Raw genomic sequence first — 57,671 nt, forward strand, 5'->3', positions numbered from 1 at the left:
GGCAAGATGCCCGTTCCCAAAAAATTCAACATTCATTCTTGTGGAACGGGCAAGATGCCCGTTCCCAAAAAATTCAACATTCATTCTTGTGGAACGGGCAAGATGCCCGTTCCCAAAAAATTCAATATTCTTGTGAAATGGGCATCTTGCCCGTTCCCAAAAAATTCAATATTCTTGTGAAATGGGCATCTTGCCCGTTCCCAAAAAATTCAACATTCATTCTTGTGGAACGGGCATCTTGCCCGTTCCCAAAAAATTCAACATTCTTGTGGAATGGGCATCTTGCCCGTTCCCAAAAAATTCAACATTCTTGTGGAATGGGCATCTTGCCCGTTCCCAAAAAATTCAATATTCTTGTGGAACGGGCATCTTGCCCGTTCCTATAGAAAATATTAGGTACAATAAAAAATGCCAACTCCTACAATTCAACAGCAAAAAACCGAACTTCCCCCCCTGATAGAGCGAGAAATTCTCTTCGGAAATTCCGAAAAAGCTAGCCCCAGACTTTCACCAGATGGCAAGTATCTCGCCTACATTGCACCCGATGAAAACAACGTTTTGCAAGTGCAATTGCGTACCATCGGTCAAGCAGACGATCGCCAACTGACAGCAGATAAAAAACGAGGCATTCGCATCTTTTACTGGGCTTACAGCGGCGAAGAGTTAATTTACCTCCAAGATGCAGACGGTGATGAAAACTGGCATTTATATTTAGTCAATATCCAGTCAAATCTGGTTCGCGACTTGACACCATTTCAAGGTGTTCGATCTCATCTGATCGCCTTTGACCGCAAATTCCCCAATGAAATATTAGTGGGAATGAACATCCGCGATCGCAGCAAACACGACGTTTACCGCATCAACCTCAAAAATGGTGCCGTTGAATTTGATACCGACAATCCAGGTAACATCGTCGGTTGGATTGCTGACGCCCAATTCCAAGTGCGGGCGGCCACAGCCACCACTGCCGACGGCGGGTCAGAATTAGTGTTTCGGGAAACTGCAGACAAGTCTTGGGAAAGCCTGCGAACCTGGGGGCCCGATGAGGAAGGTGGTGCCCTCATGTTCTCAGAAAACGGCAAAATTCTTTACATCATCGGCAATCACGATGCTAACGCCGAACGTTCGATCGCACTCGACTTAGAAACCAAACAAGAAACCGATCTCGCCTCTGACCCAGAATACGATGTCGGCGGCATTGTCGTACACCCCACCAAGCGAGAGATTCAGGCGGTTTCCTTCTACAAGGACAAGCAAGAGTGGCAGATTTTAGACCAAAGCATAGCAGAGGATTTTGAGGATATCGGCAAATTCCGCCCCGGCGAATTCTCCATCACCAGCCGAAACCTCGCCGATACCACTTGGCTAATCGCTTACATGACAGACGACGGCCCAGTTTACCACTATGCGTTCGATCGCGCCTCCAAAACCTTCACCTTCCTGTTCAGCAACCAACCCAAACTCGAAGGTCTACCGCTATCATCAATAGAACCCATTTCTTACACCGCAAGAGATGGTTTAACCATTCACGGCTACCTGACAAAACCTGTCGGCGTCGCCACACCCGTACCGACAGTCTTGCTTGTTCACGGCGGCCCCTGGGCACGCGATACCTGGGGTTACAATCCACAAGCCCAATGGCTGGCAAACCGAGGTTACGCCGTTTTGCAAATCAATTTTCGCGGTTCCACCGGCTACGGCAAAGCCTTTCTCAATGCCGGCAATCGCGAATGGGCCGCTAAGATGCACGACGACTTGCTAGATGGCGTTAATTGGCTTGTAGAAACAGGAATTGCCCTACAGGATAAAATTGCGATTATGGGCGGTTCTTACGGTGGTTATGCTGCCTTAGCGGGATTGACTTTTAGTCCCGATGTTTTTGCCTGCGCTGTCGATATTGTCGGGCCAAGCAATTTGATTACACTGCTGCAAACTATTCCCCCTTACTGGGAACCGAGAAAAGCAAGTCTGTATCACCGCGTCGGAAATCTGGAAACAGAACCAGAATTTCTGAAATCGATCTCGCCCTTATTTTTTGTCGATCGCATCCAGAAACCTTTGCTAATCGCCCAAGGTGCTAACGACCCGCGAGTTAAATTAGCAGAAAGCGAGCAAATTGTCAATGCCATGAAGCAAGCCGGCAAACCTGTAGAATACGTGCTGTATACAGACGAAGGACACGGATTTGCGCGACCGGAAAATCGCCTGCACTTTTATGCGATCGCCGAAGAATTCCTAGCCAAATATTTAGGAGGCAGATTTGAACCTGCAGGCAACATTGCCAATCATTCTGGTGTGGTGAATCCGCAAACAACTAATTAGAAGGAAGAAGAAAAAAGGAAGAACAAAGAAGGAATTACTCAAATCTCTTTTCTCTTCTCTTCTCTTCTTTTCCTCTGCGATCTCTGTGTCCTCTGTGGTTAAATCATTCCGATGCAACCGGATGTGCGATAAGTCCTCTTTCCTCTTCCCTTTTTCTTCTCAAATGACCAAAATTATTTTTCTCGATGCCGCAGGCACGCTATTTGACGTGCGCGGCAGCGTCGGCGAAGTCTACGAAAAATTTGCCCGCAGTTGGGGAGTAACTGTTTCTAACGAAGAGTTAAATGCAGCATTTTTCCAAAGTTTTGCCGACTCAAATCCGATGGCATTTCCCGGAAGAGAATTAGCCCAAATTCCCCAGCTAGAATTTGAATGGTGGCAAGCAGTTTGCGCGAACGCTTTTCAAAAAGCAGGCGTTTTCAATCAATTCTCAGACTTTCCCAAATTCTTTGTCGAACTCTACGCTCATTTTGCCACCGCCGAACCTTGGTTCGTCTATCCCGACGTATTCCCAGCATTAAATAGGTGGCAGCAACAAGGGATTAAATTAGCAGTAGTATCGAATTTCGATTCCAGAATTTATGCAGTATTAAAAGCACTAAACTTAGCTGAATATTTCACATCAGTGACAATTTCCACCGAGGTTGGTGCAGCCAAACCCGATTCTCAAATTTTTACCGCCGCTTTGCAAAAGCACAACTGCATTGCGGAGAATGTGTTGCATATCGGCGACAGCTTCAAAGCTGATTATTGTGGTGCTAAAAATGCGGGATTAAACGCAATTTGGTTGAATCGCCAACAGGAAAAAATCAATTCAGGCAAATTGCCTTTAAGTGAAACGAAAATAGAACTGTGCAGCAGTCTTGATTTTATAATCGAGGTTCTTAAATAGAGGACTTAGCGATAATGTGTAGGGTGCGTCGCTGTCAGAGATTCAATAAAAATTGGAGAGTATAGATGGCGACGCACCTTACCATAGCTTTTACATAAATTTTATGAGGTTAAGGTTAGGATTTTTATGAATTGACTTTGAGAGCTGTTTATTGAATAATATGAGTAATTTAACCGCAGAGAGCGCAGAGGGCGCAGAGGAAGAGAAGAGAAATGTGATGTGATTTTTATATCTAATTTTTACGGGGAAGGAACTCTATGGAACCTCGACTCACTCAAACTCAGTTAGCACAGGTAGTCGCTGAAATCGACAAGTTATCGCAGCAGCGCGAGTTAGAATTGGAACCCGATCGGGTAAGAGAAATTTTACGGGAGTTGAATCTTCCTGATGAGCTTTTAGAAGATGCGATCGCCCAAATGCGCCGCCGCGAAGTCCTAGAAAAACAGCAGCGACGCAACCGCTGGATCGCGATCGCCTCGACAGCCGTTGTCATTTCTGCGATCGGTATAGGTGTACTGTTCGGGCAAAATCAGCAACAAAAAACTGCTCGAGTTGTCGCAGGAGAAGACCGAATTTCCCTATCTCAAAAGGGCGGTGACAGCCTCACTCAAGTCAACCGTCAAATTAATCCCCGCATCTACTATCAGGTGAGGTTGCAAAATGCTCCGATCGGCAATGAATTGTCTCTGCAATGCGATTGGATTAATCCTAGCGGTCAAACTGTGCATCAGGGTAGGTATCAAACTCGCACGATCGATACTGCGGTTTGGAATACCCACTGCTTTTACGATCTCGGATCTGCCGCAGCCCCAGGCAAATGGGAAGTTCGGATGTCCCTGGATGGGCGCGCGATCGGCAGTGAACCTTTCACGGTGAAATAAATAGGCTTATCCAAAAAAGCCTGTTTTGAACAGGCAAGATGCCTGTTCCACAATAATTATTGGAGACATCTAAATAGACTTATCCAAAAAAGCCTGTTTTGAACAGGCAAGATGCCTGTTCCACAATGATGATTGGAGATATCTAAATAGACTTATCCAAAAAAGCCTGTTTTGAACAGGCAAGATGCCTGTTCCACAATAATTATTGGAGATATCTAATCTAAATAGACTTATCCAAAAAAGCCTGTTTTGAACAGGCAAGATGCCTGTTCCACAATGATGATTGGAGATATCTAAATAGACTTATCCAAAAAAGCCTGTTTTGAACAGGCAAGATGCCTGTTCCACAATAATTATTGGAGACATCTAATGGGTGCGATCGGCAAACCTTCACATTTTATCGGCTATTGGGGAGAGGGCGAGCACACAAAAACGCTCAGCCGTTTAGTCCCAGATTACTGCATTCGGCAGGGCAAATTATCAGAATGGGCGATCGCCTCTGCATCTGTACTCACGGCTGACACAGTGACGCTGAATGCTTGCGGGCGATTTGGGCCAACCGATTTTCCGGGAGATGCTTGGGCGGCGGTAGAAGCCCAACAGCTAAGGCTGGGGCGCGATCCGTTTGGGCGGGTGCCGCTTTACTGGATGCAGTTGGGAGAAACGATTTGGTTTTCGACGCAAATGCAATTGCTGCTACCGCTGATTGCTTCCCCTCAAATTAGCCCGATCGCCCTACACAGTTATGCTTGCTTTTCCTACGTGCCCGCGCCGTTAACGCCGATCGAGCAAATTGCATCCGTAGCAGCCGGAAGCGAGATGGTTTGGGAAATTGCCGATATTAACGATCTGCCGAAAGTGCGATCGCTGCCTTCAGCTTGGCAAGAAGCGCCCCAATTACTGCGCCGTGAGGATGAGGCGATCGCACAATTGCAAGGGCTGTTGCAACAGGCGATCGATCGACAGGTGGCCGATTTGCCGATCGACGAACCCGTGGGCGTTTTACTCTCCGGTGGCATCGATTCTTCCCTAGTGACGGCGCTGCTAGTGAAAGCAGGCTTGCAGGTGCGCGCCTATGCCCTCGATTTTGGTGTCGAAGCCTATTCCGAACTGCCCTACGCCCAACAGGTGGCGGACTTTTTTCAGATTCCGCTGATTCGGGTGGCGGCGACGGGCGATGCAGTGTTGCGCGCGATCGGGCCAACCGCCAAAGCCCTCGATTTACCCTATGGAGATGGCACCACGGCTGCACTGTTTTTGCTCAAACAGGCGGCGGCGCAAGACGTGCGAGTTGTATTCAATGGCGAGAATGGCGATCAGCTATTTGCCGGATGGACAAACAAACCTTTGATTGCACACGGAGTTTACAGTGCAGAACATCCCGCCGGAGAAGAAACCTTTGAACAGCAGTATTTGCGGACGTTTCAGCGATTTTATGGTTATGAAAAACAGATTTTTTCGCCAGAAATGCTCGATCGCATCCAGTCTCACGATTTGAGCGTTTACCTGCAAGACGCGATCGATCCCGAAACCTGTCCTTCCCTGCTAGCGAGGTTACGGCGCGCTTCGCTGATGCTCAAAGGTGCCCAAAATATTCAGCCGAGGGCAACGGAATTGGCTTTTGCTTGCGGTTTGTGGGTGCGATCGCCCTTCTGCGACCCCGACCTCACGGACTGGACGTTTCAACTCCCTGGCGAGCTGCTGCTGCAAGGTGCGTGCGAAAAATACATCCTCAAAAAAGCCTCCGAACGCTGGCTGCCACCGGAAATTGTCTGGCGGGAAAAGCGCGGGATGGGTGTGCCGTTGAAGGTTTGGTATTACCGGGAGTTTTGGGCTGCGATCGGCGATCGGCTGAATCCGAATCAGTTGCGATCGCAAAATTGCTGGCAGCCCCATTTGGCCGACTCGATGTTATCGGGACAACTCGGAGTTGCAATGCGCGATCGCTATATTGGCAACAATCTCTGGCTGCTGCTGATGTGGCAGGCATGGCGAACCGAGGTTTTAGGCGAAATTCCGGTTAAGCGATCGCTCGATCATGTGTTTTGGTTGCCACCGGCGATCGGGCAGCGCATTTGGAAATATCGAAGACAGTTGACAGTTGACTGTTGATATGGGCGGGGCGGGTTTATAAATTTGTTGGCTTTGAAGTTGAGAATACTGGTGAACCCGCCCCTACAAGATATGGAATTATATCAGACAGATCCATCGGACTTGATATAACCCGTTACATCCGTTAAATCCCGTACATTCCTCGTTGCCGAACTTATTCCTTATGACTGAATCTTTGCTACAGAATGAAACCAAAATACATTCGCCGCCGTTCTCGGAAGCATTAGCCAAGCGACTTTTGTCAACTTATGGTTCGCCCTTATATGTGTATCAGGCCGATATCCTCCGTCAGACTCTTGAGCATATTACGCGATCGATCGACTATCCGCACGTTCAGTTTCATTTTGCTAGCGTCACCAACGGTAATATTGCTCTGTTGCAATTGATTCAGCAAGCTGGTTGGGGGCTACACGCGAATACACCGGGGGATGTTTTTTTGGGGCTGAAAGCGGGTTTTACGAGCGATCGCATTGTCTACACCGGCAGTAACCTCAACAGGGCGGATATTCAGCAATTGATCGAGTGGAAGATCGAGCGATTTAACTTCGATAGTCTGTCGCAACTCCAAGATTTTTGCGAATATTCCGGGAGTCAACCGCGATCGATCCGTGCCGAAATTGGACTGCGCCTCAACTTACCGGAATTGACGGGAGACAGCCGAATTGGAGTGCGTCCCGCTGAATTTGAAAAAGCCTGCGAAATCGCGCAGCAGCACGGTTTAAGGATTACTGGCTTGCATTTTTATCGGGGGACTGGAACTAACGCCACGGGTGCTTTTACGCAGGCAATCGATCGCCTAATTGCGATCGCCCAACAGTTACCCGATTGGAAAACTCTCGATTTTGGCGGTGGTTTTGGCTATCCCTATCGAGGCGGTGCGGTGTTTGACTGGCGGGAGTTTGGTGCGGCGATAACTGAACGATTGAGTGCGCTATCTCGCCCGATCGAGTTGGTGATTGAACCGGGACGATCGGCGATCGCAGGTTGCGGTATTTTGCTAGCAAAAGTTGTGTCTGTGAAGTGGTTGGGATCTCGGCAAATAGTCGGTGTCGATACCACTGTATCAAATCTTTCGGTGCCTGCGGTACACGGGGGCTATCGGGCGATCGCAACTTGGGAAACCGGCGATGTATCGCGACATGAAACGGATATTTGCGGCAACACGACTTATTCGCGGGATTATTTGGGGCGCAACTGTTGGCTACCGAAACTCAAAATTGGAGATACGATCGCGATTTTGGATAGCGGGGCTTACGGCTATGCAATGTCGTCGCATTTTCTGCACCGCCCCCGCCCTGCTGAGGTGTTGATTGATGCTAAGGGCGATCGATTAATTCGACAGCGAGAAGACTATTCTATCTTGTTAAACGGGCAAATCTTTTAAACGGGATTTACGCATCACAACCAAGAAACCGGGTTTTTACCAGAATCTGGGTTGTAATGCAGTATCCTCGAAAAAAACCCGGTTTCTGAATACCCGTGCATAAGTCGTATCAAATTAATCAGGAGTAACCGAAATGGGAATGAAATGCGTCCAGTGCAATACCGACAACATTTTGAGCGATCGTACCAGGAACTCAGGTCGCTGTAAACAGTGCAACCATCCGTTTGTCTTTGAACCCACTACCGTCACTGATAAAAAGTTGGCATTCACCGATCCGTTTTTCAAAAAGGCGATCGCAGATATTTCCAGCCAAAATATGTTGTTCTTCACACCAAAACAATTTTTGTACTTCATTGACAGACGGCTTAAAGCTCGCGACTCCAGAAGCGGATGGTTGTGGATTTTAACCTATTTATTTTTTGAGTTTTTTGTGGTAATATTCGGCAGTGCGGTCGCGCTCAGTTCGTTTCCAGATACTTTTAAGGATTCACATTTAGGACTAGCATTTGTAATCGCATTCGCTATTTATAATGTTGGTTGGATGTGGACATTTTTCATAAATAGCAAATCTCCAGAGCAAGGTATTCGTGGTAGAACCAATAATGCTATAAAACTACAAACTTTAGGAATAATTATTTTAGTGACAGGCATTCCCTTCAGCCTGATTAGCAACTCTTTTGCCGGATATATGACAGTGACTTTGCTAGGGATCTCTTCCTACTGGCTCGGTATTTCACAAAAACGCCATCCGCAAATAACTGGTGAAGTATTTTTCGTCAATGAGTCGCAGAGCACTGAGTGGCTGCGACGATGGCAAACTGTAAACGGAACGGTAGAAAAACTGCTGCCTGCACCTCGCCAAGAAGCTTTACCTGCCACCATCGATCGCGAAGTTAGCGCCTACAGCTTCGATCGCGCAATCATCTGTGACACTGACGAAATAGCTCAATTCCTAATTGCCAACAACGTTCATTTTGAAAACAACTGCGCCATTCTTAGTATTAGTGGCTATCCCCAAAGCATCTTCAACACCGTAATCGAAATGCTGCGGCGCAATGCCGATTTAAAAGTATATGCGCTGCACAATGCGAGTCCTGCTGGAGTTGGTTTAGTGCATCAACTGCGAACTAATCCAAACTGGTTTGCGAATCAACAGGTGACAATTTTTGATTTGGGAATTTCTCCCCGTCAAATCTTAGCAACCCGCGATATGTTTGTACAACAATCTCAAACAATGGCACAAACCGCCCGTCAATTACCCGACGCTGTAAGGCAAGGTTTAACAGCAGAAGAACTAGCATGGCTGGATGCAGGGAATTTTGTGGAATTGGAATCGTTTACGCCGCAGCGGTTGTTGCGCGTGGTGAATTATGGACTTGCTCAGAGTGGCGATCCGCAGGGTAACGAGGGCTTAATATTAGTGGATGATAATGTTGGATATGGCGGCGGCTATGTGTTTGTCTCCGATAGTTTTGGTTAGGGCGTGTTTTCAAACTTTATATTAGACTTATTAATAATAAGCTTAAAAAGTCTTAAAACTTAGTCTGAATAAGATTTTTACCGCTCTTTTGTTAAAATCATAAAAAGCTGAGCTCTGTAACGGCTTTAGCGATTTTAAAATCAGGAGCAAAAAAGCTGAGATTAACTCGGTGAGTAAAGGTTTCAGATTTTTTAATTTCCCCCCACGGGGGGAAGTTGAGTTTAAATTGTGTGAAATTTGCCTTCAACTTTCTCTCGTCTGGTTTTGTTTGTGTAGGCGCGGTTTCTAACCGCCCGGAATTGTAACGACCTGGACTTATTTAAGTCGTATACTCGGCATTAATCTTCACGTAGTCGTAACTCAAATCGCATCCCCAAGCTTTCGCAAAACCGCTGCCATTCCCGACAGTAACCTGAATTAAAACTGTATCAGCCTTCAAATATTCTCCCTCCGCAGCCGCTTTCATATAATTACTTGCTGCAGCGCGATCGAACTCTTTAGGTTGTCCGTTTTCCATCATCAAAAAATCCCCCAATTGAATCCGCAAATTCTCTTGATCGAAAGCGACACCAGCGCGCCCAGCCGCCGCCGCAATTCTGCCCCAATTCGGATCGCGTCCGAAAATAGCAGCTTTCACCAAGGAAGAACCGACAATTGTTTTGGCAATTTTACTCGCAGAAACTTCATCCAGCGCGCCGCTAACTTGCACTTCTACCAAACAAGTTGCACCTTCGCCGTCACGCGCGATCGCCTTTGCTAAATGCACGCAAACTTCTGTCAGCATCGCCTCTAATTTTTCAGCATCTGCCCCCATTTCCGTAATTGCGGGCGTGCGGGATTGACCGTTTGCCAAAGCAATTAGCGAGTCGTTGGTACTGGTATCGCCGTCAACAGTAATTTGATTGAAACTTCTGTTAGCCGCCCGACTCACCATTTCTTGCCACAAATGCGATGACACTGCTGCATCGCAAGTTACAAATGCCAGCATTGTTGCCATATTCGGGTGAATCATTCCCGAACCTTTGCAAATGCCGCCGATACGCACCGGTCGATCGCCAAACATTGTTTCCAGGGCGATCGTTTTCGGCACTAAATCAGTCGTACAAATTGCCTTAGCAGCCGCATCGGAACCAGTTTCCGACGCCTCAGCAACTAATCGGGGAATTGCGGCCCTCAGCGGCTCCATTTTAATCCGCTGTCCGATGACGCCAGTGGAGGCCAAAAGAATTGATTCTGGAGGAATATTCAGCGCTTCTCCCAACAATTTGGCACTTTCGAGGGCATCTGCCAAACCTTGTTCGCCAGTAGCAGCATTAGCTTGTCCCGCATTGCACAAAATTGCTTTGGCGCTGGGTTTAGCTTGCAAACGCTGGCGGCAGTAGTCCACGCAAGCTGCCCGGACAGTGGATGTGGTGAAGACTCCGGCGGCGATCGCGTCTACCTCTGACAAAATTAAACTTAAATCTGGCAAGCCTGAAGGCTTCAAACCCGCTGTAATTCCCGATGCTCTATACCCTCTGGGTGCTGTAACTCCGCCGTCAATTTCTTTCCAGTCCGACATGATGACCTCCCTAGTAGCCTTCAATCTGCTGAAAGGGGATTATACCATTTTAGATTTTAGATTTTAGATTTTAGATTTTCGACTTCGGCGTGAGCGCTCAGTCGAACGATTTTAGATTTTAGATTTTAGATTTTAGATTTTAGATTCTTTTGAACCCAATTTCCCATTCCCCATTCCCCATTCTCCATAAAACTAATCGCGGCTTCCAATCTAGAGTTAGAACTCAAGAAGAAGTCGCGACGGTTTTGTAATTGACATTATTAATTTTTTAGCTGGCAAACAACAAACTCGGTTCAACTATCTCGCCGTTGAAAAAAGAGTTATTTGCGATCGATACTCGCTGGAGAACCAGCATCTAAACCAACTTCAGCAGCCACACGGCTCAGCATGGATTCCTGACGGTTTTTGACGACGTGTTGGTGGCGCATCATCAGGTTGCGGGCTTGTTCTTGAGTTGACATAACTGATTTCTCCAAATTATAGGTAATAACTTCGTAGGCAATTGTCGAAATTGAGCTTGGCCTAGCTCATAGTGGCGTTGCTGCGATCGTAGCTGGCTTGAAAGCTGGGCTGCGGTTTGCCTTGAATGTGACCCCAGTAGTGCGTATCTTCCATGCCGACTTCGGTGGCGGTGCGGTTGAGCATGGATTGCTGCCGGTTCTTCACCAGTTGGTGGTGGCGCATCATCAGGGAGCGAGCTTGATTTTCGGTAGACATAGGGGGTTCCTCCGTATTCTTTAGATTAATGTTGGGCTGGTTTTTTCTTCTCTTCTATCACTATAACAGACAATTCTGTATCTAAAGCTACCAAATTAAAATTGTCACAAAACTTTACAATGGGGCTATGGGGCGAGAATCTCGATCGAGGTTGCGGGGAGTGCGATCGGGCTTTGGCTCGTGGATTCAGGCCCCACCTCAAGCAGCCGTTGGCAAAATTTGACAATACTCCTCTTCTAAGAGCCACATTTTAGCGACTACGTAATTGCTAGTGGCAAAAATAACTTTATTTTTTGGTTCAGAGTGATAGAGGCAGAATTTCGTCTCTCCAGGGAGTCGAATTTGGCTTAGTTAACAGTAAATTTAATAAATAGCGAATCACAATTAGATTTACAATGATTAAGCAGCTATGCTCAAGCATAGTTAAGTTTTTTGTAGTCAAGTAGATAATAGAGTTAAGCTAAAGTGAATCGCCCTCGCCATCCTGAAAAAGCGAGCTTTCTTTGTTAATAACAATAGATTAAGTCCCAGCAGCCTCCCCACAAAAAAGAGCGATCGTCCTCCCCTAGAAAAAAAATCGCCCATTCACCTATAATTTCAATTAACATCAAGTCCCGCCCTTAAAAAACTAGGCTGTACCCACAATTGCAGAGAGCCCCCTAGCCTCTTTTTCAGGAGGATGCCAGGGGGAACTCAAGGCTCTGACGTTAGTTTTTCAAGTTGTGCGTACAGCGTAGCCCTTAAGAAAGGCGTGCCGGGGAATAAGCGGCCCTAATCGTCAAACAGTAGACTGGTACTACATAAAACGTTAAGTTGACACGATCGCTACTCGGCGACTTCAGCTTCAGCTTCCGCTTCAGGTGCATCGGGCAAATCTTGCTTGATAGTCAAATAGCGAATCACTTCTTCGCTCAGACGCATCGCGCGCTCCAGGGTAAAAATTGCAGCGCCCGGAGCTGTATAGTTCATTTGAACGTATACTCCGTCCCGGTGCTTGCCGATTTCGTAAGCCAAACGGCGCTTGCCGCGGTGCTGAGTTTCGATATTTTCAGCACCTTGATCGCGCAAAATAGTTTGATATTTAGCGATCGCCTGGTCTGTCATTTCCTCACCCAAATCAGGGCGCAGAATGTACATAGTTTCGTAAATAAACGGTTTCATGGCAATAATCCCCTTATGGACAACAAGGCTTCTCACGAAGCAAGGACTTATCATCATATCCCAACAATGAACAATCTCAAAACTAAAAAACCAAATTCCCCAAACAACACTCCCTCGCGGTGGAGCACCCTGTGGACTTACAGCATCATGAGCGCGATCGCACTTTTGATGCTATTTCCCTTGCTGTGGCTGCTCAGTACCTCCCTCAAATCCCCCAACGAAAACATCTTTCAATTTCCCCCGCAACTGTTGCCACAACAGCCAACCCTCGAAAACTTCATCAAAGTTTGGCAAACAAACCCCTTCGGCCGCTACCTGTTCAACAGCACCCTGATTGCCGGCCTCACAGTTAGCATCAACGTTTTCTTTTGCGCCCTCGCCGCTTACCCCTTAGCCAGACTAAAATTTCGAGGTCGCGAAGCCATCTTAATCACAATCGTTTCCACAATCATGATTCCCTTCCAAATAGTCATGATTCCCCTATACATATTGACAGTACAACTCGGACTAAAAAATAGTTATTTAGGCGTAATCTTTCCAGGGCTAGCCTCAGCCTTCGGCATATTTTTATTACGACAAGCATTTCTAGCAGTTCCCAAAGAACTAGAAGAAGCCGCCCGCATCGACGGCTGCAGCGAATTAGGCATTTGGTGGCACGTCATGATTCCGGCAATTAAGCCTGCTTTAGTCACCCTAGGAATTTTCGTATTTATCGGTTCTTGGAGCGACTTTCTGTGGCCGCTGCTAGTTTTAGACAGGCCGGAATATTACACTTTACCTTTAGGTGTAGCCAATTTAGCCGGGACATTTTCTTTGGATTGGCGTTTAGTTGCGGCGGGTTCCATTATTTCTATTGTTCCCGTTTTAGGACTATTTTTGCTTTTGCAAAAATACATTGTGCCAACAGAAACCGCCGCCGGAGTCAAAGGATAAAATTAACATAAAAAATCGGCGTTAATCCGCGTTCATCTGCGGTTAAAAATTAAAATCTTTTGAACTCACAACTCACAAAATTTATTTGTGATGTAGGAACGGCCAGAAATCCGCTGGATTGTTGACCGCGCTGGGGTTGTAGATACTATTATCGGTTTTGCAAATGCGATCGATGCCCAAGACTGGCAAAAATTGCGATCGCACCTAGCGGGCGAAAGAGATATCGACTCTTCGGAATTTTGAGGAATCAAACAAACTGTGGTAATTGTCAGCGACAATCCTGAAGTGCATGGCGCTTTGCGGGGCAAATCGCAATGAACTCTCATTCACAACTGAAATGCGAACAGATTTTTCCTAACTAAAAATTTCCGCCTACCTGGGAGTGAAAACTGCACTAGGATAAGCAATCCGCTTGTGATTGAACTGTTCCCAAACTCGCACAAAAATCTCCGCAATTAGAGACATATCCTCCCGCGTCAAACCCGAATCAATCAACTGATTATCCTGCCAGCGAGCCCTCAAAATCTTATTAACCATATTCAAAGCCTCTTCATGAGTAGCATCCTTGAGCGATCGCAAAGCAGCCTCGCAAGAATCCGCCAGCATCAAAATCCCAGTTTCCCGCGACTGCGGAATCGGCCCATCGTAGCGAAAATCCTCCTCTCTCACTTGGCGACTTGCGATTGTTAACTTTGAATTACCCGCATCTGGCAAAGCACTCTTTAAATCTTCTAGTTCTTTTGCAGCAATTTGCTGCGCTTGGTGGTAGAAGTAAGCAATTAACATTGTACCTTGGTGTTCGGGAATAAACGCCTGAATTGCCTTCGGCAATCGATGCTTCCGCGCCATCACCAAACCCTCGGTAACGTGCTTTTTAATAATCTCCGCGCTCGCCCAAGGGTCATTAATTTCATCGTGTTTGTTGCCCCCACCCATTTGATTTTCACAAAATCCGAGAGGGTCGTGCATTTTTCCAATATCGTGGTATAATGTGCCAGTCCTGACCAGCTCAACATTGCAGCCGAGTTCCCGGGCCGCAGCCTCCGCCAAACTCGCCACAAACAGCGTGTGCTGAAAAGTACCCGGAGCCTCGGCAGCCAACTTCTTCAGCAGCGGGCGGTTGGGATTGGCAAGTTCCGCCAGCCGGATCGGCGTAATCAAGTCAAAAACGTGTTCCAAATAAGGGCTGATGCCGATCGCCACAACGCTCCAAGCCAAACCGGCCAAACTTTGCGCGCCCACCGTACCGAGCACGACGTACCAAATTGCACCGGCAGCCGCGCTGGCAATCAAAGTCCCCACCAGATAAACGCTGCCCTGAGCCAAGCCTACAGCTACGCCCAAAAGAGCCAATTCCTCGCGCGATCGCAGCCGCCCGGCCATAAAAGCGCCCAGCAATCCGCCCGCCCCGCTAGCCACCAAATGAATCAAGTCCACATTTAAACCAACGGGCAGCAGCGCCGACAGCAGCCCCACCACAGTCACTCCCACCGCCGAACCGTAGAAGCCGCCCGCTAAAATCCCGATCGCGGGCAAACTCGTCCAAGGCAGCCCCAAACTCACCAGCACCGGCGCGCTCAAAGTCAGCAGCAGCAATAGCAAATGATCTCTGCGGCGCAAGCGGTAGTGCCTTTCCACCAGCAGTACGATCGCAATTGCCCCCGCGACTAAACAAACAAAACCCGTCAGCCCCAGCCAATTCACCCCCCGCCGGCTCAAACCAAAATAGTCCAGCAACACGAAATCTTGCTGCGATATCTCTTGTCCTTGTGCAACAATTATCTCGCCCCGATCTACTGCGATCATCACCGGTTTCACCTTTTGCGCCGCTAATTCAGCTAGCTGTTTGGTTTCCTCCCGATCTCTCACCAGATTTGGCTGCAAAATCGCTGTTAAACCCTCCACCGCCAAACCTTGGGACTCTAACGGCACTTCCTCAGCCACTTGCAGGTTCACAGCTTCTTGTAAAATCTCTTTGGGCAACCCCTGCGGGATACCTTGAGCCACCATTCTTTTTGCCGCCCGACTCATACCGGTTTGGGTTTTCTGCCAAGCTGCTTCGGACAAATCAAACAGCGAAGTATCGTAAATCTGGGGCAGCCCCAAAACCGACGGTTTTCCCAGGGCCTCCACAGCATTGAGATAGCGCTGGCGAGCAGAGGAAATACTGTCTGTCAAGCTTTGAAATTCTGCTGCCCGGACCGATCGGCTGTAAGCTTGCAGTTGAGCGATAGCATCTTGCTGAGACTTGTTATCTGTTGCTGCAGCAATTGCCGGGGAATCCAAACTCAATCGCTCGGAAGTTGCACTTTTGTCACCCGCTTGCGCTAAAATCGATCGCCACTCCCACTCAGGACAGCCCCGCAAGTACACCTGAGCCGCATTTGAGAGCACCGAGGTACTCGCAAACGGAAACGGGCCTACCGCCTCCCGCAGATCGCTCCCATGCTGCAAAAATTGTTGCAATTCTTGATAAATTTGTCGATCGACCGCCGAATCCAGCATTAATATCGCTACAGCCCCGATCCGCGCTGCTTTCCGCTGTTCTTCAGTAGTTTTGTAATCCGGGACGCTAGCAGTAGCAGGAGCCTTAATCGTCTGAGGAGCTTTCGTCCCCACATCCAGTTTCGGCTGGTTGTAGAAGCGGTGGCCCAGAGTGCTGCTTAGGGAAACTACCGCTACCAGCGCCAACATAGGGGAACGAGCTTGATTTTTGAGGCTTGATTTGGAGGTTTTACTTGTAAATTTAGTAGTAAAAGTCTCGGGAAGAAGCCATTTCTGGCGCGACAAAGGACTCAGGAGAGGCCCGCCAGCGCGTGAGGTATCTGCTTTGCTGCCATTTTGCACTTTAGCAATGTGTTGGCGCAGTGAGCGCGCAGCCCCTAGCTGCTCAATCTGCCGCATCAATGAGGAGAGCGTATTCATTTGTGTCGAAGATATATCACTGTTATCCAGCAGATGAGTCAGAATTTCTGACTGTGCATCTTGATTGATTTTATCCGAACTACCCATATTCTCGTTGAAACCCGGTTTTGTGGGGCAGGCGCGTCCGATTTAATTTTTCACTTTTTAATCTTTAATTGGCGCTCTCCTTCCACTTTCGCTTTTGACTTGTTAATTGCTGGTTTCCCCTTACTGTTAAAAGCTTCAACCTTTATATTTTACGAGGTCTAATGACATAAGGTGCAGCCACCGATCGGGCTAGCGCTGCGGAATCCAGTCCGGCATCGGGCCTGTAAACTCCTGCCCAAACAGCAAACAGGTTATTTGCTAACTCTACAATTTTTGCATGGCTGCCAGTTCCCCAAAGCGAAGTTTCTCGGCCGTCGGCTAGCTGCTGGGATTTAACGTCAGCCAAAGATACCTGCCGCCATTCTACAGGAATCGCAGCAACGCCGTTATAGGCTCCAGACAAAGCTCCTGTCAAAGCGCAGGTGAGTTGTCCAGCTATGCCACAGCGGGCCGCCCGCACCACTGACAAGCGCAAGTCTTCTGGGGTGTTCAAAAAGCAGTAGAAAGCTAAGGCAATGGGAATCAAATTTCCTGGGTTGACAATTGACTCGGTTGGTAATTTTTTTTCACCTTCGCCCTGTCTTTCTCGCAAAGCTGTGGCGCTTTTGCACAGATGAGTGGCGGCTGTTTCTAAATCTGCTCCTTTTTCTAGTAGTATTTGCACTTGCAGCAGCAGCTCTGTTAAGGCATTATCTGTTTTCAGGTAGGCAAGTGTTTGCTTGATCGCTGTCGCGGGGTCAAGTCTTTCTTTGAGAGAGCGGGCGATCGTATATGCTACTGCTAAAATTGCTGTTTCCCATTCTGGCTGCTTTTCATTGTGCCAAACCTCTATCGCCAGCATGATTTTTTCTCGCAGTTTGGCTTTATTTTCGTGAAAAAACATCGCCGATGGCAGCGCAGCAAGGGCAGCTTCACCAGGGTTAAGCAGGGTTTGAAACTCACTGTTGCGGGGATGGTATATCTCCGACTTGGCAAATGCTTCCCAAGTATCGCGCCAATCTTTTAAATATAAACCCCTACACCGAATTAAACTTTGAGCACACGCTACCGCAAGTCTCCCGGATGCGGATGAGTCTTTGCCACTTGGGATTTTACTGTTGACAGAATTCAACGCCAATGTTGCGCCACTTAGGGTCAATTGTTGGTGTTTCGTCAGTTGTAAAATCGGCTGCAAGTCTTCTGTTTGGGGGGGAATACCCACGAGTTGCCTCTGGTATTGCAGGCCTAGAGAGTCTCCTAAAACTGCCCCCAGGATGGTTCCTTGAAACTTGCTCAACAGGGAATGCCGCATTTGAATTTAACTCAAGTTGTTAGTAATTGGTAATTTATAATTTATGATTTTTTATGGTATCCTTTTTTACCCAAGTCTTGTGATTAATTTGAATTCAAGCCAAAATTCAACCCAAACATATAAGGGCTGGTTTTCCATCTAAAACCTGCCCTCATCCGATCGCTACAATCGGTAAATTTTTAATTTTTTATCAGGTAACTAACTAGAGCTTGCAGCCCCAGCCGATAACTTTCTGGGCCAAAACCGCTGATTTGCCCGATCGCCACCGCTGCGATAAACGAGTGATGCCGAAAAGCTTCCCGCCGGTAAATATTGCTCAGATGAACTTCTACCGCAGGGATATTCACCGCGGCGATCGCGTCTCTAATTGCCACACTCGTATGAGTATAAGCTCCAGCATTAATCAATAAGCCTTGGTGCTGCCCTAACATCGAGTGAATTGCATCCACCAATACCCCTTCATGATTCGACTGCTGAATAGAGACTTGCACCTGGAGGGCTTGCGCTTCTCGTTCTAGCAACTTGTTGATATCATTTAAAGTCGCAGAACCATAAACTCCAGGTTCTCGCTGACCCAATAGATTCAGATTAGGGCCGTGAAGTACCAGGATATTTAACAATTTTAAAATTTCCCGCGCAACTAAAATTAAGATAGTTTTGACATGGTATTTAAAACCAGTCTACCACCTCAAACGTCAAACCTTAAACCTCAAACTTCTAATTCAGTCCCGACTACCTGCGATTCCTCGGTTGGTTGACAGGAATACGAATCGGTTCGAGTTCCGGTTGAGCTTCAGGATTCAGCAATCCTTCTATCAGCTTGCGAACCCATTCTTTAATTTCTTCCAGCACCTTTTCAATGTTTTCCATTGAACGGATAGCTCCTTTTTTTATAGTCTAGATTGCTAAACCGACAGCTAAATATCTGAAAATAAGCAAGCACGACTTTGAAACCAAAGGTCAAACTTGCTTTCTCGCTTGCTGGTTATTTTCAGCAATGGAGAGATTCAGTATCTTGGCCAATCAGTCCTATCTTATTATCATAACGAATCTTTACAGATAATCAAGAGGCAAAAGGAAAATTGCCGAATTATATCGGAGTAGGGAGTGTTAAATAAAGCTTAAGCTTACGTCTGACGGTTGACAATTGACCAATAGTAGGATTTTTTCTACGCTTTTGCCAACAATAATTTACGGCGGAGCCGATCGAGCGCCGTACAGCTACTCAGATGCCGAATCCAATCGCGGCCGCGGGCATCGCCAAAGCGGTATTCAAAACTTTCTGCGCCGCCGTCGGGCCCCGCTAAACCGACATAAACCAGTCCGACAGGTTTAGCATCTGTGCCGCCTCCGGGCCCGGCGATGCCTGTAATGCTCAATCCCCAATCGGTATTGAGGCTGGCGCGAACTCCCGCAGCCATTTGTTTTGCAACTTGGTGGCTGACTGCCCCAAAATCGGCTAAATCTTGCGGATTAACACCTAATAATCCTTCCTTAACCCGATTGTCGTAAGAAATAATCCCGCCTAAAAAGTAACTCGAACTGCCGGGAACACCAGTCAGCATCGCCCCCAATCCACCTCCCGTACAGGATTCAGCCGCGCTAAGAGTTTGCCCCGCATCCAGCAGCAATTGGCCCACAGTCGAAGCGAGGGTATCGCTATCAGCACCGTAACAGTCTAAGCCGGCAATTTGCCGCAATTGTTGTTCGATCGGCTCAATCAAGTTTTTCGCCGCCACTTTCTCGTTTGCGCGGGCCGAAATCCGCAGTTTGACTTCGCCGTGATTGGCGTAGGGAGCCACAGTAGGATTAGTTAAATTCAAAAAACTATCTACTTTTTCCGCCAATGCCGACTCAGCAATGCCCCAAAATTTCAATGTGCGACTGTAAATAGTGGCGCTGCACCAGCCGTTATTTTGCAGGTAAGGAACGGCGGTTTCTTGCCACATCAAGTGCATTTCCGCCGGTACGCCCGGAAATGTCATTACAGTCACGTTAGAAACCGGCTGCCAAATAATGCCCGGTGCCGAACCGCTGCGGTTCGGCAGAATGTCCGCAGTTTCTGGAATTAAAGCTTGTTTGCGATTGCTGGGACTCATGGTGCGTCCCCGCTGGGCGAATTTGTATTCGATATCTGCGATAATTTCCGGCTTTTCTATTAAGGGAACCCCAAAAAAATCGGCTATTGTTTCGACTGTGAGGTCGTCGGGTGTGGGGCCGAGGCCTCCGGTGAAGAGCAAAAGCTGCGATCGACTGACGGCAATTTCTAACACTTGTTTGATACGTTCTGGATTGTCCCCCACCACTGTTTGATAGTAGTGAGGGATTCCCAGACTCGCTAATTCTTTGGCTAAAAACTGGGCATTGCTATTAAGAATATCGCCTAACAGCAATTCAGTGCCAACACAAATAATTTCAGCAACCATTATTCGATTTTGGATTTTAGATTTTGGATTTTAGATTGGGGATTGGGGAATTGGGGATTGGGCATGGGGCATTGGGAATTGGGCATTGGGTATTGGGAATTGGGAATTGGGTATTGGGAATTGGGCAAACAGGGCATTGGGTATTGGGTATTGGGCATTAGTTATTAGAGCAAACAACAAACAACTAACCATTGACTAATGACTAATGACTAATGACTAATGACTAATGACTATCGAGCGTGTCTCCAAACTTTCCAGCTAGCATATCCCAGCAAACTGGTTGCACCCATAGCGTAAATTACGCCGCTGGGCAGCGAAAAAGCTAGGGCTAAACTTCCCACCCACAGTGTCAGCGAGTAAATAAATAAAACCGCAAATCGATGGGAGAGTCCGGCTTCTAGAAGTCTGTGGTGGAGATGGCGCTTGTCAGCAATAAACGGTGACTTGCCGTTGCGAAGTCGATCGAGAATCACCGCCGACATATCTAAAATCGGTACAGCTAAAATTAAATAGGGCAGCAACACAGAAGTAACAGCCGTAGTTTTAACTAACCCAATTACTCCCACTCCAGCGAGAGTAAACCCGATAAAATAAGCCCCGCCATCTCCCATAAAGATTTGAGCCGGATTGAAGTTGTAGCGCAGAAACCCCAATGTCCCGCCAGCCAAAGCCGCTGCAATCAGGGCCGCCGCTGGTTGCTGCATCGCCAAACTGACAATCAGCATCACAACGGCTGCAATCCCTGAAACTCCGGCTGCTAAACCGTCCAAACCGTCAATCCAGTTGATGGCATTCGCCATGCCGACGAGCCAAATCACGGTAATTGGCAAGCTCAGCCAGCCAATATTAGTCAGTCCCAAGGAGGGAACTGTCAGAAACTCAATTTGTACGCCCGCGTACCAAACCATGCTGGATACGCCAATTTGCATGAGCAAGCGTTTTAAGGCCGAGAGCGAAAATAGGTCGTCTGCTAAACCGATGAGGAAGAATCCGATGCCGCCGAGGGTGACTCCCCAAATTTCGTATTCGTCTTTGGGATTGAGAACTTGTCCGTTAGCATCGATGAAGCCTCCTGAGATCCAGACAAATAAGAGGGCAGTGATAGTGCCGAGAAAGATGGACACTCCTCCCAAGCGCACCATTGGGCGCTTGTGGACTTTTCGCTCGCCTGGCCGATCGACTCGCCCGCTTTTGAGACCAATTTTTTTGACTATTGGTGTACTCCAGAGGACGACGATCGCAGAAACCAGAAAAGCGAGTATGTGGTACAGATACTGGTACGGCATCTGAAATCAATTTTAAATAGTGCGGGGCAATTAGTCTGTCAGGCAGAGTCTACTACATTTCAGATGGCTTATAACAAGGAAACATCTTGAAGAGCGACTGGGGGTTTGGGAGTCGGAGATTTGCCGCAATGGCAGTTGCAGGAGGGCGAATTGTCAGGTTTTTCATTCCTAACTCTCGAATTAACGATTTGAAATATCGACTTTTTGGCGAGCAAAAAAGTCGATATTTGGCGAGCGGGCCCAGTTGAACGGTATCTTTCGCAACCGACAAATACCGTTATTCAAACCAGCCCCGCCCGACAAATATCTTTACTAAAAACCGTATTGGCGATCGATATTTTTGGTGAAAACCGCTTGTCAATATCGCGACAGGCAACTCTCAATCTTTTCCTGCTCTTTATATCCGCCCCAAAGCGGTTACAAGCCCCCGATACAATCGATGGTCGATCCCAAAATTTTAGATGCTAGTTCAATCCCCCAGATTCAAGGCCAGAAGAAATCTAAAATCTAAAATCTAAAATCTAAAATCTAAAATCGACTAACCCTTTTACCCGTACACTTCCAACTACCAATTTCCCATTGCCGATCAGGAAAATTAAGCTAATGCCGGCACTTTCAAGTACAAGTGGGGATATAAGGGGAAGCGATCGCACAGTGCTGCTACTCGACGCAGGCAGTCGGCTGCAACGCTTTCATCATCTGGATTTAGCAGGCGATCGGCGATAATATTGCCAATCTCGGTAAATTCTGCTGTTCCCATTCCCCTGGTGGTCATCGCCGGCGAACCGAGTCTCAAACCGCTGGTGACAAATGGCGATGCCGGATCGAAAGGCACGGTATTTTTATTAGCAGTAATATTCACACCGCTGACTAATTGGTCGGCTTGTTTGCCTGTCATGTTTACCGATCGCAAATCAACTAGCATTAAGTGATTGTCCGTGCCGCCGGAAACGAGTTTTAAACCCCGCTGCTGCAACCGTTCCGCTAAAGCGCGCGCATTTTCAATTACTTGACCGGAATAACTTTTAAATTCAGGTTTTAATGCTTCGCCGAAAGCTACTGCTTTGCCCGCAATGACGTGTTCTAATGGCCCACCTTGAGTGCCGGGGAAAACTGCTTTGTCGAACTTTTTACCTAATTCCGGGTCATTGGTCATAATCAAGCCACCGCGGGGGCCGCGCAGGGTTTTGTGAGTGGTGGTGGTGACTGCGTGACAGTGGGGGAGGGGGTTGGGGTGGTGCCCTGTGGCGACTAACCCGGCGATGTGGGCGATGTCGGCGAGCAGGTAGGCTCCGATTTCGTCGGCGATCGCTCTAAACTTCTCAAAGTCGATAATTCGCGAATATGCTGAATAGCCGCAAATTAGCAATTTCGGTCGGTTTTCTTTTGCCAGTGCCAAAATTTCGTCGTAGTCAAGCTGTTCTGTTTCTTGGCTGACGCCGTAGTGAAAAGCTTTGAACCATTTGCCGGATACGTTGACCGGCGAACCGTGGGTCAAGTGTCCGCCGTGGGACAAATCCATGCCCATAATTCCGTCTCCGGGTTCCAGCAAGCTCAAAAACACTGCAAAGTTTGCTTGAGCGCCGGAGTGGGGCTGGACGTTGGCGTGAGCAGCTCCAAATAGCTGTTTGGCGCGGTCGATCGCGATTTGCTCGATGCCGTCAATAAATTCGCAGCCGCCGTAGTACCGTTTCGCTGGCAGTCCTTCGGCGTATTTATTGGTCAGCACTGAGCCTTGAGCGGCCATTACTGCTGCGGAGGTAAAGTTTTCGCTGGCGATGAGTTCTAGGTGGTCTCGCTGGCGCTGGAGCTCTTGCCCGATTAAATCGGCAATGAGCGGATCGGTTTTGGAAAGGAATTCTAAGTTACTGTCCGTCACAATAATCAACCTCTTGACAAATTTGGGACTGGGAATTGGGGATCTTATACCGTACTACGGATTTCGCACCATTGACATAAATATTACGTTGTGTTCAGGTTAAGCGGTTTGTCCCCAACTCCTGACATACAATGAAATTACTGGTGTGAAACCTGCCGGAGGTATCAAATGTTAGTCATTTTAATGGAAAATCAGATGCTTGCCCCTCAGTGTGTTTGCCAAAGTTGTGTGCTGGCCGATCGTACAGGCCAACCGCGCTGGAGTGGTGGAGAGCTTCGCTGCGGACATCCAGTTGCTAAACCTACGGAAAATTTGCCCGATCGGTACGAGTGTCAAATGGGCTTCACGATCGCTAATATTAAATAAAAAAGCCTGCATCTGGTAGTTGGGGCTGCTCCCTGCTGAGTGAAAAGCAAGTGTCGGCAGAGTCGAAACACAAACCCTGCTGCTGCGTTATCCTGAGTTTAATGGAATTCATAGTTAATCGATCGACTCAGGAGAGTTCATTATGACTTGGCGCGGATCTACAACTGTTCCAGACCGGATTTTTGCTTCTTTGCCTTATTTGCTCCCGTTGGTTGACGGGCTGGCCTTTGGCAGGTTTCTGTTTACACAGTTTCCTGTCCTGCAACTGTTGTTGATACCGCTAGCTCCTTTGATGCAAATTTATAGTTTGCCCTTTGCTAGCTTGGTTATTTTCTTTGCTCTGTATTTAGGAGTAGTTAGAAACGAAAACATCAGTCACTTCATTCGTTTTAATGCGATGCAGGCGATTCTTTTAGACATTGTTTTGATGCTGTGCGGTCTGGTTTTGCCGATTTTTTCTAACGGCTTACAAGTCGCATTTATTGCGGAAACTCTGTATAACATGGTGTTTTTGGGCGCTTTTGCTGCATTTGTCTATGCAGTCGTGCAGTCGCTTTTGGGACGCTATGCAGAGATTCCTCCGCTTTCGGATGCTGTTTATATGCAGGTACGATAAATCAGTCATTGGTCATTAGTAGGGAGAGGGCGCGTGCGTGAAATGGTTAACTCTTTCCAGGGCGCAAATCATCGCTAAACACGACCCTAGAAGCTCCTAAAAGACATTGTTGTTTTTGCACTTACCTAATTAATAACTAATGATATCATGTCCGATCGATTGACGATAATATCCCGGCCGGGCGGGTTTTTGAGATTGTCAATTATTGGCAGATATTGTGGGTGAACCCGCCCCTACCTGATTTGGGGCGAAGCGAAGCGGAGGGAAGCGACCGGACATGATATGACTGATGACTGATGACTAATGACTAACAACTACTGTATTTTCAAGACTGCCGATGCCTTCAATTTCGATGCGGACTCGATCGCCTATTTGTAGCGGCCCTACCCCTTGCGGCGTTCCAGTCAGTATGACATCGCCGGGAATTAGGGTCATTATTTGACTGATGTAGGAGACGAGAAAGTCTGGGGAAAATACCATGCGATCGATCTGGGATGACTGTACCGGTCGATCGCTCTCATTGACAAAAGTCTGCAACTGTGCAGCAGGACTCAATTCGCGGACAATCCAAGGCCCCAAGGGACAAAATGTATCGAACCCTTTGGCCCTCGCCCACTGGTTGTCCCGCTTTTGCAAATCTCTAGCTGTTACGTCGTTGGCGATGGTATAGCCCCAGATTTTGCTGTGTGCTTGTTCGGGAGTGCAGTTGCTGCAATGTTCGCCAATCACCAGGGCCAATTCTCCCTCGTAATCTACCCTTTCCGACTGCTGCGGATAGCGAATCGCTGCACCAGCAGGGATGACAGCACTCGGAGGCTTGAAAAACAACAAGGGTTCTTCCGGTACAGGGGTTCCCATCTCGGCGGCGTGATCGACATAATTTTTGCCTACGGCTACAATTTTTGAGGGAGAGCACGGGGCGAGAATTTGGTAAGTATCTGGTGAAAGTTCCAAATCGGTGGGTTGTCCTTTTAACCAGGGCGGTGCATCAAATACTTGAACGCTGTGGCTTAGTTGCAGTAAACCGTAATGGATGTGTCCTTGTGTTGTTTTTACTCGAACGTAGCGCTGGGCCATACTATTTTAGATTTTAGATTTTAGATTTTAGATTCTAGATTCTAGATTAAGAGGATATAGGCATAATTGCGGAAAATTAATTTGTTTATGCCCGTTTAAGATTTTTGCTGTATTATTTTTAACCCGCTTTCCGTGCAAATTCCGTGCAGCGGTTTGTCCCAGGAGTCAACTGGTAGCTGGGGGATCGAGGCAAATTCAAAGAGAATGCCGATCGTAACTTTTGATTCCCACTCAGCTAAACTGAGCATTCGATCGTAATAGCCACCGCCGTAGCCCAAGCGATAGCCGCGAACATCGCAGCCTACTGCGGGTACGAGCATTAAATCTACTTCTGAGCGGTCTATTTTAGGAGCATCCGGTAGGGGTTCGAGTATGCCGTAAGCTCCAGTGTGTAAAGCATCTCCGGGCTGCCAGATGTGCCAGGATAGCTCTTTGCCGACACAGCGGGGAAATCCCCATTTGCGGGGAGTTACAAATAGGGGACTTAAATCTGGTTCTTGGCGAAAGCTAAAGTAGGCGAGGATTGTTTTTGCTTGGGTGAATAGGGGCGAGTTGTGCAGGTGATTGCAGAGGCGATCGCTCTTTTGTCTCCATTCTTGTGCTGATAGGGATTTGCGGGTGTTGAGGAGGGATTTTCTTAATTCGGTTTTAGTTAATGAAGGTTCAGCAGTATTCATATTTGCGATCGAATCTCTCGTTTGAGTTCCAGTCCGACAGGGGTTGAAAACCCCTGTCTCACAGCGAAAGTCCTCTCAAAGAGGACTACAATTAATTGTATTTTCATCACATTCTGCAGTCGGTTTTAACTGACATCTTGCACTATTCTCAAGAACAGGCAAGATGCCTGTTCCACAAAGAGTGAATTTTCTTGTGGAACAGGCATCTTGCCTGTTCCTAAAAAGCTTATTGACAATGGTGCAACATCTCAGTTTTAACCGACTTTAGCTTTGAGGCAGGGGTTTCAACCCCTGGCGGACTGTCGGAAAGTATCAACAAACTGGATGTGATATTACATATTGTCTCACCACAGGACAAACGCTGAATAGCGTTTCATTCTCCTGTTCTTCTATTTCAACTAACGATCGCCTCCCCAAAGATTGCAGCCCGTTGAATAAGTCGGAGGGCGATAAATCGGCATTTTGTAGCAATTGCTCTATTGAAACTGAACTTGCTTCGCGGCTGAGGCGACAGATGAGGTTTTTTTCTAATTCTGACAAACGATTTATCTGCGGGTGCAATGTTGCTGCCAATTCTTCCCCTAAGAATAGCATATCATATTTTAAAAATTCTGCAACCCTACCTCGGAATATTTCTTGAATAGTGGTGGCGACTATTTTCAACCACAATGGATTGCCTCGGTAGGCGTTAATTAAGTTTTCCCATTTTTCGGGATTGAGTAAACTTTTTTGTTGGAAAATTTCGGCTGCTGCTGTACCTATGCCTTTGAGTTGTAAGCTGCGAACTGGTGAATTGTCACCTTTTAAGGCGGTAATTTCTCTGGGTGGTTCCCAAGTGTTGAGGATTAAACAACTGTTGTGAGTTGTTTCTCCGATTTGTCTGAATAGGATGCTATAATTTTCGCATTCTGGGCGGTAATTTCCTGCTAATTGTCCGCTGCTGAGAATGGTTTGCACGTCGTCGATGATAATGAGACAGCGGTTTTTTCGCAGATATTCCATTAACAGGGAAAGTCGATCGGGAATGCTGGTAGGGAGTTCGATTTCGGGTTTATTTAAGAGAAATCCTAGGAGATTTTTTAGGGTAGTTTCTAAGGGTGGGGAGTGGCGGAGACTTCGCCAGATGACGTATTCAAAGTTATGCTGAATTTTTTGGAGGAGGTGGAGGGAAAGTGCGGTTTTGCCGATGCCGCTGAGTCCAGATATTGCTGCGAGGGTGCACTTTTCTTGGACGATCCATTTTTCCAGGGTGGCGAGTTCGGATGTGCGTGAAGCGAAGCTATCGCCATCAGGCGAATCGGACAATGAGGAAATATGAGGTGCGTCTGCTAAGTCTAGTCTGGTTTGGGGTTGGGAGGCGTCTGAGGTGGGGGTTGAGGGCGATCGGGTTTTTAGAATTTCTGGAGATTGGCTATCTGTAGTAACATTAACGTTACAAATTCCTACAAAATCTTTGGCAATTTTTGATGAAACGATCGAGACTTGCCACCTCTCCATAGCAGTTTTTAAATTAGATTTATTAATCTCTTCATCAAATACCTCTGAAAGAATTTGCCATAACTCAGAGGCTACATTCCTAACATGACCTTCAGTCCGATGGGATTCTTCTGCGATTGTAGAGTGTTTTTGATTTTTCCATACACCCAGCAGGATAGCTTTTTGCAGATCGTCCAAGTGTTCTCCTGTTTTGGTGAAAACCATTTCGTCGGCAAATCTCAAGACTTCTTGAACGTCCATTGGTCGGCTTGTGGGAATTTTAGTTATTGTATCATACTTTTTCTGACATTTTATAGCAAAAATGATAAAATCTGACATTGAATGAGATAAGGATTTGTAAAACTCATTACATTTCCTGACTTTTTATGACTAGACATAACTTGAATATTGACACTAAAATATTCTATATTTACAAGCATAACTGTAGTTTGAACAGTCAATTGTATAGCTATAACAAATAAAAAAAGTTCCTGTAGGAGGGAGCATTATGAGTAGCAGTAATAATACGATTGGTATCGTTAGTCTTGGCCTCGGTATTGTTGCCATCATGGGAATCGGTGGCTTTGTTGCATACTCGAATGTGAATAATCAGCTAGTTAGCACTCAAACTCAGTTACAACAAGCCCAAAAGGAGCGAGACGAACTCAAAAAGCAGAGCGAGGAAAAAGATAAAGAGATCGATAATAAAGATCAAGAGATTAAAGAACTTCGCGACACTTCTGGTGCTCGCGAAGGAGAAATTAATCAAACACAAGGCGAACTTAAGCGAGCCAAAGCAGAGACTCAGACAGTAAGTGGTTGCCTAAAAGGTGTATTGGAGGCAATCTCATATCAACAAGATGACCAAAGTAAGGCTATCTTTGCTCTAGGAGCAGTAAAGGATAAGTGCGAATCAGCCGGAAGGATCGTACAACGAATAGAAAATACACAGGATGAACCACAATCTCCTCGTACAAGCAATATCCAATCGAATTATTAAATCAGGGTGCCATTACATTAGTTCAAAAGTCAGCGAACTTCCTGCTTAACGTCGCTGCGGGTAATCGCTCTTTCTTTTTATGAAGTGCGATCGCCCTTATCTTATTACAAGCTTAAATTATTTCTGCACACATCATTTGGTTACTAAGGCAATGAACAAAAAACTAGGAATGTTAGCGATCGCAGCTCTTGTTACTCTCAGTGGGGCTATCCTTAAAGGTACTCAAATGGCTAATGCTAACCTAGTGCAAACCACTACAGTCACTCATCAAAACTTTACAGATAATAACTTAACAATTTTAGCGCAGGGTTATGGGGGACAACAGGGTAGCCCTTGGGGGCAAGTAGCAGTACCACAAATATACACCAACCCCGATACAGGGCAGGCTTTTTGTTTCTATACATCAGGACTTTGGGCACCTTGTCCAAATCATGGCACATCAGTTATCAGATCCCGAAATGCCAAATGCAGGGGTTCCAATACTACCCAAGCATTAGTCGATCAATGTCCACGCGCTTTGTGTGGAATGGCAGCGCTTCAATCCCAATTAAGCGCACTTAACAGTAACGGAGGATCAACTCCTCCTTTACCTTGTAATGGTCTCCCCTAGCAAGCAACTGCGGATTTATCTGATGAGTGAGTTTGATTTTTAGGGTGCTTTGTTAACGCCCTTCAGTTTACATCATTTTTTAGAGCGATCGCCCTTCCTTAACTGAGGCGCGATCGCACTTTCCATTTATCCCCTCGATCGCACTTCATCAATTTCTGTTTCTGAATCTTCCTTAGTAAAAATTACATCCTCATAAATAGCATCAATACCTGTGCGAAAATCTACGCTAGCCAAGTGAAGTTCGCTTCCTTGAGTATAGGAAGACAAAACCCACAACCCTTCAGCATTACGGCGAAAACACTCTACCCGCTCACGCTTTTGGCTGATTAACACATACTCTTGAAGCGTTTCTAATTCTTGATAGTCAGCAAACTTATCGCCCCGATCGAATCCTTCCGTACCATTAGACAACACCTCGACAACTAAACAAGGATATCTTTTAAAAGATTGAGATGATTTGTCCCGTTCGTCGCACGTTACCATCACGTCAGGATAGTAGTAAATATTCTTAGATTCAATCCTAGCTTTCATGTCAGACATATAAACACGACAGCCACTACCCCGAACATGATTTCTCAAAAGTGCAAATAAGTTGCCGGCAACTGTCACATGAGCATCGCTTGCACCAGCCATTGCATAGGTTTCGCCCTGAATATACTCGTGTTTGAGGGGACTGAGTTCTTCTAACTTCAGATACTCTTCGGGGGAGATATAATTTGGAGTGCGATCGGCAATCATTGGCTTTCCCAAAATTCAGTTTTCGATGATTTCAGTCGAGGTATTTGTATTATAGCAGTTTTCACTCGGATGAAATACAGGACACAGCAGTAGGGAGACGGCACTGCTGCCGACTATTGTCAGTGAATTATCACCCAAATTTGTATAATTTCTTAGTGCCAGAAGGGGGACTGGTTTGTGTAGGATAGGTGGCAACCTCCGACTCTTATAAATGAGGTTTCTCACCCGCATTTAGTATTATATCATGTACGATCGAGCGATTAAAAGGGCGGGTTTTTGAGATTGTCAATTATTGGCAGATATTTTTCGTGAACCCGCCCCTACCGTATTAGGGGTAATCGACCGGAAATAATATTATTCCTAAAAAAACCCGGTTTCTTGAAGAAACCGGGTTTTTCACACTTACGCGGCGTGTTGTCGATACCACTCAATCGTATTTTTCAACCCTTCGTTAAACTCAACCTCAGCCGCAAAACCAAACTTTTCCTTAGCCCTTTGGGTATCCAAACAGCGGCGCGGCTGACCGTTCGGTTTGTCTGTTTCCCAAACAATTTCTCCTTCAAATCCCATCAATTCGCAAATGGTTTCCACCAAATCGCGAATTTTAACTTCGCTATTCGTTCCCAAATTAACCGGGTCAGATTCACTGTAATCTTGCGTCGCCATCACAATTCCCCGCGCGGCATCTGTGGAATACAAAAACTCGCGGCTGGGGCTGCCGTCGCCCCAAACTGGCAGTGTTTTATCTCCCCTTTCTTGGGCTTCGTAGACTTTGCGAATTAATGCGGGGATGACGTGGGAACTTTTTGGGTCAAAGTTATCTTCCGGGCCGTATAAATTGACTGGTAGCAAGTAGATACCGTTGAATCCGTATTGCTGGCGGTAGGATTGCAGTTGCACTAATAAGGCTTTTTTGGCGATTCCGTAAGGTGCGTTAGTTACCTCTGGATAGCCGTTCCAGAGGTCGTCTTCTTTGAAAGGAACTGGGGTGAAGTTGGGATAAGCGCAAATGGTGCCGACGCAGACAAATTTTTCGACTCCTGCTTCGTAGGCGGCGTGGATTAGTTGCGCGCCCATCATCAAATTGTCGTAAAATAATTCAGCGGGTTTGACTAGGTTTAAACCGATGCCGCCGACGTGGGCGGCGAGGTGAATGATGATATCTTGTTTGTCGGCGGCGCGCTTGCAGTTTTCCATGACGCGGAGGTCGCAGTCGCGCGATCGACTTACAGAAATTTTATCAGCATCGGCCCCTGCTTTCACTAGCTGGTCGATTACCTGACGGCCCAAGAAACCGGCGCCGCCCGTGACTAGAATGCGTTTGCTGCTTAAATCCAAGCTTGTCATAATTTTAGCCTCGGGATTTTGAATAAAGGTCGATCGACAATTTCAATTCTAAATTTGTTGCTTTAGCAAAAAAAGCTTTCAGCTACAGGACGAGGTTGCCCGCAAATCTGTTTTAGCTGCAGCAGATAGGGACTCGCTTGCTCCGTGCACACCCGAAAGTTAGATTTATTAGTAGCGAGTCCTCAACTATCATTTTAATGTTTTTTTTAGCCCGCACAGCCGAAAATTTGGCGAGCAATTAAGCGGGTTCTTTGAATGCCATCGCGGGCTAATAGCTTTAACAATCCTCCGATCAGTTCTGAAGTGCTTGCAGGCGCAATCCTCCGGTGCGCGCCTTTAGCCAAAGGGGTAGACACGGGGGCCCTACCCCGACAAATTGTTCGCACTGACGGCTTGATTTAGCGACTTAATCAAATCCGTTGCCCGAACCCCGACCTTGCTCCTCTAAAGCTTTCATGTCAGCATCTACCATTAAATGTACTAACTCCTGAAAAGTTACAGAAGGTTCCCAATTTAATTGCTGGCGCGCCTTAGTTGAATCGCCAATCAACAGTTCGACTTCTGCAGGCCGCAAGTAGCGTTCGTCAAACTCCACATATTTTTGCCAATCTAAATTGACATAAGTAAAAGCTAAATCGAGAAATTCCTTAATAGAATGAGTCTCGTTGGTAGCAATGACATAATCGTCAGGTTTGTCTTGTTGCAGCATCAGCCACATCGCCCGCACGTAGTCTTTAGCATAGCCCCAGTCCCGCTTGGAATCGAGATTGCCCAAGTAAAGTTTTTTCTGCTTGCCGGCGACTATTCTGGCAACAGCACGAGTAATTTTGCGAGTTACAAAAGTTTCGCCACGGCGGGGAGATTCGTGATTGAACAAGATGCCGTTGCAGGCAAAAAGTCCGTAAGATTCGCGATAATTTATTGTTTGCCAGTGCCCGTAAACTTTGGCGCAGGCGTAAGGACTTCTGGGATAAAAAGGAGTTGTTTCCTTCTGCGGAACTTCCTGTACCAAACCAAACATTTCCGAAGAACCTGCTTGATAGAACCGCACTTCTATGCCGGTGCGGTGCTGATAGTCCCGAATTGCTTCTAGCAGCCGCAATACTCCCATCCCTACTGTGTCAACCGTATATTCCGGCGAGTCAAAACTGACTCGAACGTGAGATTGAGCGCCTAAGTTATAAATTTCTACCGGCTGAACTTCTTCTAATATCCGCCGGAGAGTGGTGCCGTCCGTCAAGTCGCCGTAGTGTAGAAACAGGCGCGCACCTTCGCTGTGAGGATCGACATAGATGTGGTCAATTCGATCGGTATTGAAACTAGAACTACGCCGGATAATGCCGTGAACTTCATATCCTTTCTCTAACAGTAATTCGCTCAAGTAGGAGCCGTCTTGACCTGTAATACCTGTTATTAGCGCTCGCTTACGTTGCGTCATCTGATTTTCCTTTGACAGGCTGTGTTAATTCACAATAAACTTTTTGGCAGAGGCTGTTGCTCCCTGCCGACCGTATTCTCAAACTGCTTTATAAAACTTACTCAAACTTAACTTTAGTTACCTAAAGCCCGTTGAAGTTTACTTCCTACGCTGTTGGGTAGTCGGCTATCCCAAGATAAGTAGGCTATCCCCCTTAAGCCAAAGGTTATAGAGTTAAGTTTAACACCTAAACCTAAAGTAGTCTATCTAGAATAACTGATATTTCTAGATGAATAAGAGGTAGGTTTATTTAAGTATTTGCCCCTTTAGTTAAGCTGACAATTCTTCGATCGGCATCCAGGAACTGTTTAGTTTTGACAAAGAGTTTGTCGCTGACTGTCAGTAGTCAGCATCAGTGGTCAGTAACAAATAAAACTAACTACCGATTGCTGACTGCGGACAAAAATTAATATGCGCCGTTATTTTTGGGAAAAATCACAACTCCAATTGTTTTGAAAACAATCCACATATCCATCCAAAGGTTTTTGTCATTTGCGTAATAGAGGTCGATTTGGACGCGACGGGGATAGGGAATGTCGTTGCGACCGGACACTTGCCACAAGCCTGTAATTCCAGGTCTTATGGTGAGAATTTTGTTGATGTGATTGCCGTATCTCGGCAGTTCTTCTTCAACTAAAGGTCTGGGCCCGACGACGCTCATATCTCCTTTTAAAACATTCCAAAACTGGGGAAACTCGTCTAAACTGGTCATTCGTAAAAATCTTCCAATCCAGGTAATTCGAGGGTCTTGTTTCAGCTTGAAATTGTCCTCAAACTCTTGACGCAAATGCGGAGAATTTTCCATGATTTCCAGCAATATATCGTCCGCATTTTCCACCATCGTTCTGAATTTCAGGCAATAAAACCTTTTACGGTTTTTGCCTACTCGTTCCTGTACGTAAAAAATAGGACCGGGCGAGCTTAAGGCGATTAAGAAAGCCAAAAGCAGGTAAACCGGAGCAAACAGGATCAGAACCGATAAGGAAAACAGGATGTCAAATAACCGCTTGAAAAGTTCTCCGTCGAGGCTCTGTAGAGAACGACTTATGCGTCTATCTCCTTGCAGGACAGACCCAAAACCGCGTCTTGCGATCGCTCGAATTACCTTGCCGGAGATTAGTTGGCTGTCGGCAGTCATCTTACTCCTTCACTTCACACCACACACAGTCCTGATCATAAAGCCTCAAGACGCTTTGTTCTCTGAATTATGTTGCCAATACTCAATTTTCTGCCTTCTGAAGGCTTCAAAAGGCAGAAGGAAGAAGGAAGATGGCTTCAAAAGGCAGAAGGAAGAAGGCACAAGGCACTGATGCAGAGGTCTTCTGAAGGCACTTATACAAAGGCAGAAGGAAGATTGTCCCGCTATCGGGCTCTGGCACTCTCAAGCCCCAGACTCGGTAAAATCACGGGATTGAAATTCCTGATAGCAGCGTTCCACAAAAGCTAGATAGCGCTGCCCAAAGACATCGGGGGCAAACTGTTGAGCGCGCAACCTGCTGATTTCTGGCTCAAATTTGCCTTGCAACTGCTCAAATTCCTCGACAGCTTCGACTAATGCTGCTGCGGTTTGGGAGGAAAAAAATAAACCAGTCCCTGTCTCTGGGTGTTGGCGAATGTCGAGCACTGTCTCCAAAGCGCCCCCTGCTGCATAGGCAATTACCGGCGTTCCGCAAGCTTGAGCTTCTACCAAAGCTATGCCAAAATCTTCGCAAGCTGCATAGACAAAGGCTTTCGCCTCTGCCATGTACTTGGAAACTATGGAGGCGGGCTGCCAGCCGAGCACTTGCACGTTGGGTTTGGCGAGAAGCCGAATCATTTCTAATTCTGGCCCGGTGCCGATGACAATGAGAGTATGCCCGAGTTGATTGAATGCTTGGACGATCGCACTTACGTTTTTGTAACTTACCAACCGACAAACTGTGACGTAAAAGTCTTGTTTTTGCCGCATCAAGGAAAATCGCTCGATGTTTACCGGCGGATAAATCACCTCGGCCCGCCGCCGGTAGCACCGCCAAATTCGGCGCGCAGTGTGTTGAGAGTTAGCGATGAAATAATCAACGCGATTGGCGGAAATTACGTCCCACTGCCGCAGTCGGTGCAACAAATATCGCGTCAGCAGACCCTGGATGCCCCGTCCGGCTTTGCTGCTACGCAAATAGTCAAAAGTTAAGTCCCAAGCGTAGCGCATGGGCGTGTGGCAGTAGCAGACGTGCATTTGCTGGGGACTGCTGAGGATGCCTTTGGCGACGGCGTGGGATGATGAGAGGATGATGTCGTATTCTCGCAGATCTAGTTGTTCGATCGCGATCGGCAGAAATGGCAAATATTTTTGCACGCCGCTGCGGGCTTTGGGAAAGTGCTGCAAAAAAGTTGTGCCAATCTGTCGCCCGAAAAGATAGCTTTCGGGATTGGTTGATTCAAAGTCGATGAGGGCATAGATATCTGCCTCGTCTACGTGTTTGAGAATTTCCTGTACTACGAGTTCTGAACCGCCAGTAGCTAAGGGCGTCAACCATTCGTGAACTAGGGCGTATTTGAGTTGTTTCACTTGTATTTGTAGCCGATCGAACGATGTGTTAGCGCCAGTTCTGTCAATATTAATCTTACTGAGGGATAACTTACGCAATATCGGGGCATCAACCAGGTTTCTAGGTAGGTATCTTCAAACTGAGATGTTGCGCCATTCTCAATTACTTGTTTAGGAACAGGCAAGATGCCTGTTCCACAAAGAGTGAATTTTCTTGTGGAACAGGCATCTTGCCTGTTCTTGAGAATGGTGCTCTTCGGTGAGTCAAACCAAGGATTTTGGGAATAAACGGGGTTTTTGTCAAATCAGCCACAGCAAAACTGCACTCGGAGGCAGTAATTTCCCCGATTGTTGACAAGAAATACTATTAGGCTGAATACTGAAGGTGATTTGCGATCGGCTAAATCTTCGGAACGGGCGATCGGCCGTAATGTGGTGTGAGGAAAAAATGTCCAAATTAGTGTGGAAGGGACTTTTAGTTAGTCCCGCTGTATTGGCAGCAAGTTTAGTCGTATCTTCGACGGCGCTAGCAGCAGAGCAACCTGTAGAAATTGCCGCCACAGCTCAAGCTCATCAATTGCAATTAGCAGGTGCTGCAACTGAGGCGGCAAAGTCTGAGACGGCAAAGCCTGAGACAGCCGAACCAGCGTCACTAGCTAGTAAATCGACTGTTGAAACTATTGAGAAAGAAAGTGCGAACCTCTACGATGGCTTAGCTAACGAGCCTATCGCCCCAGTTGCCGAACAAGCAAAAGCACCGGAAAACGCAGTTGCAGCGGATTTAAGCGAAACCAAACCCGCAGTAGCGCCCGCAAATTCAAGTGTTGAACAACCTGTCGCGGAGCAAATCCCCGCAGTAGCGCCCGCAAACTTAAGCGAAACGCAACCCGCCACTACACCGACTAATTTAAGCGCCCAAGAGCAGATTTCCCAATCGCCAAATCCAAGTGCCCAACCTCCAGCACAGTCTAATCTTTTAGAACAAATCAACCAATACAGCGCCGAAGACAGTACCAGCCAAGATGCGGCCGGCCAAGTAACCTCTGTTTCGCAACTTTCCGACGTTCGGCCAACCGATTGGGCGTTCCAAGCTTTGCAATCCCTAGTAGAGCGCTACGGCTGTATAGCTGGCTATCCTGACGGCACTTTTCGCGGCAACCGGGCGATGACTCGCTACGAGTTTGCAGCAGGTTTAAATGCGTGTTTGGATAAAGTTAGCGAGCTGATTCAAGGCGGTTCCAGAAGTCTGGCGACGCGAGAAGATTTGGCTTCTGTGCAAAGGTTGCAAGAAGAATTTGCGGCGGAATTGGCAACTTTGCGCGGCCGCGTCGATGCCTTGGAAGCGCGCGCCTCTGAATTAGAAGCAAATCAGTTTTCAACTACGACTAAACTCAACGGCGAAGTGATATTTGGTTTGGCGGGTATCGCCAGGGGAGAGGATGCCGAGGGTCGCGAAGCCGATCGAACCACGGCTTTTGGTAGCAGGGTTCGTATCAATTTCGACACGAGTTTCTCTGGAGAAGATTTGCTGAGAACTCGATTGCAAGTTTTAAATTTGGGTGCGTTTTCTACGGAAAATACGAAAACTGCTGAAGGGGAATTGCGGTTTAATGTCGGGCCTTTTGGCGAGGCTAACAATATAGTAGCTTTAGATGCGCTGCTTTACCAATTCCCTCTAGGCAAAAGCACGACTGTAATTCTCGAAGCTAATGCCGGCGCTGCTGATGATTTTGTTAACACTGTCAACCCTTACTTTGACGGAGACGGCAGCTACGGCGCTCTTTCTAACTTCGGTACTCGCAACCCAATTTACTATTTGCTTGGTGGTTCTGGCATCGCTCTGCGGCATGAGTTTGGGGAGAAATTAGAGGTTAGTTTGGGGTATTTGACCGGCGACCCCGCGAACCCGACGCGGGGTAACGGTTTGTTCAACGGTTCTTACGGCGGTTTGGCTCAGTTGACTTTCAAACCGAGCGACAGCATGGCTTTAGGTTTAACTTACGTTAATTCCTACAACTTAATTACCAATACCGGCAGCAATGCTTCTAATTTTCCGCAGCGTCTCGGTTCCTTCGGGTTCGACAGCGATAGCACTCTCCCAGTTTCTAGCAATTCCTACGGCGCGCAAGCTTCGTGGCAGTTGAACCGGGGATTTGCAATTGGCGGTTGGGCGGGTTACACTAACCAGCGCATTTTATCCAACTTTGCTACTCCTACCGGTTCTGTGCAGCGGGGCGATCAAAAAATCTGGAACTGGGCAGTTACTTTGGCTTTTCCTGATTTGTTGAAAGAAGGAAATGTGGCGGGGATTATCGTAGGTATGGAGCCGCGGGTGACGAGTTCTACTAATCGGACTTTGCCGGAAGATAAGGATACTTCGCTGCACGTTGAAGGTTTCTATCAGTTTAAGTTGAGCGATAATATTTCTATCACTCCTGGTCTGATTTGGCTGACTGCTCCCGACCACAATAAGGATAATTCTGATTTGGTGATTGGGGTTGTCAGAACGACGTTTACTTTCTAGGAGCAACCCACACCGATTTTAGATTTTAGATTTTAGATTTTAGATTGGCGGTTTTAATCTAAAATCTAAAATCGCAAATCTAAAATGGGTGGGGGCTTGGGTTTAATGTTTAAACAGAAACGACCAGCTTTAGCAAAAGCTGGTCTGCACAAATAGTTAAATCCGTTGTGTTCCCACAGTGTTGTTCTCACAGTGAGGAAACCCAAGTTGCACGTTTATTTGCAAAGGGTTCTAAAAGAAATATCATCTCTCTTAAGCGGTATTATAACAACAAAATTTAATTTTTTGTTATAAAACTTTACATGACAGGCAAATTTTAATTATGAGGGGACGATCGCACTTCGAGTCACTTTGTATAATCAAGCCTGAGTTCAAAAACCCGGCTCCTGCCTAGGTTTATCGATACCAAACCAGTTATATCATGTCCGATCGATCGCCCATAATACAATTGCTGGGGCGGGTTTGTGAGATTGTCCGTTTTTGGCAAATATTATTTGTGAACCCGCCCCTACAGGAATCAGGGTAATCGACCGGACATGATATTATTTTGCCTAAAAACCTGGTTTCGATTGCCGATCGACCCTTCACACACTTTGTATAAATCAAGCCGGAGCTTGCTGCGGTCTTCCCCAGACAATCCGCTCCTGCTTGTATACAACCATACCAGGTTTCGCGCCTTTCGGCTTGTATACATATTTCGGTTCTGTATAAACCACGGGGACTTGTTCGCTGTGGCGGGCGCGACTGTAGTAAGCAGTCATGTCGGCGGCAAATTGCAAATCAGTTTCTTCAGCCACAGTACCGGGTTTGAGACGCAGCAAAGCGTGGCTTCCGGGAATCTCTAGGGTGTGGAACCACAAGTCGTAGTCGTTGGCGGTGCGAAAAGTGAGTTGGTCGTTTTGGCGGTTGTTGCGCCCGATTAACAATTCAAAGCCGCTGGGGGTTTGATAGCGGTGAAATTCGATCGCAGCATTTTTGTCGGTACTGCGATAATCTGGTACATCTAGATATTTTTGCTGGATCAGTTCTTCGCGGATTTCGGCAAGGGTTTGCAAATCTTGGGTGTTGCGGTAGGTTTCCAATACCGAAAGTGCGGCTTCAACTTGTTCTAAATAGTCGATTTCTTCCTGTACGGCGGCTAACAAAGGTTCTACTGCAATCCGTGCTCTTTTAAGTTTTTGGTGTTTTTTGTAGAGGGCTTGAGCGTTTTGAACGGCGTTTTTTTCCGGGTTTAGGGAAATGGCAACGGGTTTTTCGGTTTCAAAGTCGGGGAGGGAAATTGATTTCATTCCCGGTTCCCAATGCTGCAAATTTGCCATCAGCAAATCGGCTTGGGATTTGTGCGTGTCGGCGTCTGCTGATTGCTGTAAACGTTCTTTAAATGTGTTGGCTTTGAGGCGCAGTTTTGCCAGGACGTTGTTGAGTTTTTGGGTAAGCTGATGCCGCAGTTGGGCGAATACTTCTTGATTGATTTCACCTGTGTAGTAGCTGTTAAGTAATTGTTGAACGGAAGAGTTCGGCAACGGATTTTGTAACGGATGTAACGGATAGGGGGAATTAGATTCGTTTACAGGATTTGTCTCTTTTACGTCGGGTTTTGGCCAGTCGATGACGGTGTAGCCTTCGGGGGTAAAACTTGGGTGAAATTTGGAGTTTTCTAAGCATTGCAGCCAGTACAGCCAGCGTTGGAATAGTTGCTGCCAGTCGTCGGGATTGAGGCTGTTGGTGGATTGTTCGGGGTCTAAAGAAGCCGATCGAATCATTGACCCAATTAAGGCCTTACTCAACCCTCGGTAATTCTTCAACAGATTGCGGTTTAATGGGCCGGGAACCAGGCTAATTCGCGATTGCCAGCGATTTTGAGATTCGCTCAGACTCGGCACTGCATCGGTCAAAGACGGGGGCATTTCGTAGGGTTGTCCGGTTTGGATGGGACGGACGGTGGACTGTTTGGCGCTGACTTGGTGGGCGCAGGTGACAACGAGGTTGTCTTGGGCGGTGAGGATGACGTTGCTGTACTTGCCCATGATTTCGGCGTACAGATGCCAGAGGGCTGGTTCTCCGGGGCGTTTGGCGAATTGCAAGTCGATGACTCTTTCCCAGGATGAAACGGGGGCGATGGAAACTAAGGCTAAACCGCTGAGTTGGTGGCGCAGTTGTTCGCTGAAGGTGAAGGTGTCGGGAATGCGGGGCGGGGGGTCGCCGACGCAGATGCGGGCGGCGACAGGATGCCAGGAAAGGTCAATCCAGCCGCGCCCTTTCATGGTGCGGAGGGCTAGGGACACGGTAAAGCGATCGCGCTGGTAGACTTGTTCTAAGCGCGCTGGCAGCCATTGGGCTCGCAGTTCGCTGCAAGCTGCGGTTAAAGTTGTAAAGTCTACGGGTTGCACGGTGGCCTCTTTGCGATCGAACTATCTATTTCTATGCTGACAGATTTAGGTCGCATTTGACCGATTGTATCAAAGTTTTGCAACTAAATTTTAAAATCTGTTAAAAATCCGGTGATTGAAAATCCGGCTATCAGAATGTGCGATCGCCAAGGGCGGCAAATACAGGAGACAATAATCAGGTGTTTGCAGTCAGTAATTTAATTTATCATAAAATATAGAGGAATTGGATTCCTCACTCCAAACCTAATTAATTAATGATTATCTCAACTCGACTGCAATTGCATTCATCCCCAAACAATCAAGAAAATATCTGCGTTAATCTGAGTTAATTTGCGGTTGCCCAATCATTGAAAGAATTAGGCAATAAGTCTAATTTTTTAGACCAATATCCCGCAGCATTTCCAAATGCTTGTGCACAGGTGCGATCGTATTAGCTGCGATCGCCCCGCTAGCAGCAACAGCCGGCAAACCAATTCCCGGAAATGTCGAGTCTCCGCAGCAAAACAGCCCCGCTAAAGGCGTTCTCGGCCCGGGAAACAAGCCGCTACCCGCCCGAATTCCGGGCCCGTAGGAACCGCGATGGCGGCGCAAAAACCGTTCGTGGGTCAGGGGTGTCCCAACTAAGGTGACTTCTGCGCGCGATCGAATATCGGGCACAATTCTCTCTAAGGCTTCCCACATCACCTCGGCGCGCGCTTGCTTTTGCTGCTTGTATTCTTCGCTGGTGCGATTCCCTACGGGATAGCTTCGCTTCACGAGCTTTTGCCACAAATCGTAAGGCTCGTTTCCGGGCGTATATGCGTGAATGACGTGCTTTCCCGGAGGCGCGAGGTGGGGGTCGAGGAGGGAGGGAATCGAGACGAGAACGACGTTCTGAGGGGCTGTAACGCCCATTTCCCAGTCTTTGACGAAGATGTAGTGACAAGCCAAGTCCGATCGCACTCCGGCAGCATCAATTCCCAGATGCAGGTGCATGAAGCTGTCGCACTCTGGCGTCGCCTGCCGCTGTTGCCGAAACCGTGTGGGGACTGAGGTTTCAGGCAACAGTTTCAGGGTATCCCAAACGGAAGCGTTGGAGACGACGGCTTTGTGCGATCGAATAATTTTGCCCGATCGCAGCCGCACGCCCGCAGCCCGGTTGTTTTCCACCAAAACCTCTGCAACGTGGGAATTTAGCAGCAACTGCCCTCCGTGGCGCTCTAAACCGCGTACCAGGGCGTTTACCAAAGCTGCACTACCGCCGATCGGATAGTCTAAAACTGCATTGGGGCGGTACCAGTCGGCGAACATGAATGCGACTTCGGCTGCGATCGTTCCGTCGGCGGGAAGTCCAGACAGCAGGAAACACAACAAATTCAGCCAATTTCGGACAAACGGATCTTTGACGTTTTTGTCCATAATTTTGCTGAAAGGGCCGGAAAGTGCGATCGCGTCGCCAGCACTTTGCAGGAAAGCCGGCGCAAATTGGCCGAGGGTAAAAACACTGCCCAAATCGAAGCGCAAAGCCAGGGAGGGCAAGGCTGTGGCAGCTTTGGCGTAGGGTTCCATGATGCGCTGGAGTTGCCGCCATTCGGCGACTGCTGCCGCGCCGCGCAGTTTTGCGAGCACTTCGCCAAATTGACTCGCGCCTACGGATGTGTCGAAATCGCCTTCGGGCAAACAGCAACCCCAAGTATCGTAGGTGATGCAGGGGAGTTTTTCGCCGATCGCATCCAATACTTGTCGCAGCGGGTTAGCAGACGGGCTGTAGGATAATCCTGAGTACAATGATGGCCCGGAGTCGAAGCTAAATCCGCCGCGTTCAAAACCGTGTGCGGCGCCGCCCGCGATCGAATGGCTTTCGCAAACCACAACCTCAAAGCCGTAGCGGGCAAGCATTGCAGCGCAACTTAACCCGCCAATGCCGCTGCCGATGACGATGATTTCTGTGTCTGTGGGGGCGATCGCAACCATGTTTTTCTCCGCTACATCAGCTAATATTATCAATCACTCGGCCGCAGGCAAGATGCCTGCGCCACAATCTCTCTGCTGGTGGAACAGGCCGGAAAGCCTGTTGCCCATCAGAGGCAGGCAAGATGCCTGCCCCACCAGCAATCTCTCTGCTGGTGGAACAGGCCGGAAAGCCTGTTGCTAAATATTTTGGTTCAAGCCTAGTAAATTCCTGTTATTGTTAGTTAAATGGAAAACATATCAATTCTAGAACAAGCCGCTAAATCGAATACTAAACCATCTCCCGCCGCCGTAGTCTCCGCCCTCCTAGAAGCTGAGAAAAGCGCGAAACAAAATAAAATTCGCTATGGTTTCGAGCAATTAATCGGCAATTGGCGCTTGTGCTTTATCACCGGCACGAAAAAGACTCGACAAAAAGCGGGAATTGTGTTAGGCGCGGGACGTTACATCCCTGAGTGGGTGGCGAAAATTCAAATTGCTTACTCGGCCCAAGCTGTTGCTGGCGGGGAAGCGGATAGCGAAACCGGCAGGGTGGAGAATTCGGTGCAAGTTGGGGCGATCGTACTAACTCTTTCCGGGCCGACTAAGTTTTTGGTTAATAAAAATATTTTAGCTTTTGATTTTACCAGAATTACCGTGAAATTGTTGGGTAAAACTGTGTATCAAGGATTTATTCGCGGTGGAGAAACGCGGGAGGCGGAATTTTTTAGTTTGAGTGTGGGGAAGCAGGCCTTTTTTGCATATTTTCTGGTAGAAGATGGGATAATTGCGGCTAGGGGAAGAGGCGGCGGCTTGGCTTTGTGGGGGCTTGTAGGGGCGGGTTCACCAACAATTTATAATTCCAACAAACAATCTACATAAACCCGCCCCACCCAACGACAGAATGCGATCGCGTGCAATTCAACGAATATTATAAGGTGCGCCGCTATGAAATTGTCCATCTTTCATTTGGGATTTTTAATAGCGACACACCCTACAGCTACTATCAACTGTCAACTGTCAACTTCTATAACTACCGCGCATCCCCAATTAAAATAAACGGCGACCAATAAAACGGATGCCGCTGGATCTGACTCAACTTAGCTTGCCGCAAAGCTTCATTTTTACTCATCCCTTTATTGATATTTTGATAAAATTGAACCATCAAATCTTTAGTAGCAGAATCATCAACACTCCACAAACTAGCCATCACAGCTTGCGCGCCCGCCCGCTCAAATATATAGGCCATTCCCGATATTTCTTCACCGTTGGAATTCGCTTGTATGGCAGTTTCACAAGCACTTAAAGTGATGAGTATGGTGTTTTGCAATCCTAATAAGGCGGCATCGCGAATATTGAATTGACTGTCAGCAAACAGCAATGTATTTTCCTCCATGCCCAAATTTTTACAGCCTCCCGGTTGGAAACAGCCGTGAGTTGCGAGGTGCAAAAAAGGAAAGCGGGGCGCTTGAGTTTTGAATCGATCGAGGGTGGCGTCATTGCCGGTATAAGCTGAACTTCCTGACAATAATTGAGCGATATTTCTGACTTCTGCTTCGGAACCTGGTAGATTTTGGGGTGGACGAGGGACGGGATTTCCTAATGCTAAGACTCCACCTTTTGAAGTTGAATCGGGAATTGTTCTCGTGGAAATGCGGGTGAGATAGTTGACGGGATATTTCTGGATGAGGAATTCATTTGTTTGTTTGTCATACAGGGTTTCAAAGGGGATGTAGCGCAGTTTTTCCGTGGCGATGATGCTCAATTGTTTGGGGGAAATAGCTTTAATTTGGTCTTCGATCGGACGAATCAGGATTTCGTAAAGTTTGCTGCCTGTTACGGTGAAGTTTGTTTCGCCAATATCTTGCACTTCTTTGCGGTATTGAGTGAGGAGATTGTCGAATTCTTCGGGAGCGATCGGAACTTTTTTAACACTTAAACTGTCTTTTGTCAAGACAAATAGGGCGACGGTATTGGGGACACCTGAGATATTTGTCAGCAAGACGGGTTGAATGACAGCGGTATCTGGCGCGATATTTGCTTTCAGTTGGGCGATGTCTTTGGGTGTGGTTTCAAATAGTTCGGCGACTTCTGGGAAACTGCGGGAAATTTGTTCTGCTTGGCGGTTGACTTCTGTTTCTAATTCTCGCATTTGTCGGGAGAGATTTTCGGAGAAATTGTCTTCGAGTTGGCGGCGAAGCGTTTGGAGTTGTTGATTTTTTTGATTCCATTCGTCAATGGCTTTTTGTGCTTGGAGGTTGGATACTTGGGCGTTGATGAGGCGGGTGTAGTCGGCGAGATCGGCGGTGGTGGCGATGTTGACCCATTGGAAAGCGCGATCGGCTTGGTTTTGGTCGATGAGGATGTCAACAAGTGCAACTGCGCTTCCTCTTTCACCTTCTAAAAACTTTTGGCGGTTTTCTCGCTGCAAACCCTTTCGTATTTTTAAGGTAATTTGGACAGATTGCTCAAAATTTTCGATCGCTTGAGTTGGTTGCATCGTATCTTGATAAACGGCACCAATATTGCTCAAAATAGTAGCTTCCATCATCCGATCGCCCACTTCCCGTTTAATTAGTAAAGCTTGGTTATAGTATTTTAATGCTTCTTCTGGTTGTCCAATACTGTGGTACACTCCACCAATATTATTCAAAGTAGTAGCTTCCCCCGCACGATCGTCCACTTCCCGTTTAATTGGTAAAGCTTGGTTATAGTATTTCAATGCTGATTGCGGTTGTCCAATTCTGAAGTACACTCTACCTATATTATTCAATGTAGTAGCTTTCCCATTGCGATCGCCAACTTGCAGCAGCAGTGGTACGGCTTGGTTATAGTATTTTAATGCTTCTTGTGGTTGTCCAATGTTGGCGTATACTGCACCAATATTATTCAAAGTAGTAGCTTCCCCCGCACGATCGTTCACTTCCCGTTTAATTGGTAAAGCTTGGTTATAGTATTTCAATGCTGATTGCGGTTGTCCAATGCTGAGGTACACTCCACCTATATTATTCAATGTAGTAGCTTCTATCATCCGATCGCCCACTTCCTGCAGAATTGGTAAAGCTTGGTTATAGTATTTCAATGCTGATTGCGGTTGTCCAATGTTGGCGTACACTCCACCTATATTATTCAAAGTACGAGCTTCCATCATCCGATCGCCCACAGCCAGCAAAATTGGTAAAGCTTGGTTATAGTATTTTAATGCTTCTTCTGGTTGTCCAATGCTGAGGTACACTCCACCTATATTATTCAAAGTACGAGCTTCCCCATTGAGCTCGCCCACCTCCTGCCAAATTGGTAAAGATTGGTTATAGTATTTCAATGCTGATTGCGGTTGTCCAATGCTGCTGTATACTCCACCTATATTATTCAATGTAGTAGCTTCCCCCTTGCGATCGCCCACTGACTGCCTAATTGGTAAAATTTGGTTATAGTATTTTAATGCTGATTGCGGCTGTCCAATACTGTGGTACACTAAACCCATATTATTCAAAGTAGTAGCTTCCCCCGCGCGATCGCCCATTTTCCGCCAGATTGGTAAAGCTTGGTTATAGTATTTCAATGCTTCTTGCGGTTGTCCAATACTGTGGTATGTTCCACCAATATTACTCAAAGTAACAGCTTCGCCGTTGCGATCGCCCACTTGCCGCCAGATTGGTAAAGCTTGGTTAAAATATTTCAACGCTGATTGCGGTTGCGAGATCGTTTCGTACACTGTACCAATATTAGTCAAAGTACGAGCTTCAATCGCCCGATAGTTTACTGCCCACAAAATTGCGAAAGCTTGCTTCAAGTATTTCAATGCTTCTTGCGGTTGTCCAATGCTTTTGTAAATTTCACCAATATTATTCAAAGTAATAGCTTCCGAGTTGAGGTCGCCTACTTCCCACCAAATTGATAAAGCTTGTTTGTAGTATTTCAATGCTTCTTGCACTTGTCCTATACTGTCGTAGATTGCACCAATATTATTGAGTGCTAGAGCTTCATGTTGTCTATTTTTAAATTGTCGTGCAATGGCTAAAACCTGCTGCCATGTTTCTATTGCCTGTCGCGGTTGCTGTTGCTTTGCTTGCTCTATGAGTTGCTTTAATTTTTCAACCTCTGCATTTTGACTTTGCGCCCAACTCGGTTGCACCATCACCGGCAGAGTCAGAGGAGTCAGACACACACCCAAAACCAAAACACTGCTAATAATTCGTTTCATTCTTTTCATGATTCACCACTGACAGATTAATAGAATAGGCATCTGAATTTTAACTGAGGCGTATTATAGTTTTACTTGCTGTTCTTGAATGCTTTGATATTGCCAAAATAATGATTGTAATTAAATAACCAAGTTGCTGTTATGTCAATTCATATTATTCAGAAGCTGTATTCATAAAAGTCATGATTTAAAGCTATGAGGTTCATCAGTCTGACGTTCTTTTTCAATTTTCGCAATAATGTCATCTATTTCAGCAAAGACTTTAGTCAATTCTTTAGCTTTTTCAAGCGATCGACCAACGGTGATGGCAAGAATTCCAACGGTTCGTCAAAATCATCAGAAATTGTAATTAGTCCTTTGTCGCTGCCAAATCTGCTGTATTTAGATGATTATTATTCAATTTTATAGACAGTTTCTGGTTCTATTCCTGGTTTGATATCTTTGATTTTAATTTGTTTAGATTGCATTTTTTCTCTGAGATAAATTGCCGAGATTAGGTCATACCAAGTGAATTTTTCAGGCAGTCGATCGATTAAGTTGCGGACTTCTTATTGAAGATTGATGGTTTCCATCGGTTTTAGTAAAGAGAGTTTGCTTTTTAATTGTAGTAGAAGCGAACTAGGAGCGATCGGGCTTTTTGCAAAAGTCTGGCTCCTCCCGCAGTCTGGCAGGGAATTAATTCCCTGCCTCATAGCGAAAGTCCTCGCTTCCGAGGACTGCAAGATCGATCGAGAATGATGCAAGGTATGAATTGAAACAGACAGAAATTACGCGCTCCCACCAAAGAAACCGGGTTTTTATCGAATCTGCCGACTGCAACGAATATTGTCGTAAAAAACCCGGTTTCTAGCCCCCCGCGCACAAATCTTAACTCTCCTCTTCAGTCCTCGGAAGCGAGGACTTTCGCTATGAGGCGGGGGTTAAAAACCCCCGACGGACTTAATGCGGAGTCGCTACAATTGTCACCGTCATTTTTGTAGATTAGACATCTCCAGAAAAGCCAGTCTTGAACAGGCTTTCCGGCCTGTTCCACAATAATTATTGGAGAGGTATATTGATTAGGTGCGATCGCACACAACTTCAAACACACCCCCTCGAATAAACCGACACAAAGCCCTCCGCCGATCGTCCGCATCTTGGCGGTTGACAAAACGCGCAATTGTATACTGTTCAGCATTCGGTAAAATGCGGACGATCGCCCAAGAAGTGCGATCGCCCCCCTTTGAGTTTTCAGGTGTTTTCCCTCGCGAATTTGAGTTGAGTTCGATCGCGGGGCGATCGGCGATCGTCGGAGAATTGGCTTTTCTCAGAGTGTTGAGGTAGCGGGCGATCGCACTTCCTTTGAGATTCGCCCCGACGCGCAGAATCAGAAACACCGCAAAGCTTTCGAGCTCTGGCCCAGTCATGCGCGCGCGATCGGCATCAAAATCCTCATCAGAGTAGCTGCGGATACCCGACAGCAGTTGCGTGATGCCAAAATCATTCAAAGCTTGTTGATAGCCGCAGGTATATTCGCTGCCGTCGCTCACAGGCTTTACCATAGTAATAGTCTCCTTGTATTTGGGGAACCATCAGCCAGCGCGGGCCCGACGAAAGTTCAGCGCTGGCTTTTGACTTTTTGAAACTATAGCATAGATATAGCACACATAAATGCTTTAAATGAGCCAAACTCGACAGGATGGTCTAGATACAGCACAATTACGATCGGCTTATACTAAAAAATAATGAATCTCTGATGACCAAACGCTTAGCGACCTATTTAGCCGATGGAATCTATGACATCCTGGAAGAGTGGGCAAGTCAAGAACGCCGTTCAGTCAGCAGCTTGTCAGCATTTATTTTGGAACAAGCAGCCAGAGAACACCAAAAGGAAATGAAACAACAGCCCCCACCATCCGATGAGAAACAGCAGAAAAGTTGAGTGGACGCATCAAAGCCAAAGAAACCGGGTTTTTTGCGGTTTTTGCAGGCTGTAACGAAGTATTTCGCAAAAAAACCCGGTTTCTGACCACCCCTGCGTCCAGAACTAAATGAAATTTATCAGAATCGATTTAGGTTGGAACTCAGCAGCAAGCGGTTTGTGCTGTTTGAATTGGCAAAATAACCAATTAGAATTAATAGAGTGCGATCGCCCCCACTGACAAGACTAAAGCATTTGGACACAAAGCCAGAGGTTTGAAACATAAATTTTCGCCCCTCGGCCTACCCCCTAAATCTCTCGCCCAAAAATCACATCACCCGTTTCCTGCCGGTATGCGGACAGTGAAAATAGACCCTTTTCCCTCTTCGCTTTCTACCAAAATTTCTCCGCCCATCATCTGACAGTAGTGGCGGCTAAGTGTCAGCCCCAATCCAGCGCCGTCGTAAGGTCGCGCCGCTGAAGAGTCAGCTTGCACAAAAGCTTCAAACAATTTGTGCTGTTGTTCTTCCGACATTCCAATTCCGGTATCTTTAACCGATAAACAAATCCAATCGGAGTCTTCAACATTCAGCAGGGGACAAGCAATTGCCCCAGAAGGAATTTCATCGGCCACCATTGAATCGTCAATCGCCTCACGCCCTGCTGCATTCAATTTTCCACTTCCTGCAATGCGCTTCACAGTCACTTTCACCCTACCGTTTTTGGTGAACTTCGCAGCATTACTAAGCAGATGTATCAAAACCAGGCGCACTTTTTTGAAATCTGCGTGCATTATGCCCGCAGTTCGATCGCACTCAATCTCCAAAACATTGCCATTTTTCTCTACCAACGGTTTCGCGGCACTCGCAACATTGTCAATCAGGGATTCGATGTCAAACTCCTGGATTTCGAGTTTCATACTCCCCGCTTCAATTTTTGACAAATCAAGGATATCGTTAATCAAAGATAGCAAATGCGCGCCTGCTTTTTCAATCTTCTGCAAGTCGGGTACAAACTCATCAAATCCCGCATCCCGGGCATCTTCTGAAAGTAGTTGACTGTAGCCGATAATCGCATTTAAAGGCGTCCGCAATTCGTGGCTCATATTTGCTAAAAACTGGCTTTTAGCAGTGTTAGCTGCGACGGCGACTTCCTTAGCTTGTTCTAATTCTTTTGTATGTCCCGAAACCCGCTCGATTAGGTGATTGAGAGAGGCCGCCAGAGAGCCGATTTCGCCTTGTCCGGTGACGGGTGCTCGCAAGTCAAAATTTGACTCAGCGGCTACTTGTTGGGCCACCTGAGTAACGCTGATCATAGGTTGAGCGATCGCCCGACTCGTCCGGTAAGCCACCATTCCAGCCACCACAACCGACAGCAGCATACTAAAAATAATTATGGCTTTTTCCATGCCTTGGGCGTCTTCCATCACTTCACCGCCTTGGCCCTCTTGCTGCTGGGCAATATCGAGGATTTTGCTCAATTCCTCAAGGCTGCTGTTGAGCTGTTTTACACCTTCTCCGCTTTCGATTGCGAGCAATTTTCTGACCGACTCTATCTCCCCAGGCGATAGTTGCGATTGCTGGATTTTCTGCAAAGTTGACTTGAGAGTATCGGCGTAGGATTCTAAATTTTTAGTGCAATCTTGCACTAAAAACTTGAGAACTTCCGGCTTTGCTGCCAGCCAAGCGGGTTGGCTGTCGGCAAACTTTTCTATACGCAACCGCAGATTTTTTGCCTTAACAATACTCTTAACCAACTGTTCTTCTTGCTGTTTTAACTTGACCGAATTATCTACAAAAGAATCTAGCTGTGAACCCTGCAATTGAGCCGCCAGCGCTGCATCTTTAAAATTGCCTAGCAATTGCGCTTGTAGGTGAGCATCGTTGAATTGCTTTAATCCTTGTCCTTGGTAGTAATCGGCAATCACCAGTCCGCTCAGCGAACCCAAAAATCCGATTCCTATTGCCAGCAAATACCCGTACCCAATTTTTTTATGGATAGGCAAACTGCCAATTTTAGATGGCAAACTTTGGCTGACTTTTAAGGATAATTTATCCACAAATTCCTGGTTGAATTTTGTTTTACTGACTGTTTCGACAGAAGCCGCTTCTCCCGAAATAAAAACTGGCATCTGTTTACCTAAATTGGTATTATTTTGGTTAACCTTTCGCGTTTTCACGTTTTTATTCGACGGGTTAAATGGTTCTAAGTCTGAATTCAATTCCCCCTGGTTTTCACAAACTGCAACCGATAAACTTGCTTCGTGTCCTGTTTTTTTTAGCAAGTTAATTTTTGACATATGCAACCCCTGTCTTCTGTTAAAATTTACCACGCTCTTAAATTCTCCAAACGGAAAAGCTTGTCTATTTTCTAGTAGACATCTGCGAAAAAGTATCTAAAACTCTTGTCGAGTCCGAGGATAAACTTAAATTCGGTTGATGTCTGATAGATAATTAGGCTGTTGATGGCTGTTGCCAAATTACTTTTTCGACTTGTAAAAGTCTGCAGCAGGCAAAATAGATAAAAATTAATCCCGGCAGTGAATTATCCCCGCGTGGAATGTTACAGGCAGAAAATTGTTTCTGACCTGTTTTGCCTGTGATTCGCCCAAAGCTGATATTGTCTGTTGACAATGCACCCGATTCCTCAGCTTTGGAGTTTTGCTGCCAGCAATGCGACGATTGCTTGACGGTTTTTGTTGAGCATCCGACGACTTTTTAGCACAGAATGTCACAAATGCAGCAGCCGATCGAACTTTTGCACCCTGGCGATCGACTTTTGGCATCGTTGCCCCGCAAAGACAAGTCTGAGGTGAAGTGCCGTTAGTTGAGTATAACTGTAGCCCTTGCGAAAAGAAACCCGGTTGCTGCGAGTCAATCGATTGCGCGATTTTAGATTTTAGATTTTAGAATTGAAGCCTTGACCCGACGGATAAATACGTTCGGCAAGTTTCATCGGATACAGGTTTTTTATTTCTGGACGGATGAATCGGAGGTTTGTATCCTGAATGCTTTCTGTCAATTTTTGGCGATTGCGAGTTCTGCTGTTACGGTAGTCAATTCGATCGCCAGTGCTAGCTTACCGTCTCTACCCAAAGCTTCATCGGCCAAGTGTACCATCCAGCGGTTCGGCTTGGCTTGGGGTCTGGCGGCGAGCACCAACGCCCAAGCTTCCCGTTCTTTGCCGCGGCCCAACAGCGCAGCACAAACAATCAAAGCTGCGGCAGTTGAACGGCTGATCCCACTTTGGCAGCAGATCAGCAAACTGCCTCCCGGCGACGACATTTTGAGGGCGAAGTCAATAATTTTCAGTACATCCTCAAGGGTAGGCAAGATTTGATCGGGGTCGTCAACGGGGGTGTCGAGGTCGTTAAACTCCAGGCACATTCGGTTCGGGATTCGATCGAAAGTTTTGGGTTCGGGGACGCCTGGACTGCCGATCGAGATCAAGTATTTAATCTCGCGTCGCGCTTGGCGCTCAACAATGTATTCGCTGGCTTCTGCTTGCGAAGCAATCAGGATTTTTGGCAGTTTTTCACCCGACAAATCCGGGGAAACAGAGGGATCAAAATCAACTGTTTCTGCCTCAGTGCTGACATCCGCCAAGTATTGGGCAGCCCGGGCACGAACGTCAGCAAATTCGCGATTTAAAGCTGTTTCCAGAGCAACAATAGCAGCCGTGGAGCCAATGTGACCGAGGGATTTAACAGCCTTTTGGCGCACTCCAGAATTTTCGTCCCCCAGCAGCCGCACCAAACCTGCCACAGCTTCCTCTGTCCCAATTTCCCCCAAAGCAGCAGCAACTCTCCACCGCACATAAGATTCGCTGTCGCCAATTGCGCTCGCCAGTCCCGCGACCACCATTTTTGGCAATTTCGCATCTCCCTCTGTATTGATGTTCCCAAGGGCAACCGCCGCCCTGCCGCGCACGAAAATATCTCGATCCCAGAGCGACCCGATTACGGCCACCATAGCCACCTCGCTGCTGATTTCTCCCAAGGCAGAAACTGCACTGCCCCGCACGTCTGAGTCGTCATGGTTGAGGGCTTGCACCAGTCCCGCCACAGCCGTTTCCGTGCCGATTTGTCCCAAGGCCTCGGCGGCCCTCAAAGAAACTGCATAGGAGTCGGGATCATCGTGAAGCAATTCTACTAAGCCCGGTACTGCTTCAGAATCGCCGATTTTCCCCAAAGCCGCCGCCGCCCTAGCGCGGACGATGTGATTTTGGTCTCTGAGGGCATTCAGCAGGCCGGGAACTACCTCAGAGACGCCGATTTTCCCGCAGTTGACTGCTGCCCGCCAGCGCACTTCGGAGTCTGGGTGTTTGAGGGCTTTCAGCAGCGCGGGGACGGCTATTTTCGGGTTAATTTTGCCCAAGGCCCAAACAGCCCAGGCGCGCACCCCGGAGTCTGGGTGTTTGATGGCTTTGAGCAGTGCTACGGCGGCTGGTTTCGAGTCAATTTCTCCTAAAGCCCAAGCGGCCCAAGCTTGGATTTGGGAATCTTTGGATGCGAGCGATCGGGCTAATTCAATTACTGCTGCTTCGGAGCCGATTTTCCCGATCGCCCGAATCCCCTCCAGGCGCACTGCACTTTCTTTGTGGTTCAATGCGGCCACCAGTATCGGGATTGCCATATCCGAACTTGTGAGGGCCAGCAGTTGAATTTTGAGTAGGGGCGAAGTGGGGATTTTGTCGATTAATTTTATGGTGGCTATTTGAAATTCTGGCTTTACCGTTCCTGCTAGCTTTGAGCCGAGTTTTAAATTTACTTTTAGAGCTAATTTTACTGCCCGCAAAGCCAGACTTTGCTGTTCTACTTGCGGCAATATAGTCGCCAAGGTGTGCATCCCTTGTTTTTGTTTCAAATATTTTTGATGGAATTGAGCATCGCTGAGCTCGGGTAGCTGTTGGATGAGGCTTGCTGCTGAGGTCACTGATTTATCCTAATATTTTGGCGAGCGGTTGAGATTGCTCTTTTAAACTGTCTTTAAAAAATATGGCGTCTACAAAACGCTACTTCTAAAAAAAAGCTTGCACCCACTTCTAAAATATGTCTTATTCCACTATTTTTGCAACTCCCCAATTATTAATTATCGGGTTTGTTTGGGCGATCGGCTTGACAATGAGTTGCGCTTGCTGCTTGGCATCGCTGGGTTTTGAGATAGCCTAACTCTGCTATATCATTTTATAGCAGGTTGGTTTGAAATAGCGATCGGCGCGGTGGACAATCAAGCATCCAGGATACAAGCCCCCGGATTCATCCGTGGGGTCAATACTTCAATTCTCAAATCTCAAATCTCAAATCTCAAATCTCAAATCGATTGACTGCAGCCAACCGGAAACAGCTTGATTGCGGGACAATCTCTCAACGAGCATAGGGCCCTTTTTTCAAAACCTTAGCCAAAGCGTTATCGTTATCTCGCAAACCTTCGTAAAAAAACATCACTTCTCCTTGAATCCCGCAAGAGCGGTTGTAAGCAATTACTTGCAACAACAGTTCGGGAGTTATGCTATATTTGCTGCCTCGATTCGTCAACAAAATACCGGGTGACACGCACTTTACTTGCTGCCCGCTAAGCTGTCCCGACATCATTTTATCGACCAATTGTTTGTAAGCATTAAAATCGCGACGATAAAACTGCGGGTGAAGCAGATCCACCAAATTTTTGTCAACCCAAGCTTTAGAATCTTGCAAATATTCCACCAGTCCCCAATCATAAGGACTCGGCGACATCGATAGCAACAAATCAGGATTAATCGCTTTCACTTCTCGGTGTAAACGAGCCACAAACTCAGTAATAATATTAGCGCGCCACTGCAGCCAATGTTGCTCTTTACAATCCGACGGCGCTGCTTTACCGCACTCTTCTAGATAGCGTTTAACCGTTTTTTCGTCGTAACCGCCTTCTACCGGAAACGCAATGCGATCGTCTCCTTGAACGCCGTTTACCGGATAATTCTTAGCAACTTCCAGCATCAACCCCAGCACAAAGTCTTGCACTTCCGCGTCAAGAGAATTCATCCAGTCAAAGTTATTTTTTTTAAGTAAATTGCCGCTGGCATCACGGGCAATCCACTCAGGTTTTTTCGCCAGCAAATGACCGCCATTGCGATTGTAAGAACTCACAAATCCGTATTCAAAACAAGGAATTACTTTTAAGCCAACTCTCTTTGCCTCAACACATATTTCTGCTAAGGGGTCGCGACCTTGATAGCGCGAGTCAATTTCCACCCCAAAGTTTTCTCGCATTATCTGAGAAGGATAAGCCGTATAACCCTGGTTCCAAATTATAGGAAAAACGGTATTAAATCCCGTATCGGCGAGAAAGTCCATTGCCTCAGCAATTCGCTCTTTTGATGTGAGAACTTTGCAGTCAGTGGTGGGTATCCAAACGCCGCGAATTCCACCATGATTGTTAGTCGCAAATGAACTTGGCAGCGTTGCTGGATTTGGTGCAGAAAATCCAGTCGTCGCCAACCGCTGTTGGAATGAAGAGACCAAACTGCGAATTGCAGATTGGAAAGGTGTGAAAAATCGCATTTATTTATTCTTTTTTTTTTGTAAGGTGCGGAGTACGCACGCTACGTTATTAATTTGTAGCACCCGATATTATTTATGGATAAGATGCGCCGAAGCACCGCCTATATTATTTTTGAATAAGGTGCGGAGTACGCACCCTATATTGATTGGTAGCACCCGATATTATTTATGGATAAGGTGCGCTGCGCGCACCCCAACATTGTACTATCCAGCGACAGCAGATAACTGCTGGCTCAAAGCTTCTTTCAAAAGTTCGGCCTTATCAGTTTGTTCCCAAGGCAAATCTAAGTCAGTGCGCCCGAAGTGACCGTAAGCCGCCACATCTTGATAGAAACGGCCGCCTCTTTCAGCAGGCAAATTCTGCAAGTTAAATGCCTGAATGATTCCCGCAGGACGCAGTTCAAAATGCTGCTTCACAACTTCTAAAAGGCGATCGTCATCAACTTTCCCAGTGCCAAAAGTTTCGATCATCATGCTAACAGGCCGCGCAACGCCGATCGCATAACTCAACTGCACTTCGCACTTTTGGGCCAAACCAGCCGCTACGATATTTTTAGCAACGTAGCGACAAGCATAAGCCGCGCTGCGGTCTACCTTGGTGGGGTCTTTCCCAGAAAAAGCGCCGCCGCCGTGGCGGGAATAGCCTCCGTAGGTATCCACAATAATTTTGCGGCCCGTCAAACCCGAATCTCCTTGAGGCCCGCCGACCACAAATTTGCCGGTGGGGTTGACAAGGAAGCGAGTTTCTGAGTCCGGCTGCACGCTAATATCGGCAAACACGGGTTGGACGACTGCAGTCCAAAGGTCTTCTTTGATTTTGGCTTGAACTGCGGCCGTTTCTGTGATGTCGCCGATCGTTTCGGTGTGCTGGGTAGAAATTAAAATCGTATCTATGCCAACAGGTTTGCCGTCCTCGTAAATCACCGTAACTTGGCTTTTGCCGTCGGGACGCAGGTAAGATAACTGACCGGTTTTGCGGACTGCGGCCAGTTGACGGCAAATCCGGTGCGCTAAACTGATCGGCAGAGGCATCAATTCCGGCGTTTCGTTGCAAGCAAAGCCGAACATCAAGCCTTGGTCGCCGGCTCCAATGGCGTCTAATTCCTCTTCACTCGATTGTTCCCGGCTTTCGTGGGCTGTATTCACCCCTTGAGCAATATCGGGAGACTGAGAATCAAGAGCTACCAACACTGAACAACTATTGGCAGAAAACCCGTTGTCAGCGTGGATGTAGCCAATATCGGCTATTTTTTTCCGGGCTAATTCTATGTAATTTACCTGAGCTTTAGTGGTAATTTCGCCCGTCAGCAGCATTAAGCCAGTGTTGACGACAACTTCTGCTGCGACGCGGCTTTTGGGGTCTTCGGTCAGTAAGGCATCTAAAATCGTATCGGAAATTTGATCGCAGATTTTATCGGGATGCCCTTCAGTGACCGATTCAGAGGTAAACAGGTAGCGGCGTGACAATGATTATTTCTCCTTAGATAGGGGCTCTTCCTGCGCGACCTCGACGACCAACGAGTTATTTTTCAGGTAAAGGCCAAGAAAGATCGCGTCTGGGCTACCGTCGAATTTTTGTCGGTCTGCAGAGCCGTGTTGAAGCAGGGTTTGAGATTGGGTAAAGTGACACTACTATAGCAAAGTGAGTTCCGGGAAGTCCCTAAAAACTTAGATTTTTTAGGATTGTCGATCGATCTTGGACACCGCTCGTCTCCCCCCTAACCTGACAAAGGTTGATGCACAGTAAGATACAGTCAGGGTATCGCCTTGCGGAACGACTATGGCAGGACTCCAAAAATTACCAAACTTGATCCAAACAGTTGCAGACCTAGAATTTCCCGGCGGCCCCATACCGCTTGACTCTCGATTTTATATCGATCGCTCAGGGGCCGAAGCCCTGGCCTGTGCAGAAATTAGCAAACCCGGTGGCCTTGTTCGCATTAAAGCTCCCAAAAAAATGGGCAAAAGTTCGCTGATGCTGCGGATAGTTCACGCGACAGTCGATCGTGGATACCGCACAGTAACTGTAGACTTTCAGCAAGCTGACGCAGCGGTTTTTGCTAGTTTAGATAAATTTTTACGCTGGCTTTGTGTCAATGTCGCTCGGCAACTCAAACTCGAACCAAATATTGATGAATTCTGGGATGAAGATATGGGCAGCAAGGTCAGCTGCACAATTTACTTTGAAAACTATTTGCTCGAACTAATTGACAGTCCTATTGTCTTGGTGATTAACGAAATAAATCGCATATTTGAACGGACTAACATTGCTCAAGATTTTCTTTCGATGATCCGTTTTTGGTATGAACAAGCTCGCGCTAGCACAATTTGGCAAAAACTCCGCATTGTTGTCATTCATTCGACAGAAATTTATATTGCTTTGAGGCTTAATCAATCTCCATTTAATGTAGGAATGCCGATTAAACTCTCAGAATTTACTGCTGAACAAGTTCAAGATTTGGCGTGCAGACACGGACTGAACTGGAGCAATAGCGCTCCGATCGAGCAATTAATGAACATGGTAGGCGGGCATCCTTATTTAGTGCATTTAGCGCTGTATCACCTGGCAATTTTGCAACAAAATCGCCTCTTTGTCGATCGGGATGAACCAGGGAATGAACTGGGGCTAGCCGAGTTGGCAGAATTGTTAACAGCAGCTCCTACTCACAGCGGAATTTATAGCGACTACTTGCAAAATCAGTCGATCGCCATTCAACAGCAGCCCGAACTCGCCTCCGCATTCCAACAGGTTGTCGATGCTAAAAATAGCGTTCACCTCGAACCTTTGATGGCTTATCAGTTAGACAGCATGGGACTTGTCAAATTAGAGGGAAATAACTGTAGTTTGTCTTGCGAATTATATCGCCTGTATTTTCAAGGGCAAAATTTGTGCGAGGACAAATTGTCGGTGGTTCGTTTTGAGGAGTTGCAGCAA

47 protein-coding genes (1 of these 47 cut by a window edge) are annotated in these 57,671 nt (G+C 47.0%); 18 read left to right on the forward strand and 29 right to left on the reverse strand.

All coding sequences use genetic code 11. The features are described 5' to 3' along the window. From QUA50_RS13345 to QUA50_RS13375, 7 genes are all read left to right on the forward strand, one after another. Positions 1-386: hypothetical protein (locus QUA50_RS13345; RefSeq protein ID WP_333260933.1), on the forward strand; the 386-nt coding region annotated here is incomplete at its 5' end. Positions 387-408: 22 nt separating this feature from the next. Continuing rightward, positions 409-2,322: a S9 family peptidase gene (locus tag QUA50_RS13350; protein ID WP_333260936.1), complete on the forward strand. Its 1,914-nt coding sequence runs from the start codon at positions 409-411 to the stop codon at positions 2,320-2,322. Between the two features lie 163 nt (positions 2,323-2,485). Then, positions 2,486-3,214: an HAD-IA family hydrolase gene (locus tag QUA50_RS13355; RefSeq protein WP_333260939.1), complete on the forward strand. Its 729-nt coding sequence runs from the start codon at positions 2,486-2,488 to the stop codon at positions 3,212-3,214. A 257-nt stretch (positions 3,215-3,471) separates the two neighbouring features. Further along, complete coding sequence (locus QUA50_RS13360; RefSeq protein WP_333260942.1) at positions 3,472-4,095, forward strand: DUF3859 domain-containing protein; 624 nt, start codon at positions 3,472-3,474, stop codon at positions 4,093-4,095. Positions 4,096-4,464: 369 nt separating this feature from the next. Continuing rightward, positions 4,465-6,207: an asparagine synthetase B family protein gene (locus QUA50_RS13365; protein WP_333260943.1), complete on the forward strand. Its 1,743-nt coding sequence runs from the start codon at positions 4,465-4,467 to the stop codon at positions 6,205-6,207. A gap of 163 nt (positions 6,208-6,370) precedes the next feature. Then, the gene (locus tag QUA50_RS13370; RefSeq protein ID WP_333260946.1) at positions 6,371-7,591 is read left to right on the forward strand and encodes a decarboxylase; all 1,221 of its coding nucleotides are present in this window, start codon (positions 6,371-6,373) and stop codon (positions 7,589-7,591) included. Between the two features lie 133 nt (positions 7,592-7,724). Beyond that, positions 7,725-9,071: a hypothetical protein gene (locus QUA50_RS13375; protein ID WP_333298430.1), complete on the forward strand. Its 1,347-nt coding sequence runs from the start codon at positions 7,725-7,727 to the stop codon at positions 9,069-9,071. Between the two features lie 319 nt (positions 9,072-9,390). Here QUA50_RS13375 and argJ read toward each other — a convergent pair whose 3' ends face one another. The 4 genes from argJ to rpsF all read right to left on the reverse strand — a co-directional run bounded on the left by argJ (position 9,391) and on the right by rpsF (position 12,510). Continuing rightward, positions 9,391-10,632, reverse strand: a complete 1,242-nt coding sequence (gene argJ / locus QUA50_RS13380; protein ID WP_333260952.1) for a bifunctional ornithine acetyltransferase/N-acetylglutamate synthase — start codon at positions 10,630-10,632, stop codon at positions 9,391-9,393. Between the two features lie 320 nt (positions 10,633-10,952). Then, positions 10,953-11,093, reverse strand: coding sequence for a hypothetical protein (locus QUA50_RS13385; RefSeq protein WP_015176121.1), 141 nt, complete (start codon positions 11,091-11,093; stop codon positions 10,953-10,955). Positions 11,094-11,154: 61 nt separating this feature from the next. Then, a complete protein-coding gene (locus QUA50_RS13390; RefSeq protein WP_006631905.1) occupies positions 11,155-11,349 on the reverse strand; it encodes a hypothetical protein in 195 nt (64 codons plus the stop codon). Between the two features lie 825 nt (positions 11,350-12,174). Then, complete coding sequence (gene rpsF / locus QUA50_RS13395) at positions 12,175-12,510, reverse strand: 30S ribosomal protein S6 (protein WP_332956545.1); 336 nt, start codon at positions 12,508-12,510, stop codon at positions 12,175-12,177. A gap of 66 nt (positions 12,511-12,576) precedes the next feature. Here rpsF and QUA50_RS13400 point away from each other — a divergent pair, with 66 nt between their 5' ends. Next, positions 12,577-13,443, forward strand: coding sequence for a carbohydrate ABC transporter permease (locus QUA50_RS13400; protein ID WP_333298428.1), 867 nt, complete (start codon positions 12,577-12,579; stop codon positions 13,441-13,443). Positions 13,444-13,815: 372 nt separating this feature from the next. Here QUA50_RS13400 and QUA50_RS13405 read toward each other — a convergent pair whose 3' ends face one another. The 5 genes from QUA50_RS13405 to QUA50_RS13425 all read right to left on the reverse strand — a co-directional run bounded on the left by QUA50_RS13405 (position 13,816) and on the right by QUA50_RS13425 (position 20,172). Next, positions 13,816-16,347: an HDIG domain-containing metalloprotein gene (locus tag QUA50_RS13405; protein WP_333261138.1), complete on the reverse strand. Its 2,532-nt coding sequence runs from the start codon at positions 16,345-16,347 to the stop codon at positions 13,816-13,818. Between the two features lie 250 nt (positions 16,348-16,597). Beyond that, complete coding sequence (locus tag QUA50_RS13410) at positions 16,598-17,746, reverse strand: ADP-ribosylglycohydrolase family protein (RefSeq protein WP_333260958.1); 1,149 nt, start codon at positions 17,744-17,746, stop codon at positions 16,598-16,600. Positions 17,747-17,925: 179 nt separating this feature from the next. After that, a complete protein-coding gene (aroQ, locus tag QUA50_RS13415; protein ID WP_333208377.1) occupies positions 17,926-18,366 on the reverse strand; it encodes a type II 3-dehydroquinate dehydratase in 441 nt (146 codons plus the stop codon). A gap of 112 nt (positions 18,367-18,478) precedes the next feature. Continuing rightward, positions 18,479-18,616 carry a hypothetical protein gene (locus QUA50_RS13420; protein ID WP_333260961.1) on the reverse strand — a complete coding sequence of 46 codons (138 nt, stop codon included), beginning with the start codon at positions 18,614-18,616 and terminating at the stop codon, positions 18,479-18,481. A gap of 299 nt (positions 18,617-18,915) precedes the next feature. Then, complete coding sequence (locus QUA50_RS13425) at positions 18,916-20,172, reverse strand: competence/damage-inducible protein A (protein ID WP_333260964.1); 1,257 nt, start codon at positions 20,170-20,172, stop codon at positions 18,916-18,918. Positions 20,173-20,181: 9 nt separating this feature from the next. Between QUA50_RS13425 and QUA50_RS13430 the strand changes: the two genes are divergently transcribed. After that, positions 20,182-20,340, forward strand: coding sequence for a hypothetical protein (locus tag QUA50_RS13430; RefSeq protein ID WP_333298425.1), 159 nt, complete (start codon positions 20,182-20,184; stop codon positions 20,338-20,340). 62 nt (positions 20,341-20,402) lie between these two features. Here QUA50_RS13430 and QUA50_RS13435 read toward each other — a convergent pair whose 3' ends face one another. Together QUA50_RS13435 and glyA are read right to left on the reverse strand one after the other, a co-directional pair. After that, complete coding sequence (locus QUA50_RS13435; protein ID WP_333260968.1) at positions 20,403-21,458, reverse strand: MraY family glycosyltransferase; 1,056 nt, start codon at positions 21,456-21,458, stop codon at positions 20,403-20,405. A 595-nt stretch (positions 21,459-22,053) separates the two neighbouring features. Further along, the gene (gene glyA / locus QUA50_RS13440; protein WP_333260971.1) at positions 22,054-23,337 is read right to left on the reverse strand and encodes a serine hydroxymethyltransferase; all 1,284 of its coding nucleotides are present in this window, start codon (positions 23,335-23,337) and stop codon (positions 22,054-22,056) included. A 168-nt stretch (positions 23,338-23,505) separates the two neighbouring features. On the opposite strand from glyA, the gene QUA50_RS13445 reads away from it, so the two are divergent. Together QUA50_RS13445 and QUA50_RS13450 are read left to right on the forward strand one after the other, a co-directional pair. After that, positions 23,506-23,703, forward strand: a complete 198-nt coding sequence (locus tag QUA50_RS13445) for a hypothetical protein (RefSeq protein WP_333232425.1) — start codon at positions 23,506-23,508, stop codon at positions 23,701-23,703. A gap of 142 nt (positions 23,704-23,845) precedes the next feature. Further along, entirely contained in the window at positions 23,846-24,319 is a 474-nt protein-coding gene (locus QUA50_RS13450) for a Tic20 family protein (RefSeq protein WP_333260974.1), read from the forward strand. A gap of 300 nt (positions 24,320-24,619) precedes the next feature. Here QUA50_RS13450 and QUA50_RS13455 read toward each other — a convergent pair whose 3' ends face one another. The 3 genes from QUA50_RS13455 to QUA50_RS13465 form a co-directional block, all read right to left on the reverse strand. Next, on the reverse strand, positions 24,620-25,396 hold the full coding sequence (locus QUA50_RS13455; protein ID WP_333260977.1) for a fumarylacetoacetate hydrolase family protein: 777 nt from the start codon (positions 25,394-25,396) through the stop codon (positions 24,620-24,622). A gap of 95 nt (positions 25,397-25,491) precedes the next feature. Next, positions 25,492-26,073: a 5-formyltetrahydrofolate cyclo-ligase gene (locus QUA50_RS13460; protein ID WP_333260980.1), complete on the reverse strand. Its 582-nt coding sequence runs from the start codon at positions 26,071-26,073 to the stop codon at positions 25,492-25,494. 312 nt (positions 26,074-26,385) lie between these two features. Then, positions 26,386-27,810 (reverse strand): NB-ARC domain-containing protein, encoded by a 1,425-nt coding sequence (locus QUA50_RS13465; protein ID WP_333260983.1) that lies wholly within the window; start codon positions 27,808-27,810, stop codon positions 26,386-26,388. A gap of 247 nt (positions 27,811-28,057) precedes the next feature. On the opposite strand from QUA50_RS13465, the gene QUA50_RS13470 reads away from it, so the two are divergent. Further along, positions 28,058-28,549 carry a hypothetical protein gene (locus tag QUA50_RS13470; protein WP_333260986.1) on the forward strand — a complete coding sequence of 164 codons (492 nt, stop codon included), beginning with the start codon at positions 28,058-28,060 and terminating at the stop codon, positions 28,547-28,549. 151 nt (positions 28,550-28,700) lie between these two features. Continuing rightward, on the forward strand, positions 28,701-29,159 hold the full coding sequence (locus QUA50_RS13475) for a hypothetical protein (RefSeq protein ID WP_333298424.1): 459 nt from the start codon (positions 28,701-28,703) through the stop codon (positions 29,157-29,159). A 126-nt stretch (positions 29,160-29,285) separates the two neighbouring features. On the opposite strand, the gene QUA50_RS13480 is transcribed toward QUA50_RS13475, so the two are convergent. From QUA50_RS13480 to QUA50_RS13505, 6 genes are all read right to left on the reverse strand, one after another. Beyond that, positions 29,286-29,897 carry a Uma2 family endonuclease gene (locus tag QUA50_RS13480; RefSeq protein ID WP_333261141.1) on the reverse strand — a complete coding sequence of 204 codons (612 nt, stop codon included), beginning with the start codon at positions 29,895-29,897 and terminating at the stop codon, positions 29,286-29,288. 402 nt (positions 29,898-30,299) lie between these two features. Continuing rightward, on the reverse strand, positions 30,300-31,244 hold the full coding sequence (locus QUA50_RS13485; RefSeq protein WP_333260989.1) for a GDP-L-fucose synthase: 945 nt from the start codon (positions 31,242-31,244) through the stop codon (positions 30,300-30,302). 206 nt (positions 31,245-31,450) lie between these two features. Beyond that, entirely contained in the window at positions 31,451-31,600 is a 150-nt protein-coding gene (locus tag QUA50_RS13490) for a hypothetical protein (protein WP_333298423.1), read from the reverse strand. Positions 31,601-31,650: 50 nt separating this feature from the next. Further along, the gene (gene gmd / locus QUA50_RS13495) at positions 31,651-32,682 is read right to left on the reverse strand and encodes a GDP-mannose 4,6-dehydratase (protein ID WP_333260992.1); all 1,032 of its coding nucleotides are present in this window, start codon (positions 32,680-32,682) and stop codon (positions 31,651-31,653) included. Positions 32,683-33,127: 445 nt separating this feature from the next. Further along, positions 33,128-33,859 (reverse strand): sugar transferase, encoded by a 732-nt coding sequence (locus tag QUA50_RS13500; protein WP_333054666.1) that lies wholly within the window; start codon positions 33,857-33,859, stop codon positions 33,128-33,130. Positions 33,860-34,102: 243 nt separating this feature from the next. After that, complete coding sequence (locus tag QUA50_RS13505; protein WP_333260995.1) at positions 34,103-35,269, reverse strand: glycosyltransferase; 1,167 nt, start codon at positions 35,267-35,269, stop codon at positions 34,103-34,105. Between the two features lie 427 nt (positions 35,270-35,696). Between QUA50_RS13505 and QUA50_RS13510 the strand changes: the two genes are divergently transcribed. Continuing rightward, positions 35,697-37,772, forward strand: a complete 2,076-nt coding sequence (locus QUA50_RS13510; RefSeq protein ID WP_333260998.1) for an iron uptake porin — start codon at positions 35,697-35,699, stop codon at positions 37,770-37,772. Between the two features lie 602 nt (positions 37,773-38,374). Here the strand turns inward: QUA50_RS13510 and QUA50_RS13515 are convergent. Beyond that, complete coding sequence (locus QUA50_RS13515; protein WP_333261000.1) at positions 38,375-40,162, reverse strand: NFACT RNA binding domain-containing protein; 1,788 nt, start codon at positions 40,160-40,162, stop codon at positions 38,375-38,377. A 369-nt stretch (positions 40,163-40,531) separates the two neighbouring features. After that, entirely contained in the window at positions 40,532-42,115 is a 1,584-nt protein-coding gene (locus tag QUA50_RS13520; RefSeq protein ID WP_333261144.1) for an NAD(P)/FAD-dependent oxidoreductase, read from the reverse strand. 225 nt (positions 42,116-42,340) lie between these two features. Between QUA50_RS13520 and QUA50_RS13525 the strand changes: the two genes are divergently transcribed. Then, the gene (locus QUA50_RS13525) at positions 42,341-42,973 is read left to right on the forward strand and encodes a hypothetical protein (protein ID WP_333261003.1); all 633 of its coding nucleotides are present in this window, start codon (positions 42,341-42,343) and stop codon (positions 42,971-42,973) included. Between the two features lie 151 nt (positions 42,974-43,124). On the opposite strand, the gene QUA50_RS13530 is transcribed toward QUA50_RS13525, so the two are convergent. Beyond that, positions 43,125-46,304, reverse strand: a complete 3,180-nt coding sequence (locus QUA50_RS13530; protein WP_333298420.1) for a tetratricopeptide repeat protein — start codon at positions 46,302-46,304, stop codon at positions 43,125-43,127. Positions 46,305-46,490: 186 nt separating this feature from the next. On the opposite strand from QUA50_RS13530, the gene QUA50_RS13535 reads away from it, so the two are divergent. Beyond that, a complete protein-coding gene (locus QUA50_RS13535; protein WP_333261008.1) occupies positions 46,491-46,703 on the forward strand; it encodes a hypothetical protein in 213 nt (70 codons plus the stop codon). 650 nt (positions 46,704-47,353) lie between these two features. Here QUA50_RS13535 and QUA50_RS13540 read toward each other — a convergent pair. After that, on the reverse strand, positions 47,354-47,836 hold the full coding sequence (locus QUA50_RS13540; RefSeq protein ID WP_333261011.1) for a hypothetical protein: 483 nt from the start codon (positions 47,834-47,836) through the stop codon (positions 47,354-47,356). A gap of 194 nt (positions 47,837-48,030) precedes the next feature. Between QUA50_RS13540 and QUA50_RS13545 the strand changes: the two genes are divergently transcribed. Then, complete coding sequence (locus QUA50_RS13545) at positions 48,031-48,216, forward strand: ribbon-helix-helix domain-containing protein (RefSeq protein ID WP_333261014.1); 186 nt, start codon at positions 48,031-48,033, stop codon at positions 48,214-48,216. A gap of 313 nt (positions 48,217-48,529) precedes the next feature. Here QUA50_RS13545 and QUA50_RS13550 read toward each other — a convergent pair whose 3' ends face one another. From QUA50_RS13550 to metK, 5 genes are all read right to left on the reverse strand, one after another. Beyond that, positions 48,530-50,326 (reverse strand): HAMP domain-containing sensor histidine kinase, encoded by a 1,797-nt coding sequence (locus tag QUA50_RS13550; RefSeq protein WP_333298419.1) that lies wholly within the window; start codon positions 50,324-50,326, stop codon positions 48,530-48,532. 396 nt (positions 50,327-50,722) lie between these two features. Then, entirely contained in the window at positions 50,723-50,980 is a 258-nt protein-coding gene (locus QUA50_RS13555; protein WP_333261019.1) for a hypothetical protein, read from the reverse strand. 232 nt (positions 50,981-51,212) lie between these two features. Further along, positions 51,213-53,129 carry a HEAT repeat domain-containing protein gene (locus QUA50_RS13560; RefSeq protein WP_333261022.1) on the reverse strand — a complete coding sequence of 639 codons (1,917 nt, stop codon included), beginning with the start codon at positions 53,127-53,129 and terminating at the stop codon, positions 51,213-51,215. A 431-nt stretch (positions 53,130-53,560) separates the two neighbouring features. Then, positions 53,561-54,736, reverse strand: a complete 1,176-nt coding sequence (locus tag QUA50_RS13565; RefSeq protein ID WP_333054653.1) for a family 10 glycosylhydrolase — start codon at positions 54,734-54,736, stop codon at positions 53,561-53,563. A 204-nt stretch (positions 54,737-54,940) separates the two neighbouring features. Continuing rightward, positions 54,941-56,203 carry a methionine adenosyltransferase gene (metK, locus tag QUA50_RS13570; protein ID WP_333261025.1) on the reverse strand — a complete coding sequence of 421 codons (1,263 nt, stop codon included), beginning with the start codon at positions 56,201-56,203 and terminating at the stop codon, positions 54,941-54,943. A gap of 313 nt (positions 56,204-56,516) precedes the next feature. Between metK and QUA50_RS13575 the strand changes: the two genes are divergently transcribed. After that, positions 56,517-57,671: the 5' portion of an AAA-like domain-containing protein gene (locus QUA50_RS13575; RefSeq protein ID WP_333261028.1), read on the forward strand. It continues 570 nt past the right edge of the window; 1,155 of the gene's 1,725 nt are visible here — the first part of the coding sequence; its start codon is at positions 56,517-56,519; the stop codon falls past the right edge of the window.

This window comes from Microcoleus sp. M2_D5 (assembly GCF_036701935.1).
Classification (GTDB): domain Bacteria; phylum Cyanobacteriota; class Cyanobacteriia; order Cyanobacteriales; family Microcoleaceae; genus Microcoleus.

What these genes read in the sequence shown, in the direction of transcription:
- QUA50_RS13475 (WP_333298424.1), top strand. Translation starts at nt 28,701, where the DNA reads ATGAACAAAAAACTAGGAATGTTAGCGATCGCAGCTCTTGTTACTCTC.
- QUA50_RS13525 (WP_333261003.1), top strand. Translation starts at nt 42,341, where the DNA reads ATGGAAAACATATCAATTCTAGAACAAGCCGCTAAATCGAATACTAAA.
- QUA50_RS13500 (WP_333054666.1), bottom strand. Translation starts at nt 33,859, where the DNA reads ATGACTGCCGACAGCCAACTAATCTCCGGCAAGGTAATTCGAGCGATC.
- gmd (WP_333260992.1), bottom strand. Translation starts at nt 32,682, where the DNA reads ATGACGCAACGTAAGCGAGCGCTAATAACAGGTATTACAGGTCAAGAC.
- QUA50_RS13450 (WP_333260974.1), top strand. Translation starts at nt 23,846, where the DNA reads ATGACTTGGCGCGGATCTACAACTGTTCCAGACCGGATTTTTGCTTCT.
- QUA50_RS13540 (WP_333261011.1), bottom strand. Translation starts at nt 47,836, where the DNA reads ATGGTAAAGCCTGTGAGCGACGGCAGCGAATATACCTGCGGCTATCAA.
- QUA50_RS13360 (WP_333260942.1), top strand. Translation starts at nt 3,472, where the DNA reads ATGGAACCTCGACTCACTCAAACTCAGTTAGCACAGGTAGTCGCTGAA.
- rpsF (WP_332956545.1), bottom strand. Translation starts at nt 12,510, where the DNA reads ATGAAACCGTTTATTTACGAAACTATGTACATTCTGCGCCCTGATTTG.
- QUA50_RS13530 (WP_333298420.1), bottom strand. Translation starts at nt 46,304, where the DNA reads ATGAAAAGAATGAAACGAATTATTAGCAGTGTTTTGGTTTTGGGTGTG.
- QUA50_RS13355 (WP_333260939.1), top strand. Translation starts at nt 2,486, where the DNA reads ATGACCAAAATTATTTTTCTCGATGCCGCAGGCACGCTATTTGACGTG.
- QUA50_RS13435 (WP_333260968.1), bottom strand. Translation starts at nt 21,458, where the DNA reads ATGCCGTACCAGTATCTGTACCACATACTCGCTTTTCTGGTTTCTGCG.
- QUA50_RS13555 (WP_333261019.1), bottom strand. Translation starts at nt 50,980, where the DNA reads ATGCCAAAAGTCGATCGCCAGGGTGCAAAAGTTCGATCGGCTGCTGCA.
- QUA50_RS13410 (WP_333260958.1), bottom strand. Translation starts at nt 17,746, where the DNA reads ATGCGGCATTCCCTGTTGAGCAAGTTTCAAGGAACCATCCTGGGGGCA.
- argJ (WP_333260952.1), bottom strand. Translation starts at nt 10,632, where the DNA reads ATGTCGGACTGGAAAGAAATTGACGGCGGAGTTACAGCACCCAGAGGG.
- QUA50_RS13350 (WP_333260936.1), top strand. Translation starts at nt 409, where the DNA reads ATGCCAACTCCTACAATTCAACAGCAAAAAACCGAACTTCCCCCCCTG.
- QUA50_RS13535 (WP_333261008.1), top strand. Translation starts at nt 46,491, where the DNA reads ATGAGGTTCATCAGTCTGACGTTCTTTTTCAATTTTCGCAATAATGTC.
- QUA50_RS13510 (WP_333260998.1), top strand. Translation starts at nt 35,697, where the DNA reads ATGTCCAAATTAGTGTGGAAGGGACTTTTAGTTAGTCCCGCTGTATTG.
- QUA50_RS13485 (WP_333260989.1), bottom strand. Translation starts at nt 31,244, where the DNA reads ATGACAAGCTTGGATTTAAGCAGCAAACGCATTCTAGTCACGGGCGGC.
- QUA50_RS13445 (WP_333232425.1), top strand. Translation starts at nt 23,506, where the DNA reads ATGTTAGTCATTTTAATGGAAAATCAGATGCTTGCCCCTCAGTGTGTT.
- QUA50_RS13420 (WP_333260961.1), bottom strand. Translation starts at nt 18,616, where the DNA reads ATGGAAAACATTGAAAAGGTGCTGGAAGAAATTAAAGAATGGGTTCGC.
- QUA50_RS13400 (WP_333298428.1), top strand. Translation starts at nt 12,577, where the DNA reads ATGAACAATCTCAAAACTAAAAAACCAAATTCCCCAAACAACACTCCC.
- QUA50_RS13550 (WP_333298419.1), bottom strand. Translation starts at nt 50,326, where the DNA reads ATGCCAGTTTTTATTTCGGGAGAAGCGGCTTCTGTCGAAACAGTCAGT.
- QUA50_RS13370 (WP_333260946.1), top strand. Translation starts at nt 6,371, where the DNA reads ATGACTGAATCTTTGCTACAGAATGAAACCAAAATACATTCGCCGCCG.
- QUA50_RS13425 (WP_333260964.1), bottom strand. Translation starts at nt 20,172, where the DNA reads ATGGTTGCTGAAATTATTTGTGTTGGCACTGAATTGCTGTTAGGCGAT.
- QUA50_RS13520 (WP_333261144.1), bottom strand. Translation starts at nt 42,115, where the DNA reads ATGGTTGCGATCGCCCCCACAGACACAGAAATCATCGTCATCGGCAGC.
- QUA50_RS13455 (WP_333260977.1), bottom strand. Translation starts at nt 25,396, where the DNA reads ATGGCCCAGCGCTACGTTCGAGTAAAAACAACACAAGGACACATCCAT.
- QUA50_RS13470 (WP_333260986.1), top strand. Translation starts at nt 28,058, where the DNA reads ATGAGTAGCAGTAATAATACGATTGGTATCGTTAGTCTTGGCCTCGGT.
- QUA50_RS13465 (WP_333260983.1), bottom strand. Translation starts at nt 27,810, where the DNA reads ATGGACGTTCAAGAAGTCTTGAGATTTGCCGACGAAATGGTTTTCACC.
- QUA50_RS13565 (WP_333054653.1), bottom strand. Translation starts at nt 54,736, where the DNA reads ATGCGATTTTTCACACCTTTCCAATCTGCAATTCGCAGTTTGGTCTCT.
- QUA50_RS13405 (WP_333261138.1), bottom strand. Translation starts at nt 16,347, where the DNA reads ATGCGGCAGATTGAGCAGCTAGGGGCTGCGCGCTCACTGCGCCAACAC.
- QUA50_RS13365 (WP_333260943.1), top strand. Translation starts at nt 4,465, where the DNA reads ATGGGTGCGATCGGCAAACCTTCACATTTTATCGGCTATTGGGGAGAG.
- QUA50_RS13545 (WP_333261014.1), top strand. Translation starts at nt 48,031, where the DNA reads ATGACCAAACGCTTAGCGACCTATTTAGCCGATGGAATCTATGACATC.
- QUA50_RS13460 (WP_333260980.1), bottom strand. Translation starts at nt 26,073, where the DNA reads ATGAATACTGCTGAACCTTCATTAACTAAAACCGAATTAAGAAAATCC.
- QUA50_RS13375 (WP_333298430.1), top strand. Translation starts at nt 7,725, where the DNA reads ATGGGAATGAAATGCGTCCAGTGCAATACCGACAACATTTTGAGCGAT.
- QUA50_RS13390 (WP_006631905.1), bottom strand. Translation starts at nt 11,349, where the DNA reads ATGTCTACCGAAAATCAAGCTCGCTCCCTGATGATGCGCCACCACCAA.
- QUA50_RS13480 (WP_333261141.1), bottom strand. Translation starts at nt 29,897, where the DNA reads ATGATTGCCGATCGCACTCCAAATTATATCTCCCCCGAAGAGTATCTG.
- QUA50_RS13385 (WP_015176121.1), bottom strand. Translation starts at nt 11,093, where the DNA reads ATGTCAACTCAAGAACAAGCCCGCAACCTGATGATGCGCCACCAACAC.